General features: G+C 42.1%; 50 protein-coding genes and 1 riboswitch (1 of these 51 running past the window's edge). Of the genes, 13 read left to right on the forward strand and 37 right to left on the reverse strand.

Annotation, left to right across the window (positions count from 1 at the left end; genetic code table 11):
* Positions 1-452 carry the start of an ABC transporter permease gene (locus tag IAE45_RS04360; RefSeq protein WP_200125147.1) on the reverse strand. The gene continues 694 nt to the left of window position 1, outside the view, so only the first 452 of its 1,146 coding nucleotides appear in the window; its start codon is at positions 450-452; the stop codon falls past the left edge of the window.
* Positions 453-464: 12 nt separating this feature from the next.
* Positions 465-1,397 (reverse strand): ABC transporter ATP-binding protein, encoded by a 933-nt coding sequence (locus IAE45_RS04365; protein WP_200125149.1) that lies wholly within the window; start codon positions 1,395-1,397, stop codon positions 465-467.
* 86 nt (positions 1,398-1,483) lie between these two features.
* Between IAE45_RS04365 and IAE45_RS04370 the strand changes: the two genes are divergently transcribed.
* The gene (locus IAE45_RS04370; protein ID WP_430600958.1) at positions 1,484-2,593 is read left to right on the forward strand and encodes a sensor histidine kinase; all 1,110 of its coding nucleotides are present in this window, start codon (positions 1,484-1,486) and stop codon (positions 2,591-2,593) included.
* Positions 2,590-3,213 (forward strand): response regulator transcription factor, encoded by a 624-nt coding sequence (locus IAE45_RS04375; RefSeq protein WP_200125152.1) that lies wholly within the window; start codon positions 2,590-2,592, stop codon positions 3,211-3,213. Before IAE45_RS04370 ends, IAE45_RS04375 begins: the two co-directional genes overlap by 4 nt.
* A 104-nt stretch (positions 3,214-3,317) precedes the next feature.
* Here the strand turns inward: IAE45_RS04375 and IAE45_RS04380 are convergent, their stop codons facing one another.
* From IAE45_RS04380 to IAE45_RS04400, 5 genes are all read right to left on the reverse strand, one after another.
* Positions 3,318-3,545 (reverse strand): cold-shock protein, encoded by a 228-nt coding sequence (locus IAE45_RS04380; protein ID WP_077452503.1) that lies wholly within the window; start codon positions 3,543-3,545, stop codon positions 3,318-3,320.
* Positions 3,546-3,646: 101 nt separating this feature from the next.
* Entirely contained in the window at positions 3,647-6,301 is a 2,655-nt protein-coding gene (gene recD2, locus IAE45_RS04385) for an SF1B family DNA helicase RecD2 (RefSeq protein ID WP_200125154.1), read from the reverse strand.
* 20 nt (positions 6,302-6,321) lie between these two features.
* Entirely contained in the window at positions 6,322-6,975 is a 654-nt protein-coding gene (locus tag IAE45_RS04390) for a histidine phosphatase family protein (protein WP_086292693.1), read from the reverse strand.
* 17 nt (positions 6,976-6,992) lie between these two features.
* Complete coding sequence (gene trmL, locus IAE45_RS04395) at positions 6,993-7,496, reverse strand: tRNA (uridine(34)/cytosine(34)/5-carboxymethylaminomethyluridine(34)-2'-O)-methyltransferase TrmL (RefSeq protein WP_077452506.1); 504 nt, start codon at positions 7,494-7,496, stop codon at positions 6,993-6,995.
* Between the two features lie 352 nt (positions 7,497-7,848).
* Positions 7,849-8,691 carry a methyltransferase domain-containing protein gene (locus IAE45_RS04400; protein ID WP_200125156.1) on the reverse strand — a complete coding sequence of 281 codons (843 nt, stop codon included), beginning with the start codon at positions 8,689-8,691 and terminating at the stop codon, positions 7,849-7,851.
* A 102-nt stretch (positions 8,692-8,793) separates the two neighbouring features.
* Here IAE45_RS04400 and IAE45_RS04405 point away from each other — a divergent pair, with 102 nt between their 5' ends.
* A complete protein-coding gene (locus IAE45_RS04405) occupies positions 8,794-9,435 on the forward strand; it encodes a copper homeostasis protein CutC (RefSeq protein ID WP_016621321.1) in 642 nt (213 codons plus the stop codon).
* A 75-nt stretch (positions 9,436-9,510) separates the two neighbouring features.
* Here the strand turns inward: IAE45_RS04405 and IAE45_RS04410 are convergent, their stop codons facing one another.
* Positions 9,511-11,292: an ABC transporter ATP-binding protein gene (locus IAE45_RS04410; protein ID WP_077452509.1), complete on the reverse strand. Its 1,782-nt coding sequence runs from the start codon at positions 11,290-11,292 to the stop codon at positions 9,511-9,513.
* The gene (locus IAE45_RS04415) at positions 11,279-13,030 is read right to left on the reverse strand and encodes an ABC transporter ATP-binding protein (protein WP_077452510.1); all 1,752 of its coding nucleotides are present in this window, start codon (positions 13,028-13,030) and stop codon (positions 11,279-11,281) included. The genes IAE45_RS04410 and IAE45_RS04415 overlap by 14 nt, the downstream gene beginning before the upstream one ends.
* 144 nt (positions 13,031-13,174) lie before the next feature.
* On the opposite strand from IAE45_RS04415, the gene IAE45_RS04420 reads away from it, so the two are divergent.
* A complete protein-coding gene (locus IAE45_RS04420; RefSeq protein WP_081118450.1) occupies positions 13,175-14,011 on the forward strand; it encodes an AraC family transcriptional regulator in 837 nt (278 codons plus the stop codon).
* A gap of 59 nt (positions 14,012-14,070) precedes the next feature.
* Here the strand turns inward: IAE45_RS04420 and mgtE are convergent, their stop codons facing one another.
* From mgtE to IAE45_RS04440, 4 genes are read right to left on the reverse strand one after another with little or no spacing between them, the layout of a single operon-like run.
* The gene (gene mgtE, locus IAE45_RS04425) at positions 14,071-15,435 is read right to left on the reverse strand and encodes a magnesium transporter (protein ID WP_081118449.1); all 1,365 of its coding nucleotides are present in this window, start codon (positions 15,433-15,435) and stop codon (positions 14,071-14,073) included.
* A gap of 17 nt (positions 15,436-15,452) precedes the next feature.
* Entirely contained in the window at positions 15,453-16,352 is a 900-nt protein-coding gene (locus IAE45_RS04430) for an RluA family pseudouridine synthase (RefSeq protein WP_081118448.1), read from the reverse strand.
* Between the two features lie 4 nt (positions 16,353-16,356).
* Positions 16,357-17,154, reverse strand: a complete 798-nt coding sequence (locus tag IAE45_RS04435) for an NAD kinase (RefSeq protein WP_170920136.1) — start codon at positions 17,152-17,154, stop codon at positions 16,357-16,359.
* 5 nt (positions 17,155-17,159) lie between these two features.
* A complete protein-coding gene (locus IAE45_RS04440) occupies positions 17,160-17,828 on the reverse strand; it encodes a GTP pyrophosphokinase (RefSeq protein WP_077452515.1) in 669 nt (222 codons plus the stop codon).
* Between the two features lie 195 nt (positions 17,829-18,023).
* Here IAE45_RS04440 and IAE45_RS04445 point away from each other — a divergent pair, with 195 nt between their 5' ends.
* Together IAE45_RS04445 and IAE45_RS04450 are read left to right on the forward strand one after the other, a co-directional pair.
* Positions 18,024-18,599, forward strand: a complete 576-nt coding sequence (locus tag IAE45_RS04445; protein WP_200125158.1) for a CYTH domain-containing protein — start codon at positions 18,024-18,026, stop codon at positions 18,597-18,599.
* A gap of 108 nt (positions 18,600-18,707) precedes the next feature.
* A complete protein-coding gene (locus IAE45_RS04450; RefSeq protein WP_077452517.1) occupies positions 18,708-19,364 on the forward strand; it encodes a DsbA family protein in 657 nt (218 codons plus the stop codon).
* Positions 19,365-19,372: 8 nt separating this feature from the next.
* Here the strand turns inward: IAE45_RS04450 and IAE45_RS19175 are convergent, their stop codons facing one another.
* The 6 genes from IAE45_RS19175 to IAE45_RS04475 form a co-directional block, all read right to left on the reverse strand.
* The gene (locus IAE45_RS19175) at positions 19,373-19,495 is read right to left on the reverse strand and encodes a hypothetical protein (RefSeq protein ID WP_259280079.1); all 123 of its coding nucleotides are present in this window, start codon (positions 19,493-19,495) and stop codon (positions 19,373-19,375) included.
* Entirely contained in the window at positions 19,496-21,313 is a 1,818-nt protein-coding gene (gene pepF, locus IAE45_RS04455) for an oligoendopeptidase F (protein ID WP_200125160.1), read from the reverse strand. It abuts the gene before it with no gap.
* 60 nt (positions 21,314-21,373) lie between these two features.
* Positions 21,374-22,372, reverse strand: a complete 999-nt coding sequence (locus IAE45_RS04460) for a competence protein CoiA (protein ID WP_200125162.1) — start codon at positions 22,370-22,372, stop codon at positions 21,374-21,376.
* A 101-nt stretch (positions 22,373-22,473) separates the two neighbouring features.
* Positions 22,474-23,124, reverse strand: coding sequence for an adaptor protein MecA (locus tag IAE45_RS04465; protein WP_077452520.1), 651 nt, complete (start codon positions 23,122-23,124; stop codon positions 22,474-22,476).
* A gap of 152 nt (positions 23,125-23,276) precedes the next feature.
* A complete protein-coding gene (gene spxA / locus IAE45_RS04470; protein WP_003127030.1) occupies positions 23,277-23,675 on the reverse strand; it encodes a transcriptional regulator SpxA in 399 nt (132 codons plus the stop codon).
* A gap of 701 nt (positions 23,676-24,376) precedes the next feature.
* Entirely contained in the window at positions 24,377-26,113 is a 1,737-nt protein-coding gene (locus IAE45_RS04475) for an ABC transporter ATP-binding protein (RefSeq protein ID WP_077452521.1), read from the reverse strand.
* Positions 26,114-26,357: 244 nt separating this feature from the next.
* Between IAE45_RS04475 and IAE45_RS04480 the strand changes: the two genes are divergently transcribed.
* Positions 26,358-27,092, forward strand: a complete 735-nt coding sequence (locus tag IAE45_RS04480; protein ID WP_077452522.1) for an HAD family hydrolase — start codon at positions 26,358-26,360, stop codon at positions 27,090-27,092.
* 47 nt (positions 27,093-27,139) lie between these two features.
* Here IAE45_RS04480 and IAE45_RS04485 read toward each other — a convergent pair whose 3' ends face one another.
* From IAE45_RS04485 to IAE45_RS04495, 3 genes are read right to left on the reverse strand one after another with little or no spacing between them, the layout of a single operon-like run.
* Positions 27,140-30,304, reverse strand: coding sequence for a DEAD/DEAH box helicase (locus IAE45_RS04485; protein ID WP_200125164.1), 3,165 nt, complete (start codon positions 30,302-30,304; stop codon positions 27,140-27,142).
* Between the two features lie 16 nt (positions 30,305-30,320).
* Positions 30,321-33,449 carry an SbcC/MukB-like Walker B domain-containing protein gene (locus tag IAE45_RS04490; RefSeq protein ID WP_200125166.1) on the reverse strand — a complete coding sequence of 1,043 codons (3,129 nt, stop codon included), beginning with the start codon at positions 33,447-33,449 and terminating at the stop codon, positions 30,321-30,323.
* Positions 33,450-33,451: 2 nt separating this feature from the next.
* Positions 33,452-34,573: an exonuclease SbcCD subunit D gene (locus tag IAE45_RS04495; protein WP_200125168.1), complete on the reverse strand. Its 1,122-nt coding sequence runs from the start codon at positions 34,571-34,573 to the stop codon at positions 33,452-33,454.
* Positions 34,574-34,828: 255 nt separating this feature from the next.
* On the opposite strand from IAE45_RS04495, the gene anmK reads away from it, so the two are divergent.
* From anmK to IAE45_RS04510, 3 genes are all read left to right on the forward strand, one after another.
* Positions 34,829-35,989, forward strand: coding sequence for an anhydro-N-acetylmuramic acid kinase AnmK (gene anmK / locus IAE45_RS04500; RefSeq protein ID WP_194195357.1), 1,161 nt, complete (start codon positions 34,829-34,831; stop codon positions 35,987-35,989).
* Between the two features lie 21 nt (positions 35,990-36,010).
* Positions 36,011-37,306 (forward strand): PTS sugar transporter subunit IIC, encoded by a 1,296-nt coding sequence (locus IAE45_RS04505; RefSeq protein ID WP_200125170.1) that lies wholly within the window; start codon positions 36,011-36,013, stop codon positions 37,304-37,306.
* Positions 37,307-37,423: 117 nt separating this feature from the next.
* Positions 37,424-38,515: a DUF871 domain-containing protein gene (locus tag IAE45_RS04510; protein WP_081119128.1), complete on the forward strand. Its 1,092-nt coding sequence runs from the start codon at positions 37,424-37,426 to the stop codon at positions 38,513-38,515.
* 53 nt (positions 38,516-38,568) lie between these two features.
* Here IAE45_RS04510 and IAE45_RS04515 read toward each other — a convergent pair whose 3' ends face one another.
* Entirely contained in the window at positions 38,569-39,204 is a 636-nt protein-coding gene (locus tag IAE45_RS04515; protein ID WP_005229679.1) for a lysophospholipid acyltransferase family protein, read from the reverse strand.
* A gap of 137 nt (positions 39,205-39,341) precedes the next feature.
* Between IAE45_RS04515 and IAE45_RS04520 the strand changes: the two genes are divergently transcribed.
* On the forward strand, positions 39,342-40,076 hold the full coding sequence (locus IAE45_RS04520; protein WP_200125172.1) for a tRNA1(Val) (adenine(37)-N6)-methyltransferase: 735 nt from the start codon (positions 39,342-39,344) through the stop codon (positions 40,074-40,076).
* Positions 40,066-40,344, forward strand: coding sequence for a GIY-YIG nuclease family protein (locus IAE45_RS04525; protein WP_005229675.1), 279 nt, complete (start codon positions 40,066-40,068; stop codon positions 40,342-40,344). Before IAE45_RS04520 ends, IAE45_RS04525 begins: the two co-directional genes overlap by 11 nt.
* A gap of 82 nt (positions 40,345-40,426) precedes the next feature.
* Here IAE45_RS04525 and IAE45_RS04530 read toward each other — a convergent pair whose 3' ends face one another.
* Positions 40,427-41,119, reverse strand: a complete 693-nt coding sequence (locus tag IAE45_RS04530) for a hypothetical protein (protein WP_077452530.1) — start codon at positions 41,117-41,119, stop codon at positions 40,427-40,429.
* Positions 41,120-41,350: 231 nt separating this feature from the next.
* Positions 41,351-41,423: riboswitch (Fluoride riboswitch) on the forward strand.
* A 91-nt stretch (positions 41,424-41,514) separates the two neighbouring features.
* Here IAE45_RS04530 and IAE45_RS04535 point away from each other — a divergent pair.
* Positions 41,515-42,726 (forward strand): chloride channel protein, encoded by a 1,212-nt coding sequence (locus tag IAE45_RS04535; protein ID WP_200125174.1) that lies wholly within the window; start codon positions 41,515-41,517, stop codon positions 42,724-42,726.
* 62 nt (positions 42,727-42,788) lie between these two features.
* On the opposite strand, the gene efp is transcribed toward IAE45_RS04535, so the two are convergent.
* The 13 genes from efp to IAE45_RS04600 all read right to left on the reverse strand — a co-directional run bounded on the left by efp (position 42,789) and on the right by IAE45_RS04600 (position 57,641).
* Positions 42,789-43,349, reverse strand: coding sequence for an elongation factor P (gene efp, locus IAE45_RS04540; RefSeq protein ID WP_005229668.1), 561 nt, complete (start codon positions 43,347-43,349; stop codon positions 42,789-42,791).
* A gap of 74 nt (positions 43,350-43,423) precedes the next feature.
* Positions 43,424-44,362, reverse strand: coding sequence for a cation diffusion facilitator family transporter (locus IAE45_RS04545; RefSeq protein ID WP_086293416.1), 939 nt, complete (start codon positions 44,360-44,362; stop codon positions 43,424-43,426).
* Between the two features lie 104 nt (positions 44,363-44,466).
* Complete coding sequence (locus IAE45_RS04550; protein WP_005236782.1) at positions 44,467-45,036, reverse strand: DUF2179 domain-containing protein; 570 nt, start codon at positions 45,034-45,036, stop codon at positions 44,467-44,469.
* Between the two features lie 349 nt (positions 45,037-45,385).
* Entirely contained in the window at positions 45,386-46,147 is a 762-nt protein-coding gene (locus tag IAE45_RS04555; RefSeq protein WP_140965470.1) for a hypothetical protein, read from the reverse strand.
* 81 nt (positions 46,148-46,228) lie between these two features.
* Positions 46,229-48,682: a glycogen/starch/alpha-glucan phosphorylase gene (locus IAE45_RS04560; protein WP_200125176.1), complete on the reverse strand. Its 2,454-nt coding sequence runs from the start codon at positions 48,680-48,682 to the stop codon at positions 46,229-46,231.
* Between the two features lie 117 nt (positions 48,683-48,799).
* Positions 48,800-50,233, reverse strand: a complete 1,434-nt coding sequence (gene glgA / locus IAE45_RS04565) for a glycogen synthase GlgA (RefSeq protein WP_081119136.1) — start codon at positions 50,231-50,233, stop codon at positions 48,800-48,802.
* Complete coding sequence (glgD, locus tag IAE45_RS04570; RefSeq protein ID WP_077452536.1) at positions 50,230-51,381, reverse strand: glucose-1-phosphate adenylyltransferase subunit GlgD; 1,152 nt, start codon at positions 51,379-51,381, stop codon at positions 50,230-50,232. Before glgD ends, glgA begins: the two co-directional genes overlap by 4 nt.
* Positions 51,371-52,513 carry a glucose-1-phosphate adenylyltransferase gene (locus IAE45_RS04575; protein ID WP_016610807.1) on the reverse strand — a complete coding sequence of 381 codons (1,143 nt, stop codon included), beginning with the start codon at positions 52,511-52,513 and terminating at the stop codon, positions 51,371-51,373. Before IAE45_RS04575 ends, glgD begins: the two co-directional genes overlap by 11 nt.
* A gap of 31 nt (positions 52,514-52,544) precedes the next feature.
* Positions 52,545-54,464 carry a 1,4-alpha-glucan branching protein GlgB gene (glgB, locus tag IAE45_RS04580; RefSeq protein ID WP_200125178.1) on the reverse strand — a complete coding sequence of 640 codons (1,920 nt, stop codon included), beginning with the start codon at positions 54,462-54,464 and terminating at the stop codon, positions 52,545-52,547.
* Between the two features lie 203 nt (positions 54,465-54,667).
* Positions 54,668-55,135 carry a hypothetical protein gene (locus tag IAE45_RS04585; protein ID WP_241508785.1) on the reverse strand — a complete coding sequence of 156 codons (468 nt, stop codon included), beginning with the start codon at positions 55,133-55,135 and terminating at the stop codon, positions 54,668-54,670.
* Positions 55,136-55,169: 34 nt separating this feature from the next.
* Entirely contained in the window at positions 55,170-55,616 is a 447-nt protein-coding gene (locus tag IAE45_RS04590) for a hypothetical protein (protein WP_200125180.1), read from the reverse strand.
* A 197-nt stretch (positions 55,617-55,813) separates the two neighbouring features.
* Entirely contained in the window at positions 55,814-56,623 is an 810-nt protein-coding gene (locus IAE45_RS04595; protein ID WP_200125182.1) for a DUF1803 domain-containing protein, read from the reverse strand.
* Between the two features lie 88 nt (positions 56,624-56,711).
* Positions 56,712-57,641 carry a manganese-dependent inorganic pyrophosphatase gene (locus tag IAE45_RS04600; protein ID WP_200125184.1) on the reverse strand — a complete coding sequence of 310 codons (930 nt, stop codon included), beginning with the start codon at positions 57,639-57,641 and terminating at the stop codon, positions 56,712-56,714.
* Positions 57,642-57,671: the final 30 nt, after the last annotated feature.

Genomic DNA, 57,671 nt, shown 5'->3' on the forward strand with positions numbered 1-57,671 from the left:
TCAAGCGTTTCAAGTTCTGCAGCTTTACTAGCAATGATCGCTGTACGTTGTAAAAATTGATCCATTACATTTTTCATCAACGTCTGACTCATGCCCGCTTGGCCCACATGCAGAGAAATGGTTTTGTCGTCAATCAGGAAATATCCAGCTAATTTACCGGCGGTCAGCTTTTCATCTGCCTCTGTTTCCTGTAATTCCTCGAGTGCAAATAATGGTTTTTCATTGATTTCCACTTGTTCAAGGACGGTGGGAAAATTTTCCGTAAGCGCGGTTTGATCCCCGGTTTTTACGATCCCCGTCGTGATTGTCTCTAAATTTCCCGCTTGATCGATCTCCCCAAAGGCCGCCATAAACAATAGGCCTAAGAGAATGGGAAACGCCAACGTCCAAAACAACATCGATTTATTTCGCAGTAGCACTTTTGTACGGTATTTATAAAAATGCCAAAACATGGTTTTCCCTCCTCAGTCTCTCAATTCCTTGCCTGTGATCTCTAAAAAGACATCATTTAAGGTTGCTTCTTTGGTTGCAATTTTTCCGTAACTGATTTTCTCTGCTTGTAAGAGTGTCAAAATGGGTAACAAGACCGTATTGAGTTCCGTTGTTGTTACTTCGAGCTGTCCGTCTTTGTAAACGATTCCGTTAGCAGTAATGGTGTTCTGAATCGCTACCAACACGTGGTCAGGCAATAAGGGGATGTCGATGGTCAAACGATCTGCCGTGCGTACCATGTCCTTCAGAGATTCCTTAGTCCCTTTGGCAATCACCTGTCCCTGATCCATAATCACGATCTGGTCACACAGAATTTCTACTTCTTCCATGTAATGGGTCGTGTAAACGATCGTTGCTCCTTGGCGATTTAGCTCTTTGATGCTCTCCAAAATTTTATTACGACTTTGGGGATCGACAGCTACTGTTGGTTCATCCAAAAAAATCAAACGTGGTTTATGTGCGATCCCGCAGGCGATATTCAACCGCCGTTTCAAGCCACCGCTCAGCTCTCCTGGATGAAAGGTCACGAAATTTTCCAAACCCACTAATTGAATCACTTCTTCGATCAATCCTTGCCGTTTCTCTTTGTCAGCAACATATAACCCGCAAAAATAATCGATATTTTCTTGCACACTAAGTTCTTCAAAGACGGCAACATCTTGAGGAACGACCCCGATCATTGCTTTAACGGCATAATTTTCAGGCGTCATGATTGATCCAAACAGTTTGATGGTGCCTTTGTCATAGTTTAACAAAGAGAGCATACAGTTGATGGCGGTCGATTTCCCGCTGCCGTTTGGTCCCAATAATCCTAAAACCTCTCCTTCTTGTACTTGCAGATCAAAATGATTCAATGCCACAAAATCACCATAGCGTTTAACTAATTTATCAATTTCGATAATCACGATGAAAAACTCCTTCCAAATTTCTTGTTAATCTGACTATAATAAACTTCAAGGAAAGAAACTAGTGACGATTGGCTAAACTAAGCATGACATTTGTCACAATGAAGGAGTTTATCATGTCTAAATCTCGACTACTCAGCGAAGCTGGCTTCCTACTCGCCGTCTCATTACTTTTATTGGTAAATCAAGGTTTTGTTGCTGTGCAGGTCATCTATCTACTGATCGCCGTTATATTTACTGGCGTCAGTTATTTACTGCCTAGAATAGCAAACTGGTTTTTTCAAGTTATTCTGTTGCTTCTATGTACGTTTTGGCCAGAGCTTGCCCTCTTTCTGCCTGCATTGATGCGGGTGATCGCTCCGGAAGATAGTAAAGATGATGTTCTATTTTTATTAGGATTTTTATTGATCGCAACGGTTGTCCATCATTCTCTCACGGAGCTCGCTTTTGTCATCCTTTTGTTGCTCTTTGCTTTTTACTTACGCAAAAAAGATCAGCGAATGTCTGATCTTGAGAAAAAGTACATCGCTTCAAAAGATACCCATTGGGAAAAGCAGCAACAGTTATCGCAGCAAAACAAAGCGCTAGCCCTATCACAAGAAACAAAGTTAGCCTTGCAAATTGCCGAAGAACGAAATCGAATTGCTCGCGATATCCATGACAATGTCGGCCATCTACTGTCGAGTGCCATTTTACAGATTGGCGCGCTTGAAATGATCAATCAAGAGCCAAAACTAAATGACCCCCTAGCAAATTTAAGTGCTACCGTTCATACAGGGATGGATCGCATTCGACAAAGTGTTCACGATCTCCACGAGACATCAATTTCTTTCCAGCAATCCTTAGAGTTTCTAATTGCTGATTTTCCATCACCTGTCACGATTGAAGGAAACCTATTTGAAGGGTTGAATGAAGCACAGCAAAACTGTTTCCTAATGGTCATCAAAGAAGCCTTAACCAACAGTATCAAACATAGTCACGCGAAAACCCTCGTGTTGCATTTTCGAACGCTGCCTGCATTTTTTCGCTTGCAAATCACGAATGATGGCGTCCGCACACCTCAAAATCCAGACACTGGAATCGGTCTGAAAACGATGCGTCAACGGGTCCAAGAACAACAAGGACAAGTTCATATTTTACAAGAAAACCAACGCTTTCAACTGACGATCATTTTACCAAAGGAGGAACACCCATGATTACTGTAGTTATTATTGACGATGATCCGTTTGTGACCACATCTTTGCAAACCATTTTAGAAAACACAGAAGAGATTCAGGTGCTGGGCATCGGCCATTGTGCCGAAGACGCACTGGAATTATATGAAACCTATCATCCTGACGTTTTGCTGACAGACATCCGCATGCCGGAACAAACGGGGATCGATGCTGCCAAAGAAATATTGGCTAAATTTCCCCAAGCGATCCTTTTGCTATTGACTACCTTCAAAGATGAAGAATACATTCGCGAAGCCTTTTCCATCGGTGTGAAAGGTTATTTGATCAAGCAGAATTTGCAAGCGATCATCCCTTCTGTCAAAGCCGCTTATAATGGCCAAGTTGTCTTCGGGAATGAAATCGTTGAGACCTTCACGCAGCTAATGAAGAACGAACCATCAATTAACAATCAAGCTTCTTTTAGCGAACGTGAATTTGCGATCATCAAAGAAGTAGCCGCTGGAAAAAACAATAAAGAAATTGCCGATGCTTTGTACTTGAGTGATGGTACTGTCCGTAATTACATCAGTCAATTACTGGAAAAACTGGAATTGCGGGATCGCACGCAATTAGCAATCTATTTTTATCAGCATTTACAGTAAGTCTCATCGATTGCAAAAAAAAGCCTGAAGAATGCGAAGCTGCATTCTTCAGGTTTTTTGTTTTCTACTCGATTATCCGACTGTCGTAGTTTTTAGTGGACAAGCTATGGATTTCCGGGACTGCCGGGATTCGTTGGATTGTTCGGTGTGTTAGGCGGGAAAATCGGCGCCTTTTCTAACGTTTTTTCTAACCCTGATTCATCCCGCTCGCCTCGTTCTGCATCGGGACTTTCATCTAGTTTAAATTCTTTTTCCATCTCATCTAGTTTCTTAAAGTCGTTGCCAGATTCTTTTGCTAATTTTGCTAATTTATCTTCGGTTTCTTTCGTCATAACGTAACGCCTCCTTTTGATTTTAGCTTAGCATAAGAAGCTAAAAAACCAAAAGAAAGCGCTCACTAAGGTACCTTTTTTAGTATTTTCTCATCTTTCAATCAGCCGTTTTTTGCGGGCATAAAGTCGTATGGAGAACAGTCCTTCATGCCAATCATTGGATCCACTAAATGCTTTTTGACCATCGTTAAGGTCAATACACCATCGTTCGACGTTTCTTCGATGAGTGCTTCTTCCCCCATAGTCCCTTCACTTAGGTCTTTTCCCCCTGACAGAGGCTTTGCAATTTCTGTCTGATTTGATGTCGACGGCTCAGTCTCAGCAAAAGCAAACAAGTCCAGCCCACTATCAGAGGTCTTTTCTGCAACTTGCTGGTTCGCAGCAGCTTCCGCACTGGATTGGTCCTGTAACTTCGTCGATGACGTTTTTACTTTCCTGTTTTCAGAGGAATCATCATAAAACGGATCATCCGCTTCTTCAAATTGGGCCAATTTTGCTCGTTGCAGCGGCGTCATTTTTTCCGTACCATTGATACGTTCTTTTAATGTCGTTAAGCGAGTAGCAGATTCGTGGCTGACACAAGTTTGGTAGGCTTGCGGTTCACCAAGTAAAATCAGCATTTCTTTGCTGCGGGTCACAGCAGTATAAAGCAGATTGCGTTGCAGCATACGTTGGTATTGATGAACCATCGGCAAAATAACCATTTGAAATTCACTACCTTGAGATTTATGGATCGAACAACAGTAAGATAATGTGATCTTATTCCATTCATTCCGCTTATAGGTCACTTCATTGGCATCAAACTGAATGACCAGTTCGTCAACCTTGTCTTCCGACTGTTTGGCTAGAGTGATCCCAACGATTTGGCCCATATCGCCATTAAACACGTTATCTTCTGGTGAGTTTACCAACTGCAAAACCTTATCACCGATACGATACACCGTATCATTGAAGGTCACCTCTTTTTTTGTCCCATCATTGGGGTTAAAAATCTCTTGCATCATTTTATTCAGAGCATCGATCCCGGCTGCCCCACGATACATCGGTGCCAACACTTGAATATCTTGCGGCGTGTAGCCTTTGTCTTTTGCCCGTTTCACGATCTGAGCGATCAACGGTTCGATTTTGTAAGCATCACACGCAAAGAAGGAGCGATCTTTTTGGTTTTGTGTAAAATCAGCAGGCAGCTGTCCGTTTTTGATGGCATGAGCCAGTGGAATGATGCTTGATCCATCTCCTTGACGATAGATTTCCGTCAATTCTTGTTTCGGGATCGCATCGATCGCTAGCAAGTCATGAAGGACTTGTCCTGGTCCCACAGAAGGAAGCTGATCTTTATCCCCCACAAAAATCACTTGCATGTTTGTAGGGATTGACTTAAAGAGCGTATTCGCCAACCATGTATCGACCATAGACATCTCATCGACGATCAATAAGCCGCCTTCTAATTCTTTCGGGCTAATCGATGGCGCTTTTTCACGTCCGTTCAAGCCTAACAAACGATGGATCGTCCCGCTTGGCAAGCCTGTCGTTTCATTCATCCGTTTGGCGGCTCGACCAGTCGGTGCTGCCAAGAGAATCGGAAAGGTTTCTTCACTGTATTTTGATGGCTCTAAGTCCAGATCGTTCAACTCAGCAAACAATTGTACGATCCCATTGATCACCGTCGTTTTCCCGGTACCCGGACCACCTGTCAAAATAAACAATGGCGAACGAATGGCTTCTTTGATTGCTTCTTCTTGCGAAGACCCATAGGTGATACCTAAATGCTTCTCAATTTTTCGCAGCGTTTTGCTGATTGTTTTCTCAGGATAGACGATTTCTTTTTTGCGGGAAAGCAAGCGCTCGATGGAACTAGCGATTCCCCATTCAGAAAAGTACAGACTGTTTTCGTACAAACGAGTTTCTTCTTGCTGGATTTTTCCTTCTTCCACTAATTGAATGATCGTTGATGCCAGGTCGTCTGGCGCAATCTCAATAGGACGACTCGTTTCTAATAAACGCAGTGTCTGCTCTAACAAGTCTTGGGCATGGATAAAGGTATTGCCTGTCTGCAAGGATTGCGCAAAGATCTGATGCAAGACCGCCGCTCGAAACCGTTGCGGCGACGAAGCTTCGATCCCTAGCTGCTCAGCGATGCCATCTGCGCGTTTAAAGCCAATGCCTTCAATGTCTTCCACCAACTGGTAAGGATTTTCTTCGATAATTGATAATGCTTCATTTTTGTAGGCTTGATAGATTGCAAAAGAAAGCTGACTACCAAAACCATAGCGGCTCAAGCCAACGATCACTTGATCCATCCCATGATTTTGCCGTACAGTATCTAAAATCATTTTTTGCTTACTTTCATTCAATCCTGGAATCTGCTCCAACAATGTTGGTTCTTCCAGCATCCGGTCGATCGCTTCTTCTCCTAAAAGGTCAACGATTTTTTCAGCGGTCTTCTTGCCGATCCCCGGAAATTTTTCTCCAGAAAGATAGGCGATCAACCCTTGTTCAGAGGTCGGTTGTTCTTGTTGGTAGCTTTCGGCCTTCAACTGGACACCATACTTGGGATGATTGACCAGCTCACCAAAAAACCGATACTTTTCCTCTTCTTGGATTTCGCCGAAACTACCAGTAACGACGATCTCCGAGTCTTTGTAGTCGGCATTATTCTCAGTGACTTTAACTAATAGTACTTTATAAAAATTGCTGGGATTCTGGAAAAAGATGGCGGCAACATGGCCGACAAAAAACGTTCTTTCTGGAATCATGGTGCCGCTCCTTTCATGGTTTACAACAAAGCGTCTAATCCTGCCTGATTGCTTAAAAAGCTTGCTTCATTCCAAAGTTTTAGTTCAAAAGGCAATACTTTTTGTTCATTCGTCTCTAATAAGCTAACGCTGTTATTGACTAATCCACCTTGCTCTCTTAATTCGGCTAATGGTTTGCCTGCAAGCCACTGAATAGCAGCCGTAAAGGATGCCCCATGCCCGACGAACAATAATGGGCCTTCATGCTGCATCACCGCATCCATGACGACGGTCTCGATCCGGCTCAATGTTTCTTGGATCGGCTCACCTTTAAAGGCACTTGGATCGTAACGATCCAAGTGATTACGCAGATCAGTCAGTTGTTGGGGATACTTCTCATGCATTTCATCGATGGACTGACCTTCCAATTCACCGAGTCCGATTTCTCGCAGATTCTCATTATAAATGATTTCAACTGGGTGTTGGAGTCTTGCTTGGATCTCTTGGGCAGTCACTTTTGCTCGCAAAGATGTACTTGAGTAAATCTTCTCAAAAGGAATAGCTGCCAGATAATCACCGAGTAATTTAATTTCGTCATAACTTTCTGGCAATAACGGCGAATCCCCCAGCATTCCTTGAAAGCGGCGTGCTTGGTTCCACTCTGTTTTTCCGTGACGGGTAAAGTATAATTGCATCGAAAAAGCCTCGCTTCTTAGTCTAATTTGTCGTTCTCATAATGATGCGTCAATTCCAATTCTGGGAAGCCTTGCTGTCGCAAAACTTCATAAATGATCAAAGCAGCCGTATTTGATAGGTTAAGGGAACGAACATGCTCATCATTCATTGGGATCCGCAAACATTTTTCGGCATGCTCACGCATAAAACTTTCTGGAAGCCCCGTCGTTTCTTTCCCGAAAATGAAGAACTGATCATCATCTGCGGTGTAATCGACGTCAGAATACACGCGATTGGCAAATTTCGAAATCAGATACAACGGACGCTCCCCTAAAAAGTCCATAAAAGCAGCTAAATCTTTATGATAGGTAATATTGACATCATGCCAATAATCAAGCCCAGCTCGTTTTAATTGCTTGTCATCCGTTGAAAAGCCTAAAGGCTCGATTAAGTGTAAATGAGTATTTGTTGCTGCGCACGTCCGTGCAATATTTCCCGTATTGGCCGGGATCTGAGGTTCAAAAAGAACGATGTGATTCATAGATAAAAACTCCTTTCGCTCGGATACTACCGATCGGTTCTCGCTTTCCTTTGTGTCTCTGTATCTTGCGTTTTACAATTGATTCTCAATAGATTCTTCAATAACTTCTATAGTACCATATTTTGGCACGCTTGTTTTTTAGAAACGACATTTTTTGTATAGAATTTTGGGCATAAAAAAAACGTACCAACTCGGTGTCGATCACTGCGAGTCGTTACGTTAGTGAAGCTCTTTTCACTAACTTTTATCAGAACAGGAACCTGATAAAAACCAATGAAAAATGACTTGAGAACAATATATCACTCCCATGGCATGATTGCAAGAGTAAATAACAAAAAAGTTCAAAATATTTTCAGGAAATTTTCGCAATCAACACCTCAACATCAACAGTGATCTGTCTCAAAGGAGCTTGCCGGAGCTTTTCTTTGCGTTCCTCCGAAGCCCCCCACTCTAACGGGGACATGGCAAGTAAATCTTGGCGATTTTCTTCAGGGATCGTAAAAACATGTGTCACTCTTTGACGGGAGGCGTCAGGGTAATGTTCAAAAAATTTAGTGACGACCCGTTCATTTGAGTATTGCTGTTTCGCTTCATCATTCGGATAAAAAGCAGCCCGCAATTCTTTTAAATAATCCGCCGCAGGGACGACTTTGATCAACTGTCCACCCTTTTTCAAAATACGATTGAACTCCCCATAATTTGACGGCGAAAATAGATTGAAAATCGTATCAAAGCTCGCTTCAGCAAACGGCAAGTTGGTCAGATCCGCCACACACCAAAAAGCCGGTACGTTTTGATTGGTTGCTAGATAAACTCCGTCTTTGGCGATATCAAAGCCGACAGCCGCCTGGGTCTCTTCATTGACCAGCTGAGCCAGAAAACTGCCTTCGCCGCAGCCGACATCTAAAAGATGCTTAGCATCCCCCAAAACTGCTTTGATGCATTCAATGACTGGTGCATACATGCCGCTAGCAATCATACGTTGACGCGGCAGAAACAGTGCTTGATCATAATCTGCTTTGACTTGATGATCCAAAAAGAAAAGTGTGCCTTTCTTTGATAAGTCAAATCGATGACGATTTGGACAAACCAAGCCATTTTCGGTCGGGAAAAATGCTTGGCGGCACAATGGACATTCAAATAAGTGATAATGGGCGTTTAAAAAAAGGCGCCCGCGATCGATTTTTTTTAACATTCAACTTCCCTCATCTCTGCTCTACTTTAGCATATTCATGTGGTAGAATGCTAGTGGATAGAATAACAAATCAACTGAACAACCATCTATTGGAGGTAAATCATGTTAAAAGAATTTTGTGCAGAAAATTATACCAATATTCCCTTAGCAATCGCCCGAGGCGCACAGCGGATTGAACTCTGTGATAATTTAGCGGTCGGCGGAACAACACCAAGTACCGGTGTGCAAGAAGAAGTTTTGCAATATGCTGGTGAAAAAGGAATTCCCGTTATGACAATCATCCGACCTCGAGGCGGTGATTTTGTTTACAATGACACTGAGTTGAAAATCATGCACACCGACTTGATCGAAGCAAAAAAACTAGGAACAGACGGCGTTGTTCTAGGTTGCTTAACTCCTAGCGGCTGGTTAGACGAAGAAGCATTGGAGCTATTGTTAGAAACCGCAGAAGGCTTGCAGGTTACTTTTCACATGGCCTTCGACGCGATTCCTGCAGCGCGCCAATTTAAAGCGATCGATTGGTTAGCTGAGCATGGCGTACAGCGGATTTTGACCCATGGTGGTGCTGCAGGGACTCCGATTGAAGACAACTTCGATCATCTGAAAGAATTGATCGCCTATGCTGGTGAGCGTTTAACGATTTTACCTGGCGGTGGCATTTCCTTTGAAAATGCCCAACATGTTGCTGATACATTAGGTGTAAAAGAAGTTCATGGAACCAGAATCGTCGACCTTAATGATTGAGCTTGCGTGACACAAAAGAATCAAGCAAAGAAATCCCCACAAACGATGAGAACGCATCGTTTGTGGGGATTCTTTTTATATGGCTTGCAATAAGTCGTATTGTGATTGATACAAATGATGGTACAAGCCTTTTTGTGCCATTAGCTGATCATGGTTACCAGATTCAGCAATCGTGCCCCCTGCCACGTAAAAGATTCGATCAGAATTTTTGATTGTGGACAGCCGGTGAGCGATGATGAATGAAGTTCTGCCTTCTAACAGCTTCAACAGTCCTTCTTGCAGCAATTCTTCTGTCTTCGTATCGATACTAGAAGTAGCCTCATCTAAGATCAAGATTTTTGGATCAGCCAACAACGCTCGGGCAAAGGAAATCAGTTGCCGTTGCCCCGCAGATAAAGTACTTCCTCGTTCTTCGACGACGGTTTGATAGCCGTCTTTCAACTCCGTGATAAAGTCGTGAGCACGGACGATCTTCGCTGCTTCAATGATCTCTTCTTCTGTCGCATCTAATTTTCCATAGCGAATATTTTCTATGATCGTTCCTGAGAAAATAAAGGTATCTTGCAGCATGACCCCCATCTGTGAGCGCAGGGATTCCAGCGTCACGTCACGAACATCCATTCCATCCACTTTGACACTGCCTTCATTGACATCATAAAAGCGGCTCAGCAAGTTGATGATCGTGGTCTTTCCTGCACCGGTAGGACCAACCAAAGCAATGCTTTCCCCGGGTTCGATGTGGAAATTGACATCAGAAAGAATGTTTTTGCCTTCTTCGTATCGGAAGGTCACGTGTTCAAAATCAACGGTCCCTTTCATCGTCGGCAATACTTTTGCATCTGGTTTGTCTTCGATATCTGGGACTTCATCCATCGTTTCAAAAATCCGTTCAAGATAGGCTGTTGCTGTAATCAAAGAATTATAAAAATTCCCGATATTGATGACTGGATTCCAGAAATTATTGATATAACTGATAAAAGCGATCAGAGTACCTGTGCTGACATCGACACCGATTTGGCGAATGCCGACAAAATAAATCAAACAAGTCGTAATGACTGAAATGTTTTGCACCCCAGGCCACATGAGAAACTGAATTTTGACAGCTTTCATCCAGGAAGTCCGATAATCATTGCTGACTTCTTGGAAAATCTCTGCATTTTCTTCTTCCCGTGCGAAGGATTGGGTGATCTTGATGCCGGCAATACTTTCATGAATGTAGGCATTTAAATTGGACTGTTTATTACTCAACACCTGATAAGCTTTGCGCTGGTTATTTTTGATTACCATCACCATGATGAACAAGATTGGCAGCAACGCAAGGGAATACAGGGTCAATTTGAAGTCGATCGCAAACATAAAAATCAAGGTGATGATGACGTTGAAAACATCGGAAATCAAATTGATTAGTCCATTACTCAACAGGTCACTCAGTGTATTGATGTAGTTTACGATGCGGATCAAGATCTTGCCATGGGGCCTTGTATCGAAATAAGAAAACGGCAGCCGCTGCAAATGTTCAAAAATATCAAAGCGCATATCCTTCAATACGTCTTGCCCAATATTCGTAATATGGTAGATACGATAACGCATGCAGACGCCAATAACGATCAAGGTCACTAGAAAGGCAGCTCCTAAAAGCAGCAATTGATTGACATTTTTCTCAGGAATCGATGAGTCGATGGCGATCTTCGTGAAAACAGGCGCCAGCATTCCTGCTAAGTTTGCCAGGATGATCGTAAATAGTACTTTCCCAATACTTTTTTTATACGGTACGACGTATTGGGACAAACGCTTGAAATCCTTCCAGCTAAATTCCTGGTCTAATTCCTCATCCACATCAAATTTATTTCTCGCCATCGTCTTCACCTCCTGACAAGCCTAATTGTTTTTGATACACTTCATAGTACTTCCCTCGCAGTTTGACGAGTTCTTCGTGAGTGCCTTGTTCGACAACCCGACCTTTTTCCATCATCAAAATCTGATCGGCTTCTCGAACAGAGGAGATCCGATGAGCAATGATAAACGTCGTTTTCTCTCCTGTTAATTTTGTCAGCTCTTGTTGGATCTTCGATTCTGTCTCCATATCGACGGCAGACGTCGTGTCATCCAAAATCAAGATCGATGGATCTTTGGCTAAGGCCCGCGCAAGGGAGATCCGTTGTTTTTGTCCGCCAGAAAGTCCGACGCCTCGTTCACCGACAATCGTCTCGTAGCCTTGAGGCATTCGAGAAATAAAGGTATCTGCATCGGCGACTACGGCCATTTGGCGAATAAAGCCTTCATCTGCTAAAGGATTTCCAAAAGCAATATTGTCAGAGATAGTATTAGAAAACAAGAAGACATCTTGCATCACCATCGAAATATTTTCACGCATTTGACGCACAGGATACTCTTTGGCATTTTTTCCATCAATCAATACTTCCCCTTCAGTCGGATCATAAAAACGTCCAACTAAATTTACTAACGTCGTTTTTCCAGAGCCGGTTTCGCCTAAGATCCCTAACGTTTGTCCCGGCCCAATCTTGAAGTTGATGTTCTCCAGTACATTTTGCTCTGGATCATCTGAAAAATGGAAAGAGACATCTTTAAATTCCACAAATCCTTTGATCGGTTCTAATTTTTCTTGTTGGTGAACCGGTATTTTCGATTCTTGTGCCAGCATTTGTCGAATTTTGATACAGGCCGCAGAAAATCGCTGAACATCGTTGATCAACCAGCCACTCATACGCATGGGGTTGTTCAACATCCATAGATAACCATTAAACGCAACAAGATCTCCTAAGGTCATGTCCCCATTGATTACGAAAATTCCGCCTAAAACTAAGGCAATGACTGACAAACTTCCTGCTAAGCCATCAAGCCAGGGCAGATAGGTACGGGAAACTTTGGCAGATGCCATGTTGCGGGTCTTAAAATCTTCGTTGTAGGAGCGAAATTTTTCGATCTCAAAATTTTCACGAGCGAAGGCTTTTACGACCCGATTGCCGCCAATATTTTCTTCTACCATTGAGTTCAAGCGAGAAAAGCTCTCACGAATGTCAAAAAACAATGGGTGTGCCTTTTTAGACATGCGGTTGGTCAACAGAAAAATGATCGGTGTGACAGCCACCAGTGCCAGCATCAATTTCCAATCAATAAAGCTCATCACCACCACCGCTGAAAAGAACCATAAGATACATTCAGCGATATTATAGGTCACCCAAGAAACAAAGTGGCGAATGGCATCGGTATCCCCTGTCATTCGTGCCATAATATCTCCCACACGAGTGTGATTGAAAAAGTCGAAATCCAATTCTTGCAGTTTCTGATACAAATCTTCCCGTAAATCGTATAGCGTATTTTGTCCGACCCGTTCAAATAAAATCTGATAACTATAGCGGACAATGGTGCGAATGACGGTCGTCGCAATCATGATCAACAGTAATGGAATCAATAAGTGCGTTTTTTGCTGATTGATGACATCGTCGATCACCATTCCTCCCAAGTACGGATTAACAATGATCAGCGCTGCATTGATCACTAAAAATAGGATCGCCAATATGATTTTTCCGCGGTTCTTTTTGGCATAGCGCCAGATCCATTGTGTATTACTCATCTAATTCCCCCTCTCGTTGTTAAGCTTAGCGTTTTGAAAAGCGATTTAAATGGTTTTTCTTACTCATTTTGATGTAAAATATTAGTAAGAAGCACCATTCCTTTTTTTTACAGGAAATGGGCACCCAATTGGAGTGAATCAGCCATGAATTTAGTTAACCCTCGGACCTTCAATCCCGAAATCATCTATCTCTTTGATCCATGGACGCAATCAGAAAGTCATGGAGAAATGCACCATCATGACTTTTTAGAAATCAGTGTCTTGTTAGAAGGAGAAAGTATGTATTATTTTGAAAAAGAACCAGCGAAAAAAATTCGGGCTGGCAGTGTCATGCTTTTCAATCCTGGCGTCGATCACTGTGAATTGCAGCCTAAGGGCACTCGCTCTCATCAGCTGCATATTGGTTTGAAAAATATTTCTTTGGAAGGGTTTAAACGAAATTTTTTCCCTAACAAACATCCCTTGTTGGAGCTAGGCAAATACCATCATCAAGTTTTGGAAAAAGCATGGCAGTTGGTGAGAGAAAGCAGTGAAGAGCGGGATGAGTTTCAATTGATGCAAAAAGCTGTTTTGATGGAGATGCTCGTCTACATTTTACGTGGACTAAATGAAGACCACATCAATGTCGTTCCTTACCTTTCCAAAAGCCAACGAAGACAACAACAGATCGTCAACTATACCGTCTATTATTTGGAAAATCATTACAAAGAAGAAATCACGTTAGAGAAGCTCGCACAAGATCAATTTCTTAGCCCGACGTACCTTTCAAAGATTTTTAAAGAGGCGACAGGGGTCAGCCCCATTAACTATTTGATCGAAATTCGCTTAAAACGTGCCAAAGATATGTTGAAAAATGACAACCTCACGATCAAGGAAGTTGCCTCAGCCGTTGGCTATCAAGATGCTTATCATTTTAGCAAGTCTTTTAAAAAACTTTATGGTGTCTCCCCTTCTGGGGTGTTGCCAAAACCCAAAAATTAAAAAGCAAGCCAATGATCCTTCACTGGAAGAAAAATCATCGGCTTGCTTTTATTTTGTGTTCATTGAATAAAATAGTTCATAAAAAGACTGGCAATGTTGAAGTAGATCAAGACACTGGTCAAATCACTGAGGGTCGTAATAAACGGACCGCTCGCCACTGCCGGATCAAACCCAAGTTTGTCCATTAACATCGGAATCAAGCTTCCTGCTAAGTTGGCTACTGTGATAGCACACATCATTGCCATCCCAATGACAAAACCTAAAATTGGATTTTGTTTCCAGACGGCCACGATAGCAAAAATCGTTAATCCGGTAATAGCTCCTGTGAAAAGTCCTGTCAGCACTTCACCGACCACTGTCTTCATAAAACTATTTTCTTTGTCATCATTGATCGCTAAGCGACGGACGGCCACCGCTAAAGATTGGGTACCGGCATTGCCGGCGGTTCCGGTAATCAGTGAGATAAAGACAGCGAGAATACTCGCTTCACTGACTAATTCTTCATAATGGCTGATTAAACTGGCGGTGGCCATTCCGAGAAAGAGTAAGGTGATGAGCCAAGGCAATCGTCTCGAAGACGCCTTGATCGGGTTCTCACTGACTTCTTCCACATTGACCCCTGCCAAACCAGAGTAATCACTGGCTGCTTCATCATCGATAACGTCGATAATATCATCGACGGTCACGATCCCTAATAGATGATCGTCATAATCGGTAACAGGTAGCGCGAGAAAGTCATAATCCCGGAAGGTCTGAGCGACATCTTCTTGGTCATCTCCAACATGGACGGACATGACCCGCTCGTTTAAAATATCAGCGATCATGGTATCTTCATCATTGATGATCAAGTCTCTTAGAGAAATAACCCCAACAAGTTTGTTATCAGTATCCACAACATAAATATAATAAATCGTCTCAGCGACATCGGCGGCATTTTTTAAGACATACATCGCTGAACGAACCGTTTGGTTGGCCACAATGGAAACAAACTCGGTTGTCATCAATGATCCAGCTGTTTCATCTTCATAATGCAATAGTTCTTTGATCTCGCTAGCGGCTTCAGCCGTCATTAGACTCAAATATTTCGCCGTTTGTTTCTTGTCCAATGTATTCAGTAGATCGACAGCGTTATCGGTATACATCTCTGCTAACATCGTTGCAGCATATGCCGGACGCATTTCTGAAAGATAGTCCACCATGTTTTCGTCGTCTTCTTCAATGACGTCAAACATGTCTGCTAATTCCTTCGGCGATAGATACGTATAGACGATTTGTCGAGCGTCTGCTTCTAGAGATTGGTAGAATTGCCCCTGCTCGTAGATATGCAGATCCAAGAATGCCTCACGAAATCCCTGGATATCATTGTCTTTTAATGCTTGATTCAGTTGATCAAACCGTTCGGTTAATTCTTGATTTTCATCCAATCTCTTCACCTCATTTGTTATTGCTTAACGATAGCTGAACAAACAGCGGCCATGTCTGCAGGTAAAGGCAGGTCAAAAGCCAACGGTTCATTCGTAAAGGGATGCTGAAATTGCAGCTGACAGCAATGAAGTGCCTGTCGTTTGATCCCAAAAGCCATTGATCCCCCATACATCTCGTCTCCTAGTAAGGGACAACCGATCGCAGAAAAATGGACCCTTATTTGATGTGTCCGGCCTGTGTGTAGTTGAATGTCGACTAATGCGCAATCTGAATTGCGCTGTTTTAGCCAATACTCCGTACGTGCCTCTTTTCCTTCTTCACTGACCTTGCGTTTCAAAAGCGAGGTCAAGTCCCGAGCTATAGGCAAATCGATCTCGCTATGGGCGGATAATGCGGAAAGCTCTCCCGCAATGAGGGCTTGATATTTTTTGACAACTTGCTTCTTTCGTAACTGGCTATCCATCTTTGCATGGGCAAAGCCATGTTTTGCAAAAAGCATCAATCCTGATGTGTCACGGTCTAACCGCGTCACTACATGGATCACTTGGTCTTCATAGTGTTGCGCTTGATAGTAAGCTTTGACTCGATTAGCCATCGTGCCGGTCGGATGGTATTGTGCAGGAATCGATGAGATACCAGCCGGCTTATTCACGACTAATAGATGGGCATCTTCATACACGATCTCAATCGGTGTCGGGTCAGGCAGCATCGTTTCATGTTCCCCTTCAGGAGGAATTACAATAGTTACCCTATCATTTTGCGCCAAAGAAAACAAGACGTTTTGCTCGTGGTCGTTCACAAATATCTTTCCGCCTTGAAATTTGATTTTCGCTAGTAACCCCTTGGATACTCCTTGTTCCTTCAAAAAATATTTGACTTGCTGCCCTTGGCCGGTATAGTGATACGTAAATTCCATGAGTTCATTCTTCTCCAATAAAGGAATCTTTGACCCGATTCCAAAAATGCATATGCCGATAAGACGCAAAATGAATCCGTTCATCGGCAATACGGTAATAAATTGCATCGATTTCTTCTTGTTCGATGGTAAATTGATCGATCGTCACTAAATAGTCGGTACTTTGCTGCAGTTGCACTTTGACCCATTCATGGTGACCCACGACGATCGGCGAACCAAGGGTCCGAAAGACACGATTGTTCAACGAAGCAATCTCTGCCAATTGAAAGGCATTGATACTTGGGTGCAAGACTGCACCACCAACACTTTTGTTATAGGCAGTTGAACCGGTTGGCGTAGAAATCGATAAGCCATCCCCGCGAAATTTTTCAAAGAGGTCTTCTTTAATAGAAATATCGGCAACCATGGTGCGATTGCCACGCTTGATCGTTGATTCATTCAGTGCAAGGAAATGCTTATCTGGTTTGCCATTCGCATAAGTGATACGAACATCTAATAATGGATAGCTGACGCTTTTTTGATGGTCATTGCACAAAGACTCGACTAATTCTTCCAATTCATAATCTCGCCAGTCCGTATAAAAGCCGAGGTGACCCGTGTGGACCCCTAAAAACTGCACTTGATCCAACTTATGATTGTACAAGTGAAAAGCAGAAAGAAGCGTGCCATCTCCACCAACAGAGATCACTAATTCAGGGTTCTCTTGATCGATCTTGTTTTCAGACTGCTCCAGGAGAACAGTTAAACGCTTCGTCACTTCTACTGACTTACTTTCTTGATTATGGACGATTGCCACGCGGATGCCATTCATTCGGTCTCCTCCTTTGGCAACTTGGGCGTGTCATGTCCGCCACGCTTGCCTTTCCCATGAGAAAACAACCGCTGTGCCTCTTGGATCTCTTCACGAATATTAGACATCTCTTCATCTAACTGATAGGCAGCTTCTGCAGAACGTCGTAACCGCTCGCTAATTTCAGCAGGAAATTCTCCTTGGTATTTGTAGTTTAGTGAATGTTCGATCGTTGCCCAAAAATTCATCGCCAGTGTACGAATTTGAATCTCCGCTAAAATAATTTTTTCTCCATCGATCAATTGAACGGGATACTCGATCACTAGATGGTACGAACGATAGCCGCTGGCTTTTTTATTGGTGATATAGTCCCGTTCAATGATGACTTTCATGTCTTTGCGTGTTCGCAACAATTCAACGACTTGGTGAATGTCTTCCACAAATTGACACATGATTCGCAAACCGGCGATATCAGACATCTCTTCTTCAAGCCGATCCAATGCAATCCCTCGTAATTTGCTTTTCGTTAAAATACTATCCACTGGCTTGACACGACCCGTGACAAATTCAATGGGAACATGTTTGTTTTGTTCCCGATATTGTTTTCTTATGCCTCTTAATTTTACTTTTAATTCTGAAACCGCCTGTTCATAAGGCGCTAAGAATTCTTCCCAATCTCGAATCATTCTTCTCCCTCGATTCTGTTCATAACATACCCCTTATTCTACCATACTCTTGGAATAAAACTGAATGGACAGAAGTGCAGAAACAAAAGATTTTTTGTCTGATCCAATCGTTGCTGCTTTTCTTTGTATAGTTTCTTTGACGGAATAGTTGAAACAGCGTACACTATGGTTGCAATAGAAAGAGAGTGAAAATCGATGGTCGAACAAGTAGAGATTGAATATAAAACGATGCTGACGGAAAAAGAATACCACCAGTTGCTTACTTATTACAATTTATCAGAAACAGCCTTCAAGACACAGACCAATTATTACTTTGATACAGCAGACCATAAATTGCGGGAAAAGCAATTTGGTTTGCGTATTCGCACGACGACTACCCATGCGGAGTTAACACTAAAGACCCCCATTGAACACGGTCTACTAGAAACGACTGATCCTTTACCGAAGGAAATCGCTGCGTCATTAATTGATTCAGAAAAAATTCTATCTACGGGTGTAGTTGCTCAACGCTTAAGAACAGCGAATATCGAACCTGATTCATTACGCATGATCGCAGCATTAAAAACGAGACGGGCGGAATTCCCGATCAAAGAAGGATTACTCGCTTTGGATGAAAGCTGGTATGGTCAGCAACATGATTATGAATTGGAGCTAGAAGTAAGCGAGCCGCTCCAAGGAAAGCTTGCCTTTCAATCGTTGTTGCACACCTTTGATATTCCTTACCGACCAGCAAAAAACAAGATCATTCGTGCTGTTGAAGAAAAATCATAGTAGGCTGCCCTTTTGCTTACTTTTTTCGCGTTTTTTTGCTATATTTAATAAAACATACTTATTTTGTTTTTCAAGATACGAAAGAATCTTAATTGGGGAGAGATTCAAATGATCGAACTATTTTTATTTATTAATCCGATTGGGCCTATTTGTTATGATATCGAAAAAGAGATTCTCAACAGATTAAATACAAATCGAAAAAAAATCCATTTGCAGATCCTACCTTTCGTTAATTTATTTTCAGTAGGTGTTTCGATGGACTATTTGTCCATGAACAAGGCGGATTTGGTCTTGCGTAATGAACAGACCAACCAAATCTACGCTGCGTCACTGGACTATAAAGCAGCCCAGTTGCAAGGGAAAAAAATTGCTCGGGATTTCTTATTGAAACTGCAACAACGAATAGGGATCGAAAAACAGGAATATTGTGACACCTTAGTAAAAGAGCTATTTTCAGAAACGAACGGTGATTTAGAGATGTTCTTAGAAGACCGTACATCTGAGCTAGTGAAAAAGAACTTTGCCACCGACCAAAGGGTAGCGAAAGACATGGGCATCACGATCACACCTTCTGCTGTGGTGTATGATTTTTCAAGCGAAGAAGAATATGGTGTCCTCTTGGAAGGATCAGAAGAGCTAAAAAGTCTTCCACTTATCTTTGGCACAGCGACAGAGCTTGATACATTTTTACAAAGTGCACAATCCTTACAAGCACCAAAACTTTCCATGATTCATGAAATTGATCGCGGGTTGATTCTTTTATGAAACCCTATTCAATAGCAATGCTGCGCAACGAGCCAAACGATGACTTTACGTTTGGCTCGTTGCGCAGCGTTTTCATTGTGCGCGAACAAAAAACAAACCAATCCATTGTGGATTGGTTTGTACTGTTTCATTTATGCTTCGATTTCTTTAACGAGTGCTTCCAATTCATTCAAGCGTTGCTCAAATACTTTCATCGCATCTTCAATATAATCTGCTTTCGTCATATCGACGCCTGCTTTTTTCATGACTTCGATTGGATAATCACTACGTCCGGCTTTCAAATAGTTCAAATAGTTGGTTAAAGCATCCGGTTCGCCAGCTAAGATTTTCTTCGCCAAAGCAGAAGCTGCGGAAAAACCAGTTGAATATTGGTAGACATAGTAATTGTAATAGAAATGAGGGATTCGTGACCATTCGAGACGAATCTCAGGATCTTTTTCAACTGATGGTCCGTAGTATTTCGCATTTAACTCGGCATAATTCTCGCTTAAGAATTCACTGGTCAACGGTGTTCCTTTCGCATCTTCTACGTGCATGAAATGCTCGAACTCGGCAAATTGCGTTTGACGGAAAATCGTGCCTTTGAAGCCATCAAGAAAATGATTCAAGACATAGGCTCTAACCCGTGGATCAGTCTCAGTCTGAAGCATGTATTCCGTTAATATATTTTCGTTCGTCGTCGAAGCGATTTCTGCTAAGAAAATCGAATAATCGCCATAGGCATAAGGCTGGTTATTCCTTGTGAAATAACTATGCACACTGTGCCCCATCTCATGAACAAGGGTGAAGAGTTGATCCAATCGATCATTCCAGCTCATTAAGATATAAGGCAACGTGTCATAAGCACCTGACGAATAGGCACCACTGCGTTTGCCTTTGTTTTCAACGACATCGATCCACCGATTGCTGAAGGCTTCTTCAACTACAGCGAGATACTCTTCCCCTAATGGTTTTAGCGCTTCTTTCGCTTTTTCGACTGCTTCTTCATAGGTGTAGCGAATCGGTGCTTCCCCTAAAATCGGCGTGTACACATCATACATATGAAGTGTGTCGACAGCCAACAGGCGTTTTCTTAATGCCATATAACGGTGTAGTAACGGCAAATGTTGATTAACGACGTCCACTAACGTATCATAGACACTTTCAGGAATATGATTGGCACTCAAAGCGGCTTGGCGTGCGGAATCGTATTTACGGGCTTTGGCTTTAAAGTTGTGGGCTTTGATATTCGTACTTAAGGTTTGGGCAAAGGTATTACGGAATTGCTCATAGACGCCATAGAGACCTTTAAAGGCCGCTTCTCGAACAGAGCGATCTGTACTTTCCATCAACTCACCGTAGACACCATGTGACAGCTGCACTTTTTCCCCATTTTCGTCTTCAACGACTGGAAAATCCAAGTCAGCATTGTTTAAAACAGAGAAAATATTGCCAGGGGCACCAAAAATTTCGCCAGCACCGGCCAATAACGCTTCTTGATCGGCAGGCAAAACATGGGGCCGCTCGTTGATGGTTTTTTCGATCATATGACGATAAACTGCTAACTTAGGTTCTTGATCGAAATAGCCCCAAATCGTTTCATCGGACATCGTCAATAACTCGGGATCAAACCAAGCAACGGCTTCACTTACTTGCGCAACTAAACTGCTGGCTTTCGCATATAAGCCTTGATAAGTCGTATTAGCGGTGTCTTGGTCGTTTTTTAGATGGCTGTACACATACAGTTTCTCCAAGCGGCGAGAAAGATCTAAGACAAATTCTAAAGCGGCTAAAAAGGCTTGCGGACCGTCTGCTAAAGTGCCTTGGTAACGGCTGGCTTCTTTGACCTGTGCTTGAATTTCTTGAAATTCTATGTCAAAAGCCGCATCATCGGCATAGATTTTCGTTAAGTCCCACGTTTTTTCGACTGGGATCGATTCACGTGCTGGTAATTGTTTTGTTTCTGACATTCCCTTCACTCCTTGTTCATTGGTTAAAAATATCTTATCACACTTTTCAACGAAACCAAATCATTGGCTTGAAAAAGAAACCGAATTTTCTAAATATTGGCATTCTTGAAAGATTTCTCGCAATATTTCTCTTTGATCAAGCAAAGGAAAGTGCCATTGCCAATGCAACTGCCTCAGCCGGATCAACCACTGCTCAAAACTAATGGGACAATCACTTAAATAGAGAAAGCGAAAAATCAGTATGCGGTGTTCAAATAAAATGCCAAACCGACTTTCACAGTAGCACCACAGAGGCAGCTGTGAGACATTCCCATTCAACGGGTATACTATTTCTTGAATCTCTCTGATTTTGGGCAGTTTATTTCGTAGTTTTCGAATCACCCACAATCGATAATCGGTCGCTACCCATTCAGAAAAATTGTGGGTCTTCGATCCTTCTGTTTCGCACAAAGGTCGAAGTGTCTCTTTCCTGTAAGGCTCCCCTTTTTGTGTAGCAATTCGTCGACTGCTTACCCCTTCTTGATAATGCCATTTGATTTGGTGAAGCCTCACTAATGCTTGATTTCGCGTATCAATGAGCCACAAGCAAAAGCCAGTAGACTGATAAGTACAGCAGGCTTTTGCCAAAAACGACCACTGGCGTTTCGGATACAATTTGGTCCCGAGGATCCACCAAGGCTGATAGCCATTTGCTAAATAAGTGGTGGTTCGTTCCAGAAATCGTGAAAACTTGAGGGAAGAACACTGGACTTCAATGGCGATATTCTTGTAACAAAGGTCAGGACGCTGTTGGAGTTTAGGCAAAAAGGCTTCGATCTCAATCCCTGTATCTTGAAACCACTCAAACAAAAGTTGTTTTGCTTCCAAATGTTCCTTCGTTTCCCCTTCACTGTACGTCTGACAATCAGTACTGGTTTGATGGGCAAAGTGGGGCTGTCGCTTTGGTCCCTGCCTCAAAATCACTTCTTTCTGACATCCTGGGCAATAAAAAGGGCCCGATGATTTCTTTCTCCCTTTCGCTGCAATGACTTCTTTTCTTTGGTTCAACGCTTTCAGCATCTGGCTCACCTCAATAAAAAGATACGCCATTTTCTTTAATCACAATTGAAAAAGCCAAGAACATTGTCAAAATGTCCTTGGCTGGAAATGATTTTCATTCATTAATCATTCTTGAAGTAGAAACGAGTCAATTCAAGTGCATCGTTTTCCATAATCAACTCACCGTATTCAGATAAAACCTCTGGTGTCACTGACGTCCGCTGAGCAAACTCCATCAAATAAGAAAGTGCATTTTCCACTTCAATATCAGTAACATCTGCATCCATGAATCGAATTTCAATATAATAATGGTTGCCCATTTGGTAAAGATTGGTTGCAACAGAATCCAAATATACTTCGGATGCCAATTGAATCATATCTTCGAATCGCAACAACTCGAATACAAAACGATTGCCGATATCTTCTGCTTGCTCCGACTCTTGTAATTGAGCCGCCACATGTTTTTTCAACATATCGGTAATGTCTTCATTCGCTTCATCGTTCATCTCATCAAAATTTTCCATTCCTTCTGGTGGAAGATTTTTGCTAATAAACAATTCTAACCCATCGCCTTTAGGCAAGACTTGGAAAGTTACAGCTTCACTGCCTTTAAATTCTTCGTCAATATCAACTTCTTCAAGAATACTGTAAAAGAAGTTTTCAATTTCATTGTGATTTCCTAGAAGGTCAAGAAAAGTGATGCCTCTCGCAGCTAAGTCTTCACTTTTGATCAATACACGAATGGTGTTCTCATTGATATGTTCCATTTCCATATTAGCTACACCTCACTTTTGCTACTCACTATAGGTTCATTGTATCGAAACCTGATAAAAAGTAAAGAGAAAACGAATATCCTCTTAAGAAAAACGTAAAAACTCAAAAAAAGACTCACTTTCTACGAGAAAGCGAGTCGATGAAGTCAAATTTATAAGCCTGCCATTAATTGCGCTTGTCTTAGTTCCAGTTGGCGAACATCCCTTGGTAAGAACCGACGAATTTCATCTTCGTTAAACCCAACTTGCAATCGTTTTTCATCAATCATGATTGGCCGACGTAATAATCCTGGATTTTCTTGAACAAGTGTCAATAAATCTTTTAGGGGCAGGTCATCTAGATCCATATTCAACTTTTGGAATACTTTGGATCTGGTGGAAATAATTTCTTCTGTGCCATCTTCTGTCATCTGTAGAATTGCCTTAAGCTCAGAAATATTTAACGGTTCTGAAAAAATATTTCTTTCAACAAAAGGGATTTCGTGCTCTTGTAACCACGCACGAGCTTTGCGACAAGATGTGCAACTTGGGGAAGTGTATAGTGTCAACAACGTGCATCTCTCCTTTTTAATTTTCAATCAAGCAAGTCCTGTTCCCTCGCTTGATTTCAATTATACAGGTTTAACTAAAAAAAATCTAGTCTAAATCTCATATTTTTTAATAAAACTCGAAAGTTATATTAAAAGCGAAACCTCTTAGGCAAAAGGTTTCACTCAAAAACTTTGTTTTTAAATGAGAAAACTCAAATTTTTTTTTAATATTACTTCTTTTATACAACAGTGTGTCAAAGGTGTATCAAAAAGATGTCAGAATATTAAAATACTCTTTTAGTTGAATCGCGCGTTTTTTAATTTTCTATCTGTAATTACATGTGTAATCAAAATACAAGGAGAAAAACCAAGTCCATGGCTCAATCGTTTTCAAAGGAAAAATTTCACGAACCATTGTTGCCTTCAAACCGACAGGGCTACAATAAAAATATATGTTATTTTTTTCGGAGAAGATTTTCAACTCATCCCTTCAATCTTGATTCAATTGTATCACATTCCTTTTTAATCAGAAAACCATACAAGCATTTCTGTCATAATCGACATTAAAACAGCAGGAGAAATGAATATCTGCTTATAAATGAAAAGGGTTTCTCACAAAAATTTAGTGAAAAACGATCAACCCAAGAAGCCCGTCTTTTTATGCTTTTTCCTGACAAAACATAAAAAGGCTAGGGCTTTCTTGAATGGATCGTTCCTTTTTTCTATGAGAGAGACGGTTCCCCATCACGAGCGAATTGCGCATCATGCAATGCGCGATAATGTCCCCTTTTCGCCATCAATTCTTCATGGGTTCCTTCTTCCAAGATGCCTTTTTCACTAACGACAATGATTCGTGTTGCATGTTTGATCGTCGCAAGACGATGAGCAATGATCAAGGTTGTGCGACCATCTGCCAATGAATTCAAGGATTCTTGAATCACTTGCTCGGTTTCCGTATCTAACGCTGATGTTGCTTCATCTAATATCAAAATCGGCGGATTTTTCAAGAACATCCGAGCAATCGCTACCCGCTGCTTTTGGCCACCGGATAATTTGACTCCTCGTTCACCAATGACTGTATCCAACCCATCTGTCATTTGATCGATGACTTTTTCCAAGTGTGCTAACTTGACTGCCTTTAGAATCTCTTCTTCTGTTGCATCGAGTTTGCCATATGCAATATTTTCTCGAATCGTTCCTGGGAAAAGAAAGACATCTTGCTGGACAGTCCCAATCTGCTGACGTAAAGAAGCCAAGGTCATCTCCTGAATATTGATGTCATCGATCGTAATAGCACCTTCCGTGACTTCATAAAAACGTGGCAAGAGATTGCATAACGTGGTTTTCCCTGAACCACTTTGTCCTACGAAGGCGATCGTCTCGCCGGCTTTGATCGACAAATTGATGTGATTCAAGACTTTTGTCGCATCCGCATAAGAAAAAGAAACATCATGGTAGACGATATCTCCTTTTAATGATTGAACGGCCCGTGCCCCTGGTTTGTCTTTGATCGTCGGTTCTTTATCCAATTCTTCCGTCAATCGTTTGAAGCCGGCGATTCCTTTGGGATAACTCTCGATCATCGTATTGACCTTCTCAATTGGTCTAACAAAGACATTCGACAATAAAATAAACCCTACAAACTGGCCATTCGTCAGTTCACCGCGAATCACGTAGTAAGCACCAAAAATCAGAGCAAACAAGTTGATCAAGCGAATCAGGAAGTAATTGTACGCTGAACTGATCGCCATTACCTTATAAAAAAGGATCTTTGATTGACGATAGATTTCGCTCAATCCATCAAAGCGTTTGTGTTCGAACGTTTCATTGGCAAACGATTGAGTCACCCGAATGCCGCTGACAGATGCTTCCACTCCGGCGTTGAACTCACCGAGGTTGTCATAGATCTGTGTGTTGACTTTGGTCATTTTCTTATTGAAAAAAACTAAGGCGATCGTAATCAATGGAATCAACGCAAATGTCGCTACCGCTAATTGAACATGCATATTTAACATCAATAGGAATGAACCGACTAAAGTCATGATGGTAATAAAAACATCTTCTGGCCCATGGTGAGCGACTTCAGAAATTTCAAAGAGATCCGTAGTCAAACGACTGATCAGCTTGCCAGTCTTTTGATTGTCATAATATTCAAAAGATTGCGTTTGCAGATGTCGAAACAGTTCTTGACGCATATCTGTCTCAATATTGACCCCAAGTTTATGACCATAAAAAACTACGATATATTGCAACACAGTATTGATCACATAAAACAAGAACAAGCCTAAGCATGCCAATAGTATCAGGCGAAAGTTGTTCTGGGGCATGATCTTATCGATTACTTGGTTGACGGCTACGGGAAAGGCCAGTTCTAATAAACCAGCAAATACCGCACAAGTAAAATCCAACATAAATAGTGACCGATACGGTCGATAATAACGGAAAAACCTTTTTAACACATTTCCCCCTCCTCAATAGCTTTCATTATAAGCAACTCTTTGAAGAAATGCAAAATGAGAAACATGTGAAAATGGGTAAAATTCACTATAATTTTGAAAACCTATCAAGACGCGGATTTCTAAAAATAGTAAATAAAACCTTTATTTCACAAGGTTTTCCCTCTTTTTTTTAGAGTCATAATAGCTTATGATTGATTCGAAAACAAACTGAAAATTTTCACTAACTCTGAAAGGCGTGTCTCTTGTGATCACTAGTATTCTTTTTGATGTCGATGATACCTTATATGACCAGCAGCAACCATTTCGTAATGCCGTAACCTCATGCTTCCCACAAATTGCCCCCAAAGATCTAACCGCTCTATACTTACGGTTTCGGGTGCACAGTGATGAGCAGTTTGGACGGGTATTGGCCAATGAATGGACACTAGATCATTTTCGCTATCACCGACTGACGCATTCATTAACGGATTTAGGGTACTTACCTATTAAAATGGAAGAAAGCTGTAAATTCCAGCTGTGTTATGAACAAGAACTAGATGCCATTACGCTACATCCTGAAGTTGAGTCAACCTTGAACTATTTGTCTAAATTACCAATCAAGTTAGGGATTATTACTAACGGTCCCACCGACCATCAACAAAAGAAATTGGATCAGTTGCAATTGACTCGATGGATCAAACCAGAGCATATGATCATTTCCCAAGCAACTGGCTATCAAAAGCCGCAACTAGAAATTTTCCAATTGGCAGAAACCGACTTTGCTCTTGATCCAGAAACGACACTGTACGTTGGTGACAATTTTGATAATGACGTGGTCGGCTGCAAAAAAGCCGGGTGGCAAGCCTTGTGGTTCAATCATCGTCTCCGTCAAGCGCCTAATGGATTGGAAGATTTGCCAGATGTGTCGATCACTGCTTTCTCACAGCTGCAAGACAGTATTGACACACTAATGCAAGTGCCTGCATACATGTATAACTAAAAAAAGATGGACCTTCGCTCCTGCGGTAGGTCCATCTTTTTGATTGACTAATTTTCTTCACCGATACTCAAAATCAGACGAATATCTTCTTCGGTCATTTGTTGCAGCTGTGTTTCGTTGCCTTGGATCACTTTTTGGAAAAGTTCTCGTTTTTCTTGTTGCAGTGCATCCATTCGTTCTTCAATGGTTCCTTCAGCAATCATTCGCCAGACTTCGACAACATTTTTTTGACCGATCCGATGGGCTCGTCCAGCGGCTTGTTCTTCCACCGCCGGGTTCCACCACAAATCGTATAAGATTACAGTGTCTGCACCGGTCAGATTCAGTCCTGTTCCTCCTGCTTTTAATGAGATCAAGAAGACATCTTTTTCACCACTATTGAAGGCATCGACCATCGTCAAACGATCTTGTGGCGGGGTACTGCCGCGCAAATAAAAGGATTCAAACCCTTCTTGAGCTAGCTCTTCTTCAATGATCGAAAGCATGCTAGTGAATTGAGAAAATAGCAGCACACGACGGCCATTTTCTTTGGCTGCTAAGAGTAAATCTTTTACCTGTTCAAGTTTCCCAGAAGAACCTTCATAATCCTCCACGAATAATCGTGGGTCGCAACAGATTTGCCGCAGTCGAGTCAAACCAGCTAAGATACTGATTCGATTTTTACGGAAAGACGTAGAATCCATTTGCGCGATTTCTTCCCGCATTTGCCGCAAGTACGCCAAATAGATTTTCTTTTGTTCTTCTGTAAGGACACTGTAATAATTTGTCTCCAATTTTTGCGGCAAATCATGCAGCACGGATTTTTTGTCTCTTCGCAAAATAAAAGGTTTGATCATTTTCGCAATTTCTTGTGTGGACAGTTCTTTAAATTTCTGTTTGTTCGGGAAAAAGCCTGGCATAATCATTTGGAACAAGGACCACAATTCTTCTAGATTGTTCTCGATTGGTGTGCCACTGAGGGCGAACCGCTGTGGAACTTCCAAGGATCGCAAGGCCTGTGCCGTTTTGGTCGCACTGTTTTTGACCATTTGCGCTTCATCTAAAATCAAACAAGTCAGATCTAGTGCTTGATAGGCATCAATATCTTGCCGCAAACTTGCATAAGAAGTGATGCGAACGTCCGCTGGCTGCGCCATCTGCCCTTCGCGCTCTTCTTTCGTTCCGCTGATGACAGTCGCTGAAATCGTCGGCGCAAACCGTTTGATCTCTTGTTGCCAGTTGAACGTTAGACTGGCAGGTGCCACGATCAATGCATTCAACTTTTGTTTCTCTTGTTTTTCTGAAAGTAAGTAGCTGATCGTCTGAACGGTCTTCCCTAACCCCATTTCATCGGCAAGAATACCGCCAAATTGATAATGGCTCAACATTTTTAACCAACGAAAGCCAACTTCTTGGTATTGCCGCAACTCAGCATGCAAGTTTTCTGGCAGCTGCGCCTCAAAGTTTTCTGGGTGGATTAAGTCTTCCGTCATTTGCTGAAAGCCCGCGCTAAAGCTGGCTTGATCAGCAAACTGCTCTTGCAGGAGAAGCCCTTGATTCATAGGAACTTGGATCGCCCCATCCTTCGCTTCGAGTGAAAGACGCAATTTTTTCAGGGCAGCACTTGCTTCTTGAAACTCTTCGGATTCCAATGAAAGGACTTGCCCATTTTCTGTGGTATAAAATTGCGCAGATTGCAACAGACTCCGCAAAACATCGTTAATCTCTGATTCTTGAATGCCGCTAACATCAAACTTGATATCTAACCAAGAACCATTTTCTTCGATGACGATTTCTGGACGATGATGTTGGGCATCAAGATAGAGTTCCCGCAGCTTCTTGCCGATGCGAACTTCACCTAGTTGTCTCAACACCGGAATCTCTCTTGTGAAAAAGGCATAGAGTTGTTCACCTATCGGGAGGTTTTTTTGCCAGTTCTTACTGCTAGCTTGATAGCCAAAGGTTTCAATAATGGCTTCGATCCGTGCTTCTTGTTGGAAATCACGTAAAATCTCTGGATGATTTTCTGGCATGTATTGATGTTTTTCATCACTTGAAAAAACGACTTCTCCATAAGTAAAATCAACTTGTAGATCTACTTGACCTTTGATTTTCCGCAAGGAGAAAACTGCTTTCAATTCAGATTCTTCGATGTCATTTTGAACCTCAGGAGCCACTTGGACACGCCCAATTTTTCGCAAATAAGGCAAAACTTTCATAAAGAGATTCGCCAGCTCTTCTTTTGGATAATCAATGATCGGCTGTTCAAACCGTTTAAACAGCTGCTGCATCGTGACATAGATCTCCTTTTGCTCGACAGTCAATTCATAAAAGGTTCCGTCCAACAGCCCCCAGTTATAATAACTAAGTAAGTGGTCGAAGTCTTTTACGAACTGCAGCGGAAAATGATCCGCTTCTTTTGTGACTGAAAACGTCAATGGTTCCCCCGATTGGAAGTCTACTTGGCTGACCTTGGTTTCACCAATGGTGATTTGCGTATAGACATCATTGAATTGCAATAGCAGTTCCTTGCCGAATTCAACGGGCAGCAGCAAGTATTTTTTGTCAAGTTTGCCATTGATTTGAATGCCGGCTTGCCCCATTAATTGCTGGGTTTGCGCGATTCCTGCCAATCGATTTAATAAAGCTTGATTTTTCTCATCAAAGGCATCCGCAGAAAGGAAAAAGGTCTGTTGCTTATTGGCCGTATAGTGCTTGTTTTCTTGATACATCTGTAAAAATTTGTAAATGTCTTTGACGACATAATTCCTGGCCGTGCCACGATGCCCGACCTTCAAAGAGACGCCTAAAATATCCATCTCTTGGTGATATGGATTTGTCGCAATCGTATCTACCCGAAATTCAATCTGTAACGGTTTACTCGCTTCTTTTTCGCTGTTTAAGCGGGCAAAACCATTGGAAAACATCTCTGAAGCAGAAAAGGCTTTTTTGATGGGGGTTTGTTCATTGATTTTCCGTGCTTTTCCTTGTTTGCGTAAATAGAGTTCGACGGCCACCGTATGTTTGCAATAATGGTGCTCTTCCCAATAAGGACATTGGCAATAATCCACTTCTTTGGCAGTAGCATCCAAAGTAACTAAATACAATTCTGTTCCTAGTACTTCTGCGTGCCACACATTTTTCTCTTTATCCGGTGTGACAGACAAGACACGACCTTCATTAACGTAGGTTCTACCTCGCTCGATTACTTTTTCTGGAATACTCCACTTCATAAGAGCCCTCCTCTCCTTATTCTTTTATTCGGATCCGGCTTTGCCCGCTGCCGTTAGTCTCTACGAAAACTTGTTGCAGGATTCTTGCCCGCAATTCTCGAACATGACTGATGATTCCAATCATGCGACCTTCATTTTCGATCATTTCTAATGCTTCCATCGCCATTTCCAATGATTCTTCATCAAGCGAGCCAAAGCCTTCATCGATGAAGAGTGCTTCGATCTCAATCCCGCCAGCTCGTTGCTGGATCACATCTGCCAAAGAGATCGCCAACGCTAAGGCTGCAATAAAGCTTTCGCCACCTGACAGCGTATGGGCTCTTCTGACTTGACCGGCATTATCGTCATAGATATCGATCTCTAATCCTGTTGAGCTCCGATAGCTCCCGACTTTATCTGCTAATTCAAATTGATAACGGCCGCGGGTCAAACGGGCCAAGCGTTCGTTGGCGACATCTAAGATCTCCGTCAAAAATTGCTGTAGTACATACCGTTCCAAACTGGTTTTTTTGACGTTTTCACCATTGATGGTTTCTGCTAATTGCTGAAGTTGGCCTAATTGGGCAAGTTCTTCGACATTTTGCTGATAAATGACTTGCAACTCGTCAAACAACCGTTGATTGCCATTGACTTTCTCCTGTTTGCGGACTGTTTTTTGCTGCAATTCCTCCATCACAGTCTGCAACTGAAGGTAGGCCGTTTCCAATTGGTTTAAATCTATCGTAGCTTGCTCTTTTAACTGCGCATCTAACAATGCTAGCCGCTGCTGAACAAACGCCGTTTCTTGCTCATAGGTTTTGATTTCTTCTGAGAGAACGGTTGTTTGAGGGGCTTGGGCAATCAAGTCCCGCATCGTTTCTTCAGTCATACCAGCTTCTTGGAGTCGCTGCGTCAGTCGTTGTTCTGCTTTTGTCTTAGCCGCTTGCTTTTCTTCAAAAAATTGCTGCAGATTTTTCAGCTTCTCTGATAGGATCGCTTGTTGCTCGTTTATCTGCGCTTCTTGTCGGGCATCCGCCTCGATTTGTTGCGTATATTCCATTAGTAAACCATTGGTTTCTCCTAAATCAGCTTGTAATTGTTCATACGTTGCGCCTGCAAGTTGTTCCTGTAAAGAAGCCAATTTCCCCTCCGCAAGCTGGCGCGCTTCTTGAGCTTTTTTCACTTGCTCACTGACTTGCTGATAGGACTCGTTGAATGTTGCTAGCTGCTCATTTACTGCCTGATGTTTCTTCTGCGCTTCTTCATAAGAAGCGGCTTTTTGTTGATTAAACGATTGCCGTTTCTTTAGTTCCGCTACCGTCGTTTCCTCGGTAATCGCCTCTTGGCTTTCTATCGGCTGCAAGGCAGCAAATGCCTGTTGAACTGCAGTCCAAGCTAATTCCACTTGCTTCTGCGCAGCAGCACTGGTGGCTTGCCATTCGCTGATTCGCAATGTGGCTTGCTCCTGCAGCGTTTGATTTGCCGATACTTGCTGCTGGATCTTCGTCAATTTTTCTTGTGTTTGCTCAAGTCTTTGTTCACTGGCAATGATGTCTTCGATGCGATAGGTCGTGTGCTCCTGTGTATTCGGATGATCCAATGATCCGCAAACCGGACAGGGTTCATTTTCTTCCAGCAAAAGACGAAGCCGAGCAATTTGCATTCGAGCATTTTGACTGGTTTCTTGTTTTAACGTTTTTTGCAGCTCCAGCAAGGATGCTGCTAATTGCTGTTGTTCAAGAACCAACTCCGAATGAATTTGTTGCTGTTCCCCTGCTTTTTGCTCGGCTTCACGAAACAGCATTTTTGCCTGCTGCCATTTTTCTACCTGAGCCTGCGTTTCTACCAATTTCACCGCTTCTGCTTGAAACCCTCGCAAGGTGTCGATTTCTTCTGCAAGATGCTGTGCTTGCGTTTTGGCACTTGCTTGCGCTTGATTTATTTTCGTTAACTCGATGGTCTGTTGTTGTGCGGCTTTTTCAAGCTGCGCCACTTCCTCTTGCTGGGCTTGTGTGCGCTGTGCTAGCGGGATCTGCTGCTGGATTCGTTGAACTTTTTGACTAGCAGCTTCCTGTTTTTTCTTGATGCCGTCAATCAACGATCGTTGGTCTTGCCAGCTTATTTGTTGCTGCTGAATTTCTTGCAGTTGCTGCTTTGTTTCGTTGATTTGCTGAGCAGCTTGCTGTGCTTCTTTCACTCGTTCTTCTTTTTGCTGCATGATTTCTTGATGATCAAGCGCCCACACCAACTGGTTCAACTGGGCTTTTTTCTGAGCGATCTCGGTTTTTTTAGCATGCAGCTCTCGGGCTTTTTCTTGTAGACCTTGCCTTTCGATCCGCGCATTTTCGATTTCTTTTGCACGGTAAAAAGCCTCTTGCGCAGCTTTCATTTCTTGCATTGTCTGGTCTTTTCTCTGCAATAACTGCTGAAGTTGGATCTGTTGTTTTTCTAAATCTTGCCCCCACAAAGTCAGACATTCCGCAACCGTTAAAACTTCCTGCTCTTCTTCCCATTCAAAACGCTCCATGATCTGCGAAGCGACTAGTTGCTGCTGTTCAAGCTTTCTGCTTTGCGCTTTGACTTGTTCTTTTAGCCATTCATTAAATTGCTGGTACATTTCCGTACCAAATAGATTTCGCAAAACGCGTTCTTTCTCATTACTGCTAGCAATCAGAAAATTACGAAATTCTCCTTGCGGCAACATCATGATTTGAAAAAACTGTTTGGCATCCAGTTGCAGCAGATCCTTGATAAACGCATCAACCTCTGTCCGTTTACTGATCTGCTTTTTCTCTTTGCCATCTGCGTCAAAAATCGTCAATTGAACTTTTGCCGTTTGGTTGGTGACCCCGTCACCACGTTTTTTTGCTAACGTTTGTTCCGGTTTCCGTTGGATCTGGTAGGTAAAACGCTGATGTTCAAAAGTAAAGGTGACGCTGGTCTCTTCGGTTGGTGAAGCAAACATCGAACGCATTTCTTTGCCTGAACGCAGATTCCCCGATGTTTCACCAAATAAGGCAAATGTCATGCCATCGAAAATCGTCGTTTTTCCTGCACCAGTTTTACCGCTGATCAAAAACAACCCGCCAGCTTGCAGCTGACTGAAATCCAATTTTTCATCGATGAATGGCCCAAAATTTTTCATTTGTAAAGACTTTGGTTGCATGACTATTCCCTCTTTTCCACGACAAATGCTTCATTTAACCCTTGTTCGATCCATTTGGTTTGTGAATCGAGCAATGAATCTCCTGTCATCTCTTGAAAGAAATGACTGATCAAAGTCTGTGGATCGGTTTCTCGTGTCGTTAATTGTCTTTTTTTTGTCTGTTCCCGTCCATTCAACCGTTCGACAGATAAAACAAACGGATAAATTTTTCGCAACTGATTCATCATATTTGGGATCACAGCACGATCCGTCAGCAGAAAATGCCAAAACGCCTCACGATCCAGATCACGGTAAAAAACCGGATCAATCAACTCCTCAAAGGACGCCGTCAGCTGCTGGATATCCCTTTTTGGTGTCAGCGGAATAAATTCATTGGTATCTTTTACGGTATCAACAAGATAGATCCCTTTTTGGTTCGTCCGTTCAGAAAGAGAAAATTTCAGCGGTGAGCCGCTGTAGCCGATTTTCGGATGTTTCAGAGCCGTATTGGCATGTAAATGGCCTAAAACCACCCGATCAAAAGGTGCAAAAGCGGTGGTCGGCACACTGTCCAATCCGCCAACTTGAATTTTCGTTTCAGAATCCGTTTGGCTAGCGCCCGCCACAAAAAAATGGGTCACTAACACTTGTTTTTTTGACGAATCAAAGTGCTTGGTCATCTCCTCAATCACTCTTTGGACACTATCTGAAATTTTCATTAACGGTTCGTCAAAAAATATCCGGGCCTCGATCGGTTCGAAATAAGGCAGTAAAAAGAATTGTGTATCGTCAAACTCAACCGGTTGTAAACTTTGTTCGATGCTAGTGGACAGATAAAAACGTGTTTGTTGAAACCACTGACTGCCGGTTTCTAGCCGCGTTGGGCTATCATGGTTTCCTGAGATAGCCAATAATGGCAGTTCATTCGTTAAATTGATTTCAGCGATTTTTTCATTTAGTAATTTGACTGCATCAACAGCAGGAACAGAACGATCATAAAGGTCCCCCGCAATGACGATGGCATCGACCTTTTCTGTTCTTGCTAGCGCTATGATTTGATCAATGATTGCTCGTTGGTCTTCCAGCAGATCATAGCCATGTAGTTTTTTTCCGATGTGCCAATCAGCTGTATGTATAAAGCGCATTTCTTCACCTTCTTAAAAAATATCCTTCCAATCATTATACCACTTTCCCTGATAGTTCGACATCTCTCTTCCAGCGAAATTTCATTTACCACCCATTTTTGATAAAAATAGCGAACACCTGACATCATTATGTTGAAATGTTTTTTCAATTATAAATTTATATCTTGAAATATAATTACACTTCATTTACAATGAGTGTGAAATCGAATTCAACAATCGCTTTCATCACTATTTTATAAAGAAAGGAGAAACGATATGCTAGCAATAGGACTCATGTCAGGAACCAGTTTGGATGGGATCGACGCTGCTTTAGTAAAAATCAACGGCTGCGGTACCGAAACTGACGTTCAGCTGATGGAAATGGTTACTCTGCCCATTGGTGAAGAATTGAAGGAACAAATAAAAACCGCTTGTGATCCGGTGGAATCAAATGTTCCCCTCATCTGCCAATTAAATACTGAATTAGGGTATCAATTTTTGAAAGCGTGTCAAATCCTCTGCCAAAAAGCCGGTATTGAAGAAAAAAGCATTGATTTTGTTGCCAGCCACGGACAAACGATCTGGCACTCCCCCGATGCTGATCCAGCGAAAAACAGCACCTTGCAAATTGGCGAACCTTCGATTATCGCTTATGGCTTACAAACGAAAGTCGTTGCCGATTTTCGAGTGATGGATATGGCTGCTGGTGGTCAAGGTGCCCCTCTTGTTCCTTATACAGACTATCTGCTCTATCAATCAGACACCAAAAATCGTTTGCTGCAAAATATTGGCGGCATCGGCAATGTTACTGTACTACCAAAAAGTGGCGGCTTAAACGAGCTGTATGCCTTTGATACAGGTCCAGGGAATATGGTCATCGATGAATTAATGGTTCAGCTATTCGGTCAGCCTTATGATGCGTTTGGTGATACAGCCCGAGCGGGAGCAATTATACCCACCTTGCAAAAGGAATTAAGAACTCATTTTTATTTGTCCCAGCAACCGCCGAAAAGCACCGGGCGTGAGCTTTTTGGAAAACAATTCGTGCAGCAGTTATTGACCAAGTATCCCGAAGCAGCACCTGAAGACTTGGTGAGGACTTTAACCGATTTCACCGCTTTTTCCATCGCTGACAGTTACCAACGGTTCATTTTTCCTCAGTTGGGAACAAACGATATGGAAGTGATTCTCTCGGGCGGCGGTGCCCATAATCATCTGCTGATTGAGCTGATCCAAGGCTATTTACCCGAATCAGTAGCCGTTGTAACACAAGATGACATTGGCGGTTCGAACGATGCCAAAGAAGCGGTGGCTTTTGCCATCTTAGGAAATGAAACCCTTCACAGCCGTGTCAATAATGCCCCTGCAGCAACCGGGGCAGCCCAAGGCGTGATTTTAGGAAAAATCATTCCAAATCCATGGGAAGCAAAAATGTGAAACACCTTAGGAGGATAAACCATGTTAGATAAATTCACTCAATTCATCGAGCGCCATTTGGCAGGACCGATGGAAAAACTTGGCAGCCAGCGTCACTTGCGGGCGGTTCGTGACGGGATCGTCTCAACCTTGCCATTGATCATCGTCAGTTCGTTCTTTATGATTTTAGCCTTTCCACCGCTGCCTCAAAGTTGGGGCATCTATCAATTCTTGTCTAGCAATGCCACAACGATCTTATTGCCTTATCGAATGACGATGTACATTATGAGCTTGTATGCGGCATTTGGGATCGGATACAGTCTTTCTCACTCTTATAAGCTTGATGGTCTTTCTGGTGGGATCCTAGCTACGACCGCCTTCTTACTGACCTTCACCCCGGTCAATATCCCAGCAGAAGCTTTGGATGCTGCTGGAACGGTCGGCTTTGTCTTACCAATGGCCAATTTAGGGAGTGCTGGAATGTTCGTGGCGATCATCACCTCGATCCTTGCTGTTGAAATCTATCGATTAACGGACAAATCGAAATTTAAAATCACGATGCCAGAACAAGTCCCACCAGCAGTCGCTCGCTCTTTCGAAGCCTTGACCCCTACTTTAGTCATTATTTTAGGAATGGGCGCGATCACTTACTATATCGGTTTTGACTGGCACACGATCGTTGCAAAAGTCGTCGATCCTTTAGTCAGTGCCGCAGATACCTTGCCAAGTGTGCTTTTGATCACCTTCTTGACGACCTTCTTCTGGTCATTCGGGATCCATGGTGCTTCTATCGTTGGGTCACTGGCTCGTCCATTATGGTTACAGTTGTTAGAAGGAAATACCACAGCGCTTGCTTCAGGAGATATGATTCCCAATATCGCAGCCGAACCATTTTATCAATGGTTCATCTGGATCGGTGGGGCGGGTTCAACGATTGGTTTGGCTATCTTGTTAGCGTTTCGCACCAAATCGGAATTCGGTTCAAAACTAGGAAAAACAGCCTTAATCCCAGCTATTTTCAACATCAACGAACCACTGATTTTTGGTACACCGATCGTTTTGAACCCAATCTTGATCCCACCTTTCATCATTGCACCACTGATCAATGGCGTCATTGCGTGGGTCGCTACCTCAGCTGGTTTAGTCAATGCAGTTACGGTCAATGCCCCTTGGACGTTGCCTGGACCCATTGGCGCTTTCTTAGCGACTGGCGGCGATTGGCGTGCGATCGTGCTAAATGTTCTTTTGATTCTTTTATCGATCCTGATCTATTACCCATTCGTAAAAATCTATGACAAAAACGAATTGGAAAAAGAAAATCAACCAGTCGCACAATAATGTGTAAATAACGGTCGTACGAAGTACCCACCAAGACAAACAGAAGAAGCGGTCCTCAGCAGCTTTTTCCAATACCAAGAGGTGCTTCGTGCGTTTTTTTAGAAAGAAGGAAAACCATTGAAACGAGAAATTGGCCTTTCGATTTACCCCGACCATAGCGATCCGTTACTGGATCAAGACTATTTAAAAAAAGCTGCTGCCCTTGGTTACTCTCGCTTATTTATGAGTATGCTAGAAGTCAGCGAAGGCAAAGAGACCGTCAGAAAAAAATTCTCTTCGATTATCGGGTTTGCCAAGAACCTTGGCTTTGAAACGATAGTAGATATTTCGCCAGCTGTTTTTAGTGATCTGGCGATCTCTTATGACGATCTTAGCTTCTTTGCAGAATTAGGTGCGGACGGTATCCGCTTGGATCAAGGGTTTGATGGCAATAAAGAAGCCCAGCTGACCTTTAATCCATTTGGCTTGGCGATTGAATTGAATATGAGTAATGATGTGAACTATTTAGAAAATATCCTTTCTTATCAAGCCAATGAACCTTTTTTATATGGTTGCCACAATTTTTACCCCCAACGAGGCACAGGCTTAACGGAGGCTTTTTTCCGCAGCTGCAGCCAACGTTTCAAAAAATATGGGTTGAAAACAGCCGCCTTCATCACTAGTCAATCAGCCAAAATTGGTCCTTGGGAAGTCAATGATGGTCTGCCAACCTTAGAATCTTGTCGCGATTTACCATTGGCGCTGCAAGGAAAGCTGCTTTTTGCTTCTGGGTTGATCGATACGGTGATTATTGGCAATGCCTATGCGTCGGATGCAGAACTGAAAGCTCTGGCGGCGATCGATCGCTACAAACTGACCTTTGGCGTTTCCGTAGAAGCAGAAGCCAGCGAAATCGAACGGAGGATTTTAGCTGAAACCAATCATTTTCGTCGCGGTGACAGTAATGCGTTAGTCGCTCGTTCCACACAATCACGGGTGAAATACCGTCCCATCGAAAACCTCCCTCATACAAACCAAGAACCGTTTGCTTATGGGGACATCGTTATCGGCAATGATACCTTTGGTCAGTACAAAAACGAATTGCAGATCGTTTTGACCCCTCACCAAGACGCCCGAAAAAACAAAGTCGGCGCTATTCCCAAAGAGGAGTTGCCTTTGTTGGAATATTTGAAACCATGGACCAAATTTGCTTTCGAATTGTTGGATTAAATCGTTAGAAAAAAGCCGCTGATCACAAAAGGATCAGCGGCTTTTCTTGCGTATTAATCTTCTCTTTTGGACTCATCGATTTGATAAACAAATGACGGATCGATCGCTTGATCCAGTGTGTCAAATGCACCTTGGATGCGCCGTTCCACTTCCGCCAAGCCCTCTTTGTCCATCTTTTTGATGTCACTGATGTCAATGGGCTCCCCAAAGCGGACAGTCACTCGCTTGCGTTTAAATAAATCCTTTAACGTCAGCGGTCCTTGATAAACAGAGGGAACGATCTTGACTTTGGCCATTTTTGCGATCAACGCCATGCCACCTTTTAAAGCCGTTGCATGTCTTGTACCACTTGGAAACATGATCAAACTAAGATCGGTTTCCTTCAAAATTTTGACTGGCGTCTTTACCGCACTCGGTCCCGGTTTGTCCCGTTTGACTGGAAAAGCATTGGCATGGATCAAAATGAACCGTAAAATCGGGTTTTTGAACAGCTCTTCTTTCGCCATAAAACTAAATTTCTTTGGCCGAGCAGCCACTGCTAGGTACAATGGATCCCACCAGGTTCGGTGAGGAGCCACTAAAATATAGTTTTCATTTTTAGGTAAAACCTCTTTGTTTTGATAACGAGCATTGCCGTTGATCAAAAATAATACTACGCGAACCACACCGCGCATAAAGCGAAAAAACATACTCATTTTCCTTTCTATTTCTCTCCTATTCAAGTATGCAAAAAAACGGTTTAAATGACAAGCATTTTTTAGCGTTTCCCATTATTCTTAATCGTAGTATAATACATTGAAATGAATTTAGAACAGGAGTATGCTTCATGTTGCAACCGAACGAACGCATCGACCAATTGTATGCCGATGACATCAAGATCATTCAAAGTTCCGAAGTTTTTTCTTTTTCATTAGATGCTGTCTTATTAGCAAATTACGCTAGAGTGCCAAAAAGAGGTGTGATCGTTGACCTTTGTGCAGGGAATGGTGCAGTCGGTTTATTTATCAGCAAAAAAACGACCGCTCATATTTATCAGGTCGAATTACAGGAACGCTTAGCGGATATGGCGCAGCGCAGTATCGAATTAAACGACTTGCAAGACCAGCTGACGGTCTATCCTATGGACTTGAAGGACCTCTTTCAAAAAATCAGGCCTGATTCCGTCGATCTTTTGGTCTGCAATCCGCCTTATTTTAAAAATGTACCGACGGCGATCAAAAACCCGAACCCCTATTTAGCGATCGCCCGACACGAGATCACCACAACTTTAGATGAAGTGATCCAAACCGCCAGCAAAGCATTAAAAATGAACGGACGGTTTGCGATGGTTCATCGACCGGATCGCTTTCTCGATATTTTGGACCATATGCGTGCCCATCGAATCGCCCCAAAACGCGTCCGCTTCGTCTATCCGAAAGTAGGCAAAGAGGCAAATATTTTATTGATTGAAGGAATCAAGGATGGTAAGGCGGATGGCTTTAAAATTGATTCCCCTCTCATTACCTATGATGAAACAGGTGCCTATAGTTCAGAAGTGAAGGCGATGCTCTATGGCTGCTGAGAATCATTATTTTTATGTCTTGCGTTGCAACGATCAGTCCTTCTACGGTGGTTATACCACAGATTTGAGTCGCCGCTTATTAGAGCACAACAAAGGGATCGGGGCAAAATATACCCGTCCTGCTAGTCGCAGACCTTTGCAAATGATTCATGCAGAAAGCTTTTCCACTCGCAGTGAAGCCACTCAAGCAGAAGCCGCCTTCAAAAAATTGTCTCGCAAAAAGAAAGAGGACTACCTGAGCAGCCATAGCGAGAGTAATGTTATCTGACCAAGCAAAAAAACTACCTGCGCAAGGAAGATTCCTGCTTGAGGAAACTTCCTTGCGTGACTTAGGTAGTTTTGTTTTATGGTTATTCATTCCTATTCGGTAACGCCCATTGGGTTTGACTTTTCCCGAATTCTTTCGGGATCACAGAATCAACGGATTGATATTCGAGGGTTTCTTGGGTCTTTGGAATCGTAATTGCCGTTAAATAGTTGTTGGTTTCGGAATAGAATCCAATTGTTTCAAAGGAAGGATCCGTCAAATGGTATTGAACCCCCTGCAGTTTAGCAGTTGTTTCCTCTTCCACAAATGTCGGTTGATAGCGAGCATAGTAAACCTGGGCGCCCATTTTAAAATATACGGAGTTATGAGCAGAACCAAGATATTCAATCTCCCGTTCCACCGGTATTGCTTGATAGATCCCTAAAGTTTCAATCGCTTCATTGCTTTGGATGCGCTGATAAATTGCTGTAGTATCAGATTCATAATATTTATAGCCTAGAAACATTTTTTCGCGGTCTCGGATATTCGGTGTGATCAGCGCATTATACGTTTTGAATTCACCATACATTTGATCACCAATAAAAAAACCTAATAGACACGTAACGACTATGCCGCCAAGCAATAGCGTCACTTTCGGGTTGCGGTTTTCTCGATAAAGCAGAACCATCAGGAACCCTAATAACGCAATCAAACCAACCACCATGAGAATTGGTAGGATCACATAGTAAAAACGCTCACTTTGCAGCCATTTTTCGCTCGTCATAAATGCAATCATTTTTTCTTCCCCTTCGATTCCTCCCTACCCACTGTTTTTCCCTTGGTCAAACAGTAGAAGGATCGTCCTTTCATCCCTTTTCTTGTCAGTGACTCTTACGACGCACAATTCACATGTAAATTCTTATGAAATTAATTTTACCATAAGTATGTATAAAAGATAAGTATTCGTTGGATTGATTTTCACGACCAGCATCCATTGACAAAAGGAGGGTTTTATCAGATAATATTGATGCTAATCGGGAATGAATGTCTCCCTCAGTTCTTACTGAAACCGCAATTTTGCTAATGACTTCTACCACTTTTTTTAGTGTGTAGTAGTCATTTTTTATTTTCACTCGTTCGTCATAGTTGCAAGAGCATTATTCCTATATTTTTTAAAGGATCGTGATAGAAATGAAGAAACAAAAAACCACGTATTTTGAACTGGTTGCATTAGGATTGCTCAGTCTGGTGATTGGGGTGCTTGCTGGAGCCGTCGATACTTTCTTTGGTAAAATCCTACTTTCCTTAAGTGCTTTTCGTGAAAGTCATTTTTTGCCCTTGATTCTCCTTTTACCAATTATCGGTATTTGTTTTACTTACCTTTTCCAAAAGTATGGTGACCGAAGTCCTCAAGGAATGAATTTAGTGTTTTTAGTCGGACATGAAGAAGAAAAAGACATTCCGTTGCGCTTGATCCCATTTGTGATGGTGGGAACCTGGCTAACGCATTTATTTGGAGGAAGTGCCGGCAGAGAAGGGGTGGCAGTTCAATTAGGAGCCACCATTGCCAATCGTTTAGGAAAATGGCTCCGACTAGAAAATTATGCCAGCACCCTGATCATGATTGGGATGGCTGCGGGATTTGCTGGTTTATTTGAAACCCCGATCGCTGCGACGTTCTTCGCACTGGAGGTACTTGTCATCGGTAAATTCAGTCATTATGCACTCTTACCGACTTTGCTGGCTGCTTTCACCGCTAGTACGACTTCTCAATTGTTAGGATTAGAAAAGTTTAGTTTTGCTTTGTCACCGTCCCCCGATTTGACTTTGGCTGTTTTTCTGAAATTACTTTTAATTGGCTTACTATTTGGTATTGTTGGCGGCAGTTTTGCGGGATTATTAGAAACGATGAAACGGATCATGAAACGGCGGTTTCCTCATCCTCTCTGGCGTATCGGCATCGGTTCACTCGTGCTAGTCTTACTTTTTGTCCTTTTGTACCATGGTCGTTATTCAGGTTTAGGAACGAATTTGATCAGCGCCAGTTTTGCTGATCAACCCATTTATTCTTATGACTGGCTGTTTAAGTTGGTGTTAACCGTACTGACCATCAGCATTGGTTTTTTGGGTGGAGAAGTCACCCCTTTGTTTGCGATCGGCGCCTCTTTGGGCGTCGTGCTGGCACCACTCTTTGGACTGCCCATTGAACTGGTGGCAGCCCTAGGCTATGCCAGTGTCTTTGGCAGTGCTACTAGCACTTTATTTGCACCGATCTTTATTGGTGGGGAAGTTTTTGGTTTTGAAAATCTGCCGTTGTTTGTAATCGTCTGCTCCGTCGCCTACTTTGTCAGCAACCCCTATAGTATCTATCCCTTACAAAAGTCATTGGCAGATGGGAAATGATGCACTTTTGATCCCTCATCCAGAGCAAAAGAAAAAACCGCGAACAAATCGCGGTTTTTTTCTTATTTCGCACGTTTCAAGTAGGTACCTTCAGCTGTATTGATTTCTAGCATTTCGCCTTCTTCAACAAAGTCAGGAACATTGACAACTAAGCCCGTTTCCATCGTTGCTGGCTTGCCTGAACCAGTCACAGTCGCCCCTTTGATTGATGGCTGTGTTTCAACGACTTTCAAGATCACACTTGATGGTAATTGCACGCCGATTACTTCGCTGCCGAAGAATTGGATTTTTACTTCCATATTTTCAAGAATGAATTTCATTTCTTCTTCGACCACTTCAACTGGAATTTCGTATTGTTCATACGTTTCCAGATCCATGAAGAATGCTGTATCATCCATTGTGTACAAATATTGTACAGCTTTCGTATCGATATGCGCTTTTTCAAATTTTTCTTCGGGACGGAAGGTTGTATCGTAAGTCGAACCAGTCCGAACGTCTCGTAATTTCATACGCATAACCGTATTTCCTTTACCTGGTTTGTGATGGCTAGCATCTAATACTTTGATAAGTTTGCCGTCTTGAACGAATGTCATTCCAGCTCTTAAGTCACTTGCATTGATCATAATTTTGAAATCTCCTTCACTATGTGATAATCCTTGTCTATTGTATCAAAAAAAGCTGCTTTATTCTAGCTAAATCAGTGGGAAGGTCGCACAAGTTTACGGCGCTTCTCCATATAGTGAGGGTCATACTCATCTGTCTCAATATAAATATAGACTTTTTTATCTGCCATCTGGTGTCGAATCTCGGCTTCAATCTCATTAATGATCTCATAGCCGACCTCTTCTTGTTTTGCGGCAATATCAACTTTTGCCGCAATCAAAATTTCTGCTGGTCCTAAATGAACCGTTTTAACATCAATCAAGCGATCAACATCTGGCCGTTCAAATGCTCTTTTGATCACTGCTAGATCCCGTTTTGTGACACTTTCGCCAATCAGTAGACTATAAAATTCGCGGGCTAAGAAAATGGCTGCTACCATCAATAAGAGACCAATCAATAAACCACTGAAGGCATCAAAAAATGCGTTCCCCGTAATCATGGTTAAAATCGTACCAAATAGTGCGATCATTAGGCCGATCATTGCACAAAAGTCTTCTGTGAAAATAATCAGAATCTCACTATGCCGACTTTCTTTCAAAAAACGATAGATTGGTTGACGTTCCACATTCAGTTCGCGGATCTCCTTGATCGCGATCCACAACGAACTTCCTTCAACGATCATCCCGAAAATCAAAATAGCGATCACCAACCAAGCGTTACCAACTTCATGGGCAGGATGCAGCAGCTTTTCTACCGCTTCCATCACACCGAGTGCGCCCCCACCAAAGAAGAGCATCATGGCAACGATCGTGCTGAAAAAATATTTCGCTCGACCTTCACCAAACTGATGCAGTTCACTTTGTCCCTTTGTTGCCCGTTTATCCCCGATCAACAAAAAGATTTGATTGCTACAATCTACGACACTATGAATGCTTTCATTCAGCATGGCCGCACTGCCACTTAGTGCATAACCGACAAACTTACTGATTGCCACCAAAATGTTTGAGATCAAGGCAGCGATGACCGCCATCATGCCATTTGCTTTCTTTTCCACACCTAACGCTTCCTCTCATCAATAAACTCCCTGCTTTATACTCAGCTATTCTTCTCGAATGAATCATGCCTGACTAAACGCCTTCAATCAACAGGTGCTTGTTTTTTTAGCTTCGCTTCTCGGCGGCTGATTTTTTTGGTCCAAAAACCGCCTGAAATATACTTGGGTTCATAACTGATGATGAACGCTCGTTCTTCCACTGCTTTGATCGTCTGATAGAGCTTTTTCTCACTTTTTCTTTGGGAGAGAATCTCTAAAATCAGTCGCGGTCCTTCTAAGCCTTCTCCATAACTTTGTGTAACTCCGTAGCCTTCTTGTCGTAAGATCTTAGGCAAACTTTTTTCCTCATCCGTATTACTAGGCAAGATCACGGTAACCATTGTGTACCCGAGAGCCAGCTTATCTTCGATTTTGATCCCGATACTGACTCCAGCGGCATAGCCTAGCGCATAGAACAAGAGATTCAGTGGGTTATCCAAACGATCCAATACCATAGATAATCCTAAAATATAGATCGTGATCTCAATCATACTCACTAATGGGGCAATCACACGATACCCTTTCATTGTCAATAAAAATCGCAATGTATTCAATGTAACATAGGCGAGATTGATAAAGAAAATCATCGCCAGCATTTGTAGATCAACTTCCATCTTTGATTCCCCCTTGTTCTTAGCATATCAAAAGGTCAGCGAAAATTAAAATATTTGAGCAGGAGTTAACTACTAAAACACTATAATAAAATCAATCAAACACCTCCATGAATAATAGCACCGTTTTTTTCAAAGACGCTCAGAAAATGAGTACACAATTTGCGATTCACTCCCTTTCATAATCTACAAAAACCAGTTTCTCCATCGAGTGATTCAGACCTCCGACTGTCATACATTCATTTGTTACAATGACTACTCAAAAAACCAGTTAGATTTAAGTTTCTAACTGGTTTCATCCGTATTTTTTCTTTCAATTCTGGTTCCTGCTATTTATTTTCTGTTTGCTAAGTTACTCCGAACGAAAATAACCGTTTGCTGAATCCTCCCGTTGATCGTCTTCAATCATTCCTTGTAAAGAACGATCTAGAACGGACCGCTTTTTATCGCCATTTTTTTTGTTATTAGCGCGAAACTCACTGCGAGTCATGCCCACCGATTGGGGGCGATTGAATTTCTTTACCGTCGGATCATTTTCTTCTTTGACTTGGTAGGCTGCTGGTTCGTTATCAAATAACAAATAACTCTCTTGTTTTTTTGCCATTGCATCCATCAAGTCATTAGACGTAATTTCTGGTTTTTGTTCATCAGGGATTATTGAAGCTGGGATATATTTAGGAACAAAATACGAACGCCCTGAGTACTCTTTTTTTGGTGATGAAGCTACTTCCGCTCGTTCTTGTTTGCTTGTGACTTGATAAGAAGAGTGCTTAGCATCCTTACCAAAAAAATTGGTTTTTCCTGTCGGCATCTGCTCTTTCACCGGACGTTTTCCATACTGAGGTAAGTTGGCACGGTGGTTGGCGAGTTCTTCTTTTTGACGCACATTATGTCCGCGATCCCGTTGGCTTGACTGCACTTTACGCTGCAAAGATTGATTTTCTTCCTTGTGAGAATGACTCACGGTATCTTTGATTTCTGTTAAAATCCAATCATCTGCTTTACTGAAGGCGGGGCGATGCTCAGATTGCAGTTTCACACCATCTGTATCATCATAAGCAGGAAAACGGAAGTGTTTTCGTTTCACATCTAAATAATTTGCCACTGTACTCATCCTCTTACATGCATTTTTTTCATCATACCACAAATAAAAGAGAATTTCACGAAAGACTACACCATTTCAACCGAAGTCACTTCAACTGTTCCCCAAGGGAGGCACTGACTCCGTCAAGCTTGCCGCATTTGGTTCTTTGATATGGGCAAATAATGGATCGATCTGCCAAATATCTGCTGCATAATTTCGCACCGTTTCATCCGCTGAAAACTTCCCAGCATTCGCAATATTCATTAGACTGATTTTTTGCCAGCGATGGGTATCTTGATAAGCAATATCTACCCGATGCTGTGCATCACAATAGGCGAGGAAATCTCTTAATAAAAAGTACTCATCATTGTATTTCAAAAGTGAATCAAAGATCTCGCGACCTTCTACTTGGATATTCGGGATCGTCCCATCTATAAAGGCATTGACTACCCGTTGTAATACTGGATCTGACTCATAATACGCATAGGCAGAATAATTACGCTGGGCGTAATACTGATACACTTCTTCTTCCGTTAGCCCAAAGATCGCAATGTTTTCATCACCGATCGCATCTCGAATCTCAATATTCGCACCATCTAAAGTGGCGATCGTTACTGCCCCATTCAGCATTAATTTCATATTACTTGTTCCCGATGCTTCTTTTGAAGCCAACGAAATTTGTTCACTGACATCCGCTGCTGGAATAATTTTTTCTGCCAAAGAAACGTTGTAATTTTCTAAAAAGACAACCTTGATTTTGTCATTGATGCTTTCATCATGATTGATCAGATTCGCCACTTCATTGATGACTTTGATGATTGATTTGGCATAGTGATAGCTTGGTGCTGCTTTAGCGCCAAAGATAAAGACTCTTGGATGAAACGTTGCAGTCGGATCGTCTTTGACCTCAAAGTAGAGCTTCAAGATGTGCATGAGATTTAACAATTGTCGCTTGTAGGCATGTAGTCGTTTGATTTGCACATCAAAGATTGCTGTTGGGTCAACTGTGACACCAGTCGTATGTTGAATGTAACGAGCCAGCGCTCGTTTATTGCTCATTTTTGCGTCGGCAATTTGTTGCAGAACGGTTTCGTCCTCATAATAGTTTTTGAGCAGTTGCAGGTCTAATGGATCATTGCGCCAGCTTGTACCGATGGACTGATCCAGCACTTTGGCTAATGGTTGATTGGCTAGCTGAAGCCAACGCCGTTGCGCGATGCCGTTGGTCTTATTGTTGAAACGGGCAGGATAAATAAGATAAAAGTCATGGAGTACCACTGATTTTAGTAAATCAGAATGGAGCTTGGCTACGCCATTGACACTGTGGCTGCCGACGATCGCGAGATGTGCCATATGGACTTGATCATCAATAATGATTCGCGTCCGTTCCAGTAAGGCTTGCGGATGGACCCCTTGCATCGTTTCCACAAAACGGCGATCAATTTCTTTGATGATCTGATCCATTCTTGGCAAAACTTCTTCAATCATGCGCACAGGCCATTTTTCTAAAGCTTCCGCCATAATCGTATGGTTCGTATAACTCATGACTTTCACGGTAATCGACCACGCTTTTTCCCAAGCAAGACCTTCTTCATCAACTAAAATGCGCATCAGTTCTGGGACACAAAGGGCTGGGTGCGTATCATTGATGTGGATCGCTACTCGTTCACTCATCATGGCCAAAGGTAAATTCAATTTTTTATAATAACGGACGATACTTTGGATCCCTGCAGATACAAAAAAGTATTCTTGCATCAGCCGAGTCCGTTTGCCTGTCTCATTGGAATCATCAGGATACAAGACCGCTGTCAGATTTTCCAATGCTTGACGCGATTCTAGTGTGGCATAGTGCGCCTCATCTTCTGCAGGGACCTCAACACTCCATAAGCGCAAGGTGTTGAGATGGTGATTTTGATAGCCAACCATTGCTGTATCATAAGGAACCGCCCGCCAGGTAAAGCCACCTTCATAGACTGGGGCTAATTTTCCGTCCTCTCCGGTAACGAGATAGACCTGTCCGCCGAAACGAATTGGCACCGCCTTGCTTTCTTTGCGGACTTCCCAAACATTCCCCGAACGCAACCAATCATCGGGCAATTCTACTTGATGACCGTCAATAAATTTTTGTTTAAATAATCCGTAACGATACCGAATCCCATTGCCATTTCCCGGCAAACCTAAAGAAGCTAATGAATCCATAAAACAAGACGCCAAGCGACCGAGTCCCCCGTTGCCTAAAGCCATGTCTTTTTCTGTTTCCGCAACATCGTCAAGTGAAACCCCTAGCTCTTCAAAAACGGCTTCTGCTTGCTCCAACAGCTGCATATTCAACAGATTGCTCTTTAACATTTTGCCGGGTAAAAATTCGATAGAAAAATAATACGCTTGTTTTTGATCCTCCAACAAGAGATTTTTTCTGGTCTGGCGCCAGTCTTCTGAATACAATTGCTTCACAACATTGGCTAGTGCCTGAAACAATTCCTGCGGCGATGCTTCATCGATCTCTATCGCAAACAGTTCGTGCACGTTGGTTTCTAGCAGTTCACGCAATCGTTCTTTTGTCATAGGGTTACACTCCTTTATGCTAACCGTTTATAAAAAAGAAGAATTCTTGCCGCCAGAATGGCTAGTCATACAACTAACCGTTCTGTTGCAGACAAGGATTCTTCTGTCTTAAAACAATCAAACTTTGATATTATTATACAACTCAACATAAAGATCTGAGCTTTGATTCCAGCTAAAATCTTTTTTCATTGCTTGCTTGACTAAAGCGTTCCAGGTTGTCTGATCCGATTCGTACAATTCGATTCCTTGTTTCAAGGCATTCATCAAGTAGAATGGTGAAAACTCTTGAAAGCCAAAGCCGGTACCTTGTTTGGTGATCGGATTATAGGAATCTACCGTATCTTTCAAGCCACCGATTTCATGGACGACGGGTAATGTACCATAACGCATCGCGATCATCTGCGATAGTCCACATGGTTCAAAGGCGGAAGGCATCAAGAAGAGATCCGCTGCTGCGTATAACTTTTGCGCCAATGCGATATCAAAAGAAATCGCGGCGGCACATTTGTCAGGATATTTCTGCGCAAAGTAACGAAAGCCTTCTTCAAAATCATGCTCACCGGTTCCCAATAGGATAAACTGGACATCAAATTGCAAGAGGTTTTCCATTTCTTCAAGAACTAAATGGAACCCCTTTTGAGTGGTCAAACGACTGACAACGGAAATCAACGGAACCTCTTTACGAGTTGGCAAGCCAAACTGTTCTTGTAGCGCTCGCTTGTTTTTGGCTTTTCCTGATAAATCCTCGACACTGAAAGGATAGTCCAAATGAGGATCGGTTTCTGGATCGTTCATTTCATAATCAATTCCGTTTAAGATGCCGCTGAGTTTGCCGCTTTCCATACGTAAAATGACTTCAAGCCCACAGCCGAACTCAGAGGTTTTGATTTCTTCACTATAGGAAGGACTGACGGTCGTGATGCGGTCAGCATACAAGATTCCTGCCTTCATAAAGTTCAAGCAATCGTTTAAGCGCAAGGTTCCATCATCGTATCTTTCCGTACCCATCCCAAAAAGATCTGGTAATATATCGCGACTATACCACCCTTGAAACCCAATGTTATGGATCGTCAAAACGGTGCGTATGTTTTGATACGCTTGAATCCAATGATATTTTTCTTTGATCAAGAACGGAATCATCGCCGTATGGTAGTCATTGACATGAACGATGTCTGGAATAAATTCAATGCGTTCCATCATTTCGATCACGGCTAATTGGAAGAAAGCAAAGCGTTCCCCATCATCATAAAAATCATAGAGACGTTCGCGACCAAAATAATAGAGATTGTCTATGAAATAATAGGTCACAGAGCCTAGAACTAATTTTTTGATCCCACAATATTGCTTGCGCCAGCCGACCGCCACTTCAAAGGAAAAACAATCCTCCATTTGGTCTTGGTATTCGGCAGGCATTTTCGTAAAGTAAGGTAAGACGACAACTGTTTCGACGCCTTTTTTGACCAACTCTTTTGGCAATGCACCTGCAACATCCCCTAATCCGCCTGTTTTAAAAAACGGGGCGCATTCTGCTGCTGTAAACAAAACCTTCATGCGCTTGCTCCTCCGATAACATCTTCTGTCACATGAGAATTCTTCTTAATAACGATCGGCGCATCTTTGGTTCCCTGAACTTTTACACCTTCTGCGATGGTCACATTTTTATCTAAGATCGCATAAGAAACTTCCGCACCTGCTTTGATTTCGTTATTCCCGAAAATGATTGCGCCTTTGACTTTTGCCTCAGGATGGATTTTCGTACGACGGGCAACCAGTGACTGTTCGACCATACCTTCCACGATGCAACCAGAAGCAAAATGGCTGTTTTTCACCTCAGACGTCTCCGAGTAATAGGTTGGTACTTCATTCTTCAATTTGGTATAAATTTTTTGATTCGAATAAAGCAATGAAGTGAATTTGTGAACATCTAACATATCCATGTTGGTTTGATAATAAGAAGAGATGTCGTAAATATTACTTAAATAACCAGTATATTCATAAAGGCCGGTATTCTCTACAGAGATCATTTCTCTTAAAAATTGACCGAGATCCGCCGTTGCGCCAACCGTTTGGCCTTCTTTAAGAGCCGTGATCAGTCGATCCGTTTGAATAATAAAAATATCCGTACATAAATTGACTAAGGAGCCAACTTCCCCTTTTTTCGCTTGGATCGCTTCTTCTAAGTGACCTTCACTGTCAACATTGAACAACAAGTCGCTTTCAGAAACATGATCACTGCCGATACGTTTATACACCACAGTCATTTCATTGCCTTGTAGTTGATGAATTTTCAGCAATGCACGCAAATCAATGTTGCATAAGATCTTACTGCCCATAAATACAGTATGATCTGATTTGGATTTTTCCAGATAGTCAATGACATTATAGTAGTACTCTTGCCCTTCGGCTTGCTTTTTCAATGAGTCTTGGAATAAGTGGATAAAGAACCGGTTTTGTACGCCGTCCAAGTTCCACTCTTTTCCGCCACCGATATGATCGAAGACCGACTGCGTTTCTCCTTCATTGAAAATCATATAGACTTGTTTGATATTGGCATTTTCGATACTTGAAAGATTGAAATCTAGCAAGCGATATTTGCAATCAAATAACAAGGTTGATAGCGGACGATTTTCCGTTAATGGCATCAAGTCTTGGTATCGCTGTAGGTTCCCTAAAATCGCACACATTTTATTAGTTCTCATCAATCGTCACCCCTAAAATTTCAGAATAGCCGACTACGGCAATTTCGTCTGTTCCATCGATTTCTGCGTCGTCACCAATCACTGCATTTTCCCCAACGATCACTCGGTTTAATTTGACGTTTCTGCCGATCACCGCTCCTGGCATGATCACACTGTCTTTGATTGTCGAGCCTTCTTTCACTTGCACATTCTCTGATAAAATGCTGTGCTCGATCTCCCCAGCAACATAGCAGCCATCCATCACAAGCGAATTTCTTGCAGCACCGGTTTCAGTCACAAAATGTGGGGGTGCGATTGGATTTTTAGAGAACACTTGCCAGCTTTTATCACGGATATTCAACTCCATGGCTGGATCAATAAATTCCATGTTGGCTTCCCATAAGGAATCGATTGTTCCTACGTCTTTCCAATAGCCAGAGAAGCGATAGGCAAAAACGTTGTCGCCGCTTTCGAGATAAGAAGGAATGACATGTTTCCCAAAATCGACCATTTCGCCGTCTTTTGTGTAGTTACTCAATAGCATACTGCGTAGACGACTCCAATCAAATATATAGATCCCCATCGAAGCAAGATTGCTTTTTGGTTCGGCTGGTTTTTCATCAAATTCGATGATGCGGTCATTTTTATCAGTATTCATGATCCCGAAACGAGAAGCATCTTTCATCGGAACTTCGAGAACTGCAACCGTCAATGAAGCATCATTTTCTTTGTGTTTTTCCAGCATTTCTTCATAATCCATTTTATAGATATGATCGCCGGATAAAATCAAGACATATTGCGGGTCCATCTCATCAATATAGGCGATGTTTTGATAGATGGCATGGGCGGTTCCTTCAAACCATTTTTCGCCTTCTGAATTTGAATATGGCTGTAAGATGGTCACTCCGGTACTGATGCCATCCAATCCCCAGCTCGCACCATTGCCGATATGGTTGTTTAGTGCTAATGGCTGGTACTGAGTGACAACACCCACATTTTTGATTCCTGAATTGACACAATTACTCAACGTGAAATCGATGATCCGATATCTGCCACCAAATGGAACCGCTGGTTTAGCAATATTCTTTGTTAATTTCCCTAATCGAGTCCCTTGTCCCCCTGCGAGGATCATTGCTAACATCTCTGTTTTCATTTTGTTTGGTGATCTACTCACCTTTCCCCCTTTACTCTTTTTTTCGTGATTTTGTTGGTCCTTTTTTACGAGTCATTTTGATTTTTTCTGGTTTGATGATCAAAGCCCCAAGTGCAGGCAAAATTGTTTTGATTTGATAATCATATCGTTTAAAAGGGGTATGACTGGTTTGACAGTCTTGGTTATTAGCAATCCAAGTTCCGCCAAATATATCCCGTTCCGTGTTTAAAATCTCACGATATGTTCCTTCATACGGAACACCGATCGCAAAATCGTGCCGCTCCACCGGTGTTAGATTGACCACCACGATCAAGAAATCTTTTTTGGTTTTCCCTTGTCGCAAGAAAGTCAATGTCGTTTCATCTAAGTTATCTGCATCGATCACTTCCAACGATTCTTCCTGATCGTCTAGCTCCCAAAGACCTCGTTCTTCTTTGTACAATTCATTCAAGGTTTGGGTGAAGAACTGCATTTTTGCATTTAGGGAATCGTTTAGATCGACCCATTCAAGACCGTGATCGTACTTCCATTCTAAAAACTGACCCCATTCACTTCCCATAAACAATAGTTTTTTTCCTGGATGCATCATCATGTACGTATAAAGATTGCGTAATTGTGAAAACTGCTTGTAGCGGTCTCCCCACATTTTGTGCATCAAACTTTTTTTACCATGAACAACTTCATCATGCGAGAGAGGCAAAATATAATTTTCTTGCATCCGATACATAAAAGAAAAAGAAAGCAAACTTAAATGGTCTTTGCGGAAAATCGGATCCATCTCGTAAAAACGCAAGACATCGTTCATCCAGCCCATATTCCATTTATAATCAAATCCTAACGCGCCCTCTTCGACCATTCCTGTTATTTTGGTCTCAGAAGTACTTTCTTCTGCTATCATGACCACTGCTGGATGGGCTAATTTAATAACGGAATTAAGCTTCTGCAAGAAGTAATAGCCTTCAAAATTGCGATTGCCGCCTTCGTGATTGGGCTCCCAAGGTCCTTCGTCATAATCGCGGTAAATCATGTTGGAAACAGCATCCACTCGAATCCCATCGATATGATAGAACTCAATCCAAAACAAGGCGCTTGAGATCAGAAAGCTTTGGACTTGCGGTTTCCCTAGATCAAAATTGATTGCTCCCCAGCGCACATTTTTGGCTCGATTCTCGTCCATGTATTCGAAGGTTGGTGTCCCGTCATAATAAGCGAGGCTGTCGTCATTGACACAAAAATGTCCAGGTACCCAGTCAACAAAGACACCAATATTTTCTAAGTGGCATGCCTCTACAAAGTCTTGGAACTCTTCTGGTGTCCCATAATAGGAACTGAGCGCAAAATAACCTGTCAACTGATAGCCCCAAGAGGTACCTAATGGATGTTCCATCAATGGCATAAATTCAATATGGGTATAACCCATTTTTTTCACATAAGGAATAAGTTCATCTTTTAATTCAGAGAAGCGATAAGGGGTGCCTTCTTCGTGATGCTTCCACGAGCTGGCATGAACTTCATAAATATTTAGAGGTCGGTTAAATGTTTTCTGTCTTTTTTTGCGGCCTTGCCACAGTCCGTCCCGCCATTTTTTGGGAGGAATCTTGTGCAAGACTGCCGCTGTTCCTGGTCGAGCTTCAAAATGGACAGCAAAAGGGTCAATCTTTAACACTTCTCGTCCATTTGCTTGTTTGACTTTGTATTTATAAAGCTGGCCTGCTTCTACTTGATTGGTCTCAATTTCCCATACTCCAGATTCTGCCCTTTTATTCATTGGCAAAGTGTCTGTCCATTGGTTGAAATCGCCAACAAGCCAAACTTGTTGAGCCTTTGGTGCCCAAACGCGAAACACATAGCCGTTATCGACTTGATGGGCTCCTAAGAAATGTTGGACATAAAAATTTTCACCACTCAGAAAGTCTTTTTCTGCAGTCAGTTCCTGTTGTTTGGTAACCACTCTCTCATCAGTCCTCCTTCAATTCATCTTGATCGCTTATTCTGTGACCATCGATCACTGTCACGATTTTACCCTTTGAGAAAGATTCGCAAGCAAACGTTCTCTACTGCTAGCATAGCATAAAATAAATTTCTAGTAACGTAATAACCCTATGATACGAACGAATTGTTCTGGACAGAAAAAAACAGCTTGAACGTATCTGTTCAACCTGTTTCAGCTCTACTTTTTAGCTTTTGGAAAATGAAGTATGTGACTACACATAACTGAAACAAACTTACCAATACTAGGATAAAAACAACCATCATCGGAAGTGTCTCAGTTAATTCAACATATGCCAACAGTGTCCCAAATGCAGAAGAGGCGGAGCAAAAACACCAAAATCGAAACCCATAAAAACTCGTCACTACGGTATAAAGACTAATGATCCCCAATAAGAAAAGCTGAGTAAATCGGTCAAATACCGTATCGGTATAATAAATTTCACCTAACAAGACTTGGATCGTACCAAAACTAGTTGGTACTTTGTAAAGCGTCAGCAGTGCGCCGATCAGGCTGAATGCACCAATCAGAAGATGACTGCCAGCTAAGCCGATTCGAATGTTTAGTTTCACGCATCTTTCACAACCTTCAATATTTGATCCTTTTTTGAAAACAACTGTTTCTACAGTCACTTTCTTTCCCCGCTAGAGCCGAAATCATCTTCAACTATTTTTCTTGCCAAAGCTCTTTTACTTGCCCGTCAGTATACACTTTATAGGCTTTATTTACCGCCAATGATTTACCAGTGTGACCAATCAAGTAGTAATTCCCATCACAGTCAAACTCACTCTCACTTAATAGTTTATAACTCGTTACTGGACCATCAGCCATTTTCTTTGCCAAGTAACGCAGAGCATGGGCTGGATTCACTAAGTAATTTTGATTCACTAGCCAATCAATAACCACGGAAACGATTGTATTTGCCCCAAATCGTTCCTTTTGCTTCAATGCCAGAATGAGATCTCCGTCAGAAAAACGTGTTTCATCGATCCCCGCATTTGTAATTGCTTGCCGAGCAGCTTCTATTTCTGTCATCGATACGAATGTAATCATTTCTGCTTTCGTTTTATGCCCTTCCAACTGTTCAAACTCAACCGTTTTATATCCTTCCATTTTTATATCCCCTTTCAAAGTTCTGAAATCATCATATCACCAAGAAATCAAAACTCCAAACAAAACGATTGTTGTTTTTTAATTTTTATTCATCAAATTATCATTTTAAAGAAAACTAAAAAAAGCTGTTAGAATGATGTCTAACAGCTTTTAAAAAATCATATAATTTTAAACAAATAACACAATTATTAGAAATATCAAATATTATTGAAAAATAAAGTGTTGTATGAACCTATCCTTATTGCTAATTGAGCAATCACTAATCGTTGCAAGAAACTATCCTTTTCAGAAGGAGGATAACGACCGTTTTTTAGATTATCACAATTTATTTCTTCCAGCAAGAAATCTAGCTCGGAACTGACAATTTTCAATCGTTGGAGCGATTCTAGAAAAATACTTGAACGCACTTTTTTGTTTTTACGGATACGTTCAAAGATGACACTTACTTGATCTAAGTAATAGACTGGATCGACATCGCCAATCAAATCCATTAGTTCGTCATAAACCGCTAGATTTTGTAGCTGGCGATTTGCTTCAAAAAAAGCCGGTAGTGTCGGTGGCCATGGCGCTTCTGCGTAAGTGATCATCTGAAACGTCTCATGAGTCAACGAATACACGACTCCTTGCTCCACTCCTTGCAAACAACCATAAAAATATTTGTTTTCAGCACTTGTCACCGTAAAGCTTTTGATAAAATCAGCAATCTCTTGTGTTGACCAATCAAGGGCTTCTTGATAAAAACCGTCACTTTCTTGCAACTGCTTTTGATCTTCTTCAGTATAAACAGGAAAACCTAAAAAATAGCGTCGATTTTTACGGATGATCAAAGCTGATGCGATCAAGCGGTCAAGAGTTTTATCAAATGACACCTGCGGAAACTTCGCTTTTAGCTCTCGTAATGTCGGCGGTTCTTGACAGCTTAGAAGCACATGAACCAAATCATGGAATTCAGAAGATGCCACTATCGGTTGTAATGAACGATAATGGGGACTATAAAAAAATTTCACTGTAAGGACTCCTTATTCAAAAAATCATGAAAAATGCTGGCTTGATCTACCAAAACAGATCTCACCAGCATTCTGACATTTATTCAAATTATCCTTCAAAAACTGCGGTTAATTGAGGAACGATTTGTTTTTTACGAGAAACAACTCCTGGTAAGAAGGCACGATTGTTGGTTAATGTCGTGTTAAACGCTGCTTCTACTGGGGTAATTGGTTCACCAACAACTAATAGCTCAGAATTACTGTCTAAGATATCAGTAGCAACCAGCAAGAACAAATCGTAGCCATTTGCTGACATTGATTCTTTCATGGCAGCTTCCAACTCTGTTTGACGGTCAAAGACTTCTTTTAAATCGACCGTATTGACTTGCCCGATACGGATGTTTTTCCCGCCCATTGGGAAGCTTTTTGCATCCAAGTCCAGCAATTCTGCTGCTGATTTCGTCCCAAGGTTTGTGCCGGCTTTCAACATATCCAATCCGTATGCTTCCAGTTCAACACCTGCTAAAACCGCTAATTCTTTTGCTGCCGCTACATCTTCATCGGTACATGTTGGCGATTTGAATAACAATGTATCGGAGATGATCGCTGAAAGCATGATTCCTGCGATCGCTTTTGGTATTTCCACTTGATTTTCTTTGTATAACTTCAAGACGATCGTACTGGTACAACCAACAGGTTCTGCACGATAGTACAGTGGGTTAGCTGTCTCAAAGTTAGCGATACGGTGATGATCGACCACTGCTAATACAGTAACATCCGCAATATCTGCTGCACTTTGTTGAAATTCGTTATGATCCACTAGCATTACTTCTTGGGTTTCCTTTGCCACTGAATCGATCACACGAGGAGCAGCCAGACCAAAGGTATCTAGTGCAAATTGTGTTTCTTCATTTGGTGTACCAAGCGCGACTGCTTCACAGTCTTTCCCGAGTTGATTTTGTAAGTTCGCAAAAGCAATCGCTGCACCAATGGCATCGGTATCAGGATTTTGATGACCGAACACTAATATTTTCGACATTTCTTCATCGCTCCTATTTCAATTGATATT

Origin of the sequence: Enterococcus sp. S53 (genome assembly GCF_016516865.1) — a bacterium.
GTDB classification, from domain to species: Bacteria; Bacillota; Bacilli; order Lactobacillales; family Enterococcaceae; genus Enterococcus_D; species Enterococcus_D innesii.

Bases quoted from the DNA above. Each gene is read 5' to 3' on its own strand.
- IAE45_RS04370 (WP_430600958.1), top strand. From the start codon at position 1,484: ATGACATTTGTCACAATGAAGGAGTTTATCATGTCTAAATCTCGACTA.
- IAE45_RS04375 (WP_200125152.1), top strand. From the start codon at position 2,590: ATGATTACTGTAGTTATTATTGACGATGATCCGTTTGTGACCACATCT.
- IAE45_RS04380 (WP_077452503.1), bottom strand. From the start codon at position 3,545: ATGACGAAAGAAACCGAAGATAAATTAGCAAAATTAGCAAAAGAATCT.
- recD2 (WP_200125154.1), bottom strand. From the start codon at position 6,301: ATGATTCCAGAAAGAACGTTTTTTGTCGGCCATGTTGCCGCCATCTTT.
- IAE45_RS04390 (WP_086292693.1), bottom strand. From the start codon at position 6,975: ATGCAATTATACTTTACCCGTCACGGAAAAACAGAGTGGAACCAAGCA.
- trmL (WP_077452506.1), bottom strand. From the start codon at position 7,496: ATGAATCACATCGTTCTTTTTGAACCTCAGATCCCGGCCAATACGGGA.
- IAE45_RS04400 (WP_200125156.1), bottom strand. From the start codon at position 8,691: ATGTTAAAAAAAATCGATCGCGGGCGCCTTTTTTTAAACGCCCATTAT.
- IAE45_RS04405 (WP_016621321.1), top strand. From the start codon at position 8,794: ATGTTAAAAGAATTTTGTGCAGAAAATTATACCAATATTCCCTTAGCA.
- IAE45_RS04410 (WP_077452509.1), bottom strand. From the start codon at position 11,292: ATGGCGAGAAATAAATTTGATGTGGATGAGGAATTAGACCAGGAATTT.
- IAE45_RS04415 (WP_077452510.1), bottom strand. From the start codon at position 13,030: ATGAGTAATACACAATGGATCTGGCGCTATGCCAAAAAGAACCGCGGA.
- IAE45_RS04420 (WP_081118450.1), top strand. From the start codon at position 13,175: ATGAATTTAGTTAACCCTCGGACCTTCAATCCCGAAATCATCTATCTC.
- IAE45_RS04430 (WP_081118448.1), bottom strand. From the start codon at position 16,352: ATGGAATTTACGTATCACTATACCGGCCAAGGGCAGCAAGTCAAATAT.
- IAE45_RS04440 (WP_077452515.1), bottom strand. From the start codon at position 17,828: ATGATTCGAGATTGGGAAGAATTCTTAGCGCCTTATGAACAGGCGGTT.
- IAE45_RS04445 (WP_200125158.1), top strand. From the start codon at position 18,024: ATGGTCGAACAAGTAGAGATTGAATATAAAACGATGCTGACGGAAAAA.
- IAE45_RS04450 (WP_077452517.1), top strand. From the start codon at position 18,708: ATGATCGAACTATTTTTATTTATTAATCCGATTGGGCCTATTTGTTAT.
- IAE45_RS19175 (WP_259280079.1), bottom strand. From the start codon at position 19,495: ATGAAACAGTACAAACCAATCCACAATGGATTGGTTTGTTTTTTGTTC.
- pepF (WP_200125160.1), bottom strand. From the start codon at position 21,313: ATGTCAGAAACAAAACAATTACCAGCACGTGAATCGATCCCAGTCGAA.
- IAE45_RS04460 (WP_200125162.1), bottom strand. From the start codon at position 22,372: ATGCTGAAAGCGTTGAACCAAAGAAAAGAAGTCATTGCAGCGAAAGGG.
- IAE45_RS04465 (WP_077452520.1), bottom strand. From the start codon at position 23,124: ATGGAAATGGAACATATCAATGAGAACACCATTCGTGTATTGATCAAA.
- IAE45_RS04485 (WP_200125164.1), bottom strand. From the start codon at position 30,304: ATGAAGTGGAGTATTCCAGAAAAAGTAATCGAGCGAGGTAGAACCTAC.
- IAE45_RS04490 (WP_200125166.1), bottom strand. From the start codon at position 33,449: ATGCAACCAAAGTCTTTACAAATGAAAAATTTTGGGCCATTCATCGAT.
- IAE45_RS04495 (WP_200125168.1), bottom strand. From the start codon at position 34,573: ATGCGCTTTATACATACAGCTGATTGGCACATCGGAAAAAAACTACAT.
- anmK (WP_194195357.1), top strand. From the start codon at position 34,829: ATGCTAGCAATAGGACTCATGTCAGGAACCAGTTTGGATGGGATCGAC.
- IAE45_RS04505 (WP_200125170.1), top strand. From the start codon at position 36,011: ATGTTAGATAAATTCACTCAATTCATCGAGCGCCATTTGGCAGGACCG.
- IAE45_RS04515 (WP_005229679.1), bottom strand. From the start codon at position 39,204: ATGTTTTTTCGCTTTATGCGCGGTGTGGTTCGCGTAGTATTATTTTTG.
- IAE45_RS04520 (WP_200125172.1), top strand. From the start codon at position 39,342: ATGTTGCAACCGAACGAACGCATCGACCAATTGTATGCCGATGACATC.
- IAE45_RS04525 (WP_005229675.1), top strand. From the start codon at position 40,066: ATGGCTGCTGAGAATCATTATTTTTATGTCTTGCGTTGCAACGATCAG.
- IAE45_RS04530 (WP_077452530.1), bottom strand. From the start codon at position 41,119: ATGATTGCATTTATGACGAGCGAAAAATGGCTGCAAAGTGAGCGTTTT.
- IAE45_RS04535 (WP_200125174.1), top strand. From the start codon at position 41,515: ATGAAGAAACAAAAAACCACGTATTTTGAACTGGTTGCATTAGGATTG.
- efp (WP_005229668.1), bottom strand. From the start codon at position 43,349: ATGATCAATGCAAGTGACTTAAGAGCTGGAATGACATTCGTTCAAGAC.
- IAE45_RS04545 (WP_086293416.1), bottom strand. From the start codon at position 44,362: ATGATGGCGGTCATCGCTGCCTTGATCTCAAACATTTTGGTGGCAATC.
- IAE45_RS04550 (WP_005236782.1), bottom strand. From the start codon at position 45,036: ATGGAAGTTGATCTACAAATGCTGGCGATGATTTTCTTTATCAATCTC.
- IAE45_RS04555 (WP_140965470.1), bottom strand. From the start codon at position 46,147: ATGAGTACAGTGGCAAATTATTTAGATGTGAAACGAAAACACTTCCGT.
- IAE45_RS04560 (WP_200125176.1), bottom strand. From the start codon at position 48,682: ATGACAAAAGAACGATTGCGTGAACTGCTAGAAACCAACGTGCACGAA.
- glgA (WP_081119136.1), bottom strand. From the start codon at position 50,233: ATGAAGGTTTTGTTTACAGCAGCAGAATGCGCCCCGTTTTTTAAAACA.
- glgD (WP_077452536.1), bottom strand. From the start codon at position 51,381: ATGAGAACTAATAAAATGTGTGCGATTTTAGGGAACCTACAGCGATAC.
- IAE45_RS04575 (WP_016610807.1), bottom strand. From the start codon at position 52,513: ATGAAAACAGAGATGTTAGCAATGATCCTCGCAGGGGGACAAGGGACT.
- IAE45_RS04590 (WP_200125180.1), bottom strand. From the start codon at position 55,616: ATGGAAGGATATAAAACGGTTGAGTTTGAACAGTTGGAAGGGCATAAA.
- IAE45_RS04600 (WP_200125184.1), bottom strand. From the start codon at position 57,641: ATGTCGAAAATATTAGTGTTCGGTCATCAAAATCCTGATACCGATGCC.